Origin of the sequence: Salinivibrio sp. VGrn1 (assembly GCF_009377995.1) — a bacterium.
GTDB classification, from domain to species: Bacteria; Pseudomonadota; Gammaproteobacteria; order Enterobacterales; family Vibrionaceae; genus Salinivibrio; species Salinivibrio siamensis.
This window is the reverse complement of the sequence record NZ_SATA01000002.1, coordinates 230,686-288,356: the sequence shown is the minus strand read 5'-3', so window position 1 is coordinate 288,356 and position 57,671 is coordinate 230,686. Positions and strand designations below refer to the sequence as shown.

General features: G+C 50.2%; 51 protein-coding genes (1 of these 51 running past the window's edge). 28 read left to right on the top strand and 23 right to left on the bottom strand.

All coding sequences use genetic code 11. The features are described from left to right. From EHW56_RS04340 to EHW56_RS15665, 4 genes are all read left to right on the top strand, one after another. A protein-coding gene (locus EHW56_RS04340; protein WP_152794223.1) for a hypothetical protein crosses the window boundary here: on the top strand, positions 1–343 show its 3' portion. It extends 38 nt beyond the left edge of the window; 343 of the gene's 381 nt are visible here — the last part of the coding sequence; its start codon lies off the left edge, out of view; the stop codon is at positions 341–343. A gap of 146 nt (positions 344–489) precedes the next feature. Further along, the gene (locus tag EHW56_RS04335; RefSeq protein WP_152794221.1) at positions 490–1,677 is read left to right on the top strand and encodes an acetate kinase; all 1,188 of its coding nucleotides are present in this window, start codon (positions 490–492) and stop codon (positions 1,675–1,677) included. Positions 1,678–2,083: 406 nt separating this feature from the next. Beyond that, positions 2,084–2,611: a TetR/AcrR family transcriptional regulator gene (locus tag EHW56_RS04330; protein ID WP_152794583.1), complete on the top strand. Its 528-nt coding sequence runs from the start codon at positions 2,084–2,086 to the stop codon at positions 2,609–2,611. 98 nt (positions 2,612–2,709) lie between these two features. Then, positions 2,710–3,396 (top strand): transporter substrate-binding domain-containing protein, encoded by a 687-nt coding sequence (locus EHW56_RS15665; RefSeq protein WP_152794219.1) that lies wholly within the window; start codon positions 2,710–2,712, stop codon positions 3,394–3,396. Here the strand turns inward: EHW56_RS15665 and clcA are convergent. Next, positions 3,390–4,784, bottom strand: coding sequence for a H(+)/Cl(-) exchange transporter ClcA (clcA, locus tag EHW56_RS04320; RefSeq protein ID WP_077578407.1), 1,395 nt, complete (start codon positions 4,782–4,784; stop codon positions 3,390–3,392). The genes EHW56_RS15665 and clcA overlap by 7 nt on opposite strands. A 417-nt stretch (positions 4,785–5,201) precedes the next feature. Beyond that, a complete protein-coding gene (locus EHW56_RS04315; RefSeq protein WP_152794216.1) occupies positions 5,202–6,491 on the bottom strand; it encodes an alpha/beta fold hydrolase in 1,290 nt (429 codons plus the stop codon). Between the two features lie 203 nt (positions 6,492–6,694). Between EHW56_RS04315 and EHW56_RS04310 the strand changes: the two genes are divergently transcribed. The 4 genes from EHW56_RS04310 to EHW56_RS04295 all read left to right on the top strand — a co-directional run bounded on the left by EHW56_RS04310 (position 6,695) and on the right by EHW56_RS04295 (position 11,073). Beyond that, positions 6,695–7,171, top strand: coding sequence for a MarR family winged helix-turn-helix transcriptional regulator (locus EHW56_RS04310; protein ID WP_046075728.1), 477 nt, complete (start codon positions 6,695–6,697; stop codon positions 7,169–7,171). Positions 7,172–7,193: 22 nt separating this feature from the next. Then, the gene (locus EHW56_RS04305; protein ID WP_152798748.1) at positions 7,194–8,252 is read left to right on the top strand and encodes an HlyD family secretion protein; all 1,059 of its coding nucleotides are present in this window, start codon (positions 7,194–7,196) and stop codon (positions 8,250–8,252) included. A gap of 12 nt (positions 8,253–8,264) precedes the next feature. Beyond that, positions 8,265–9,302 carry a DUF2955 domain-containing protein gene (locus EHW56_RS04300; RefSeq protein ID WP_046076038.1) on the top strand — a complete coding sequence of 346 codons (1,038 nt, stop codon included), beginning with the start codon at positions 8,265–8,267 and terminating at the stop codon, positions 9,300–9,302. 166 nt (positions 9,303–9,468) lie between these two features. Further along, positions 9,469–11,073, top strand: a complete 1,605-nt coding sequence (locus tag EHW56_RS04295; protein ID WP_172969906.1) for a methyl-accepting chemotaxis protein — start codon at positions 9,469–9,471, stop codon at positions 11,071–11,073. A gap of 92 nt (positions 11,074–11,165) precedes the next feature. Here the strand turns inward: EHW56_RS04295 and EHW56_RS04290 are convergent, their stop codons facing one another. After that, on the bottom strand, positions 11,166–12,062 hold the full coding sequence (locus tag EHW56_RS04290; protein ID WP_152798746.1) for a LysR family transcriptional regulator: 897 nt from the start codon (positions 12,060–12,062) through the stop codon (positions 11,166–11,168). A 142-nt stretch (positions 12,063–12,204) separates the two neighbouring features. On the opposite strand from EHW56_RS04290, the gene EHW56_RS04285 reads away from it, so the two are divergent. The 7 genes from EHW56_RS04285 (at position 12,205) to EHW56_RS04250 (ending at position 19,808) form a co-directional block, all read left to right on the top strand. Beyond that, positions 12,205–13,353 carry an S-(hydroxymethyl)glutathione dehydrogenase/class III alcohol dehydrogenase gene (locus tag EHW56_RS04285; protein ID WP_152798744.1) on the top strand — a complete coding sequence of 383 codons (1,149 nt, stop codon included), beginning with the start codon at positions 12,205–12,207 and terminating at the stop codon, positions 13,351–13,353. Positions 13,354–13,391: 38 nt separating this feature from the next. Beyond that, positions 13,392–14,228: an S-formylglutathione hydrolase gene (gene fghA / locus EHW56_RS04280; protein ID WP_152798742.1), complete on the top strand. Its 837-nt coding sequence runs from the start codon at positions 13,392–13,394 to the stop codon at positions 14,226–14,228. Between the two features lie 515 nt (positions 14,229–14,743). Then, positions 14,744–17,122, top strand: coding sequence for a 3'-5' exonuclease (locus EHW56_RS04275; protein WP_152798740.1), 2,379 nt, complete (start codon positions 14,744–14,746; stop codon positions 17,120–17,122). A gap of 158 nt (positions 17,123–17,280) precedes the next feature. After that, entirely contained in the window at positions 17,281–17,661 is a 381-nt protein-coding gene (locus tag EHW56_RS04270; protein WP_152798738.1) for a hypothetical protein, read from the top strand. A 2-nt stretch (positions 17,662–17,663) separates the two neighbouring features. After that, complete coding sequence (locus EHW56_RS04265) at positions 17,664–18,062, top strand: hypothetical protein (protein ID WP_152798736.1); 399 nt, start codon at positions 17,664–17,666, stop codon at positions 18,060–18,062. A 716-nt stretch (positions 18,063–18,778) separates the two neighbouring features. After that, positions 18,779–19,438 carry a site-specific DNA-methyltransferase gene (locus tag EHW56_RS04255; RefSeq protein ID WP_152798732.1) on the top strand — a complete coding sequence of 220 codons (660 nt, stop codon included), beginning with the start codon at positions 18,779–18,781 and terminating at the stop codon, positions 19,436–19,438. A gap of 154 nt (positions 19,439–19,592) precedes the next feature. Continuing rightward, on the top strand, positions 19,593–19,808 hold the full coding sequence (locus tag EHW56_RS04250; RefSeq protein ID WP_074214615.1) for a TIGR02450 family Trp-rich protein: 216 nt from the start codon (positions 19,593–19,595) through the stop codon (positions 19,806–19,808). 77 nt (positions 19,809–19,885) lie between these two features. Here EHW56_RS04250 and EHW56_RS04245 read toward each other — a convergent pair whose 3' ends face one another. The 6 genes from EHW56_RS04245 to EHW56_RS04205 form a co-directional block, all read right to left on the bottom strand. Then, positions 19,886–20,581, bottom strand: a complete 696-nt coding sequence (locus EHW56_RS04245) for a VC0807 family protein (protein WP_077653210.1) — start codon at positions 20,579–20,581, stop codon at positions 19,886–19,888. A gap of 476 nt (positions 20,582–21,057) precedes the next feature. Beyond that, the gene (locus EHW56_RS04235; RefSeq protein WP_152798730.1) at positions 21,058–21,438 is read right to left on the bottom strand and encodes a hypothetical protein; all 381 of its coding nucleotides are present in this window, start codon (positions 21,436–21,438) and stop codon (positions 21,058–21,060) included. An 811-nt stretch (positions 21,439–22,249) separates the two neighbouring features. Beyond that, positions 22,250–23,497 carry a hypothetical protein gene (locus EHW56_RS04220; protein WP_152798727.1) on the bottom strand — a complete coding sequence of 416 codons (1,248 nt, stop codon included), beginning with the start codon at positions 23,495–23,497 and terminating at the stop codon, positions 22,250–22,252. Between the two features lie 375 nt (positions 23,498–23,872). Continuing rightward, positions 23,873–24,841 carry a calcium/sodium antiporter gene (locus tag EHW56_RS04215; RefSeq protein WP_152798868.1) on the bottom strand — a complete coding sequence of 323 codons (969 nt, stop codon included), beginning with the start codon at positions 24,839–24,841 and terminating at the stop codon, positions 23,873–23,875. Between the two features lie 160 nt (positions 24,842–25,001). Further along, on the bottom strand, positions 25,002–26,699 hold the full coding sequence (locus EHW56_RS04210) for a sucrose-6-phosphate hydrolase (protein WP_152798725.1): 1,698 nt from the start codon (positions 26,697–26,699) through the stop codon (positions 25,002–25,004). 101 nt (positions 26,700–26,800) lie between these two features. After that, the gene (locus EHW56_RS04205) at positions 26,801–27,793 is read right to left on the bottom strand and encodes a LacI family DNA-binding transcriptional regulator (RefSeq protein ID WP_152798723.1); all 993 of its coding nucleotides are present in this window, start codon (positions 27,791–27,793) and stop codon (positions 26,801–26,803) included. A gap of 282 nt (positions 27,794–28,075) precedes the next feature. Between EHW56_RS04205 and EHW56_RS04200 the strand changes: the two genes are divergently transcribed. Both EHW56_RS04200 and EHW56_RS04195 read left to right on the top strand, forming a co-directional pair. Then, positions 28,076–29,509, top strand: a complete 1,434-nt coding sequence (locus EHW56_RS04200) for a sucrose-specific PTS transporter subunit IIBC (RefSeq protein ID WP_152798721.1) — start codon at positions 28,076–28,078, stop codon at positions 29,507–29,509. A gap of 27 nt (positions 29,510–29,536) precedes the next feature. Then, a complete protein-coding gene (locus EHW56_RS04195) occupies positions 29,537–30,487 on the top strand; it encodes an aminoimidazole riboside kinase (RefSeq protein ID WP_152798719.1) in 951 nt (316 codons plus the stop codon). Positions 30,488–30,508: 21 nt separating this feature from the next. Here EHW56_RS04195 and EHW56_RS04190 read toward each other — a convergent pair whose 3' ends face one another. The 4 genes from EHW56_RS04190 to EHW56_RS04175 all read right to left on the bottom strand — a co-directional run bounded on the left by EHW56_RS04190 (position 30,509) and on the right by EHW56_RS04175 (position 35,771). Continuing rightward, positions 30,509–32,476, bottom strand: a complete 1,968-nt coding sequence (locus EHW56_RS04190; RefSeq protein ID WP_152798717.1) for a sensor histidine kinase — start codon at positions 32,474–32,476, stop codon at positions 30,509–30,511. Positions 32,477–32,717: 241 nt separating this feature from the next. Then, on the bottom strand, positions 32,718–33,740 hold the full coding sequence (locus EHW56_RS04185; RefSeq protein WP_152798715.1) for an NADP-dependent oxidoreductase: 1,023 nt from the start codon (positions 33,738–33,740) through the stop codon (positions 32,718–32,720). Positions 33,741–33,816: 76 nt separating this feature from the next. Continuing rightward, positions 33,817–34,974 carry an iron-containing alcohol dehydrogenase gene (locus EHW56_RS04180; protein WP_152798713.1) on the bottom strand — a complete coding sequence of 386 codons (1,158 nt, stop codon included), beginning with the start codon at positions 34,972–34,974 and terminating at the stop codon, positions 33,817–33,819. Between the two features lie 191 nt (positions 34,975–35,165). Next, positions 35,166–35,771 (bottom strand): TetR/AcrR family transcriptional regulator, encoded by a 606-nt coding sequence (locus EHW56_RS04175; protein ID WP_108743082.1) that lies wholly within the window; start codon positions 35,769–35,771, stop codon positions 35,166–35,168. An 878-nt stretch (positions 35,772–36,649) separates the two neighbouring features. On the opposite strand from EHW56_RS04175, the gene EHW56_RS04170 reads away from it, so the two are divergent. The 3 genes from EHW56_RS04170 (at position 36,650) to EHW56_RS04160 (ending at position 39,271) form a co-directional block, all read left to right on the top strand. Next, complete coding sequence (locus tag EHW56_RS04170; RefSeq protein ID WP_077578378.1) at positions 36,650–36,949, top strand: hypothetical protein; 300 nt, start codon at positions 36,650–36,652, stop codon at positions 36,947–36,949. A gap of 161 nt (positions 36,950–37,110) precedes the next feature. Continuing rightward, entirely contained in the window at positions 37,111–37,542 is a 432-nt protein-coding gene (locus EHW56_RS04165; protein WP_152798711.1) for a hypothetical protein, read from the top strand. Between the two features lie 184 nt (positions 37,543–37,726). Then, positions 37,727–39,271, top strand: a complete 1,545-nt coding sequence (locus tag EHW56_RS04160) for a BCCT family transporter (RefSeq protein WP_046075753.1) — start codon at positions 37,727–37,729, stop codon at positions 39,269–39,271. A 77-nt stretch (positions 39,272–39,348) separates the two neighbouring features. On the opposite strand, the gene EHW56_RS04155 is transcribed toward EHW56_RS04160, so the two are convergent. The 6 genes from EHW56_RS04155 to EHW56_RS04130 all read right to left on the bottom strand — a co-directional run bounded on the left by EHW56_RS04155 (position 39,349) and on the right by EHW56_RS04130 (position 46,439). Next, positions 39,349–40,752 (bottom strand): aspartate aminotransferase family protein, encoded by a 1,404-nt coding sequence (locus EHW56_RS04155; protein ID WP_077607526.1) that lies wholly within the window; start codon positions 40,750–40,752, stop codon positions 39,349–39,351. Positions 40,753–40,784: 32 nt separating this feature from the next. Next, complete coding sequence (locus EHW56_RS04150) at positions 40,785–42,344, bottom strand: NAD-dependent succinate-semialdehyde dehydrogenase (protein ID WP_152798709.1); 1,560 nt, start codon at positions 42,342–42,344, stop codon at positions 40,785–40,787. A gap of 265 nt (positions 42,345–42,609) precedes the next feature. Beyond that, the gene (locus tag EHW56_RS04145; protein ID WP_152798706.1) at positions 42,610–43,098 is read right to left on the bottom strand and encodes an Lrp/AsnC family transcriptional regulator; all 489 of its coding nucleotides are present in this window, start codon (positions 43,096–43,098) and stop codon (positions 42,610–42,612) included. 10 nt (positions 43,099–43,108) lie between these two features. After that, on the bottom strand, positions 43,109–44,104 hold the full coding sequence (gene doeB / locus EHW56_RS04140) for a N(2)-acetyl-L-2,4-diaminobutanoate deacetylase DoeB (protein WP_152798704.1): 996 nt from the start codon (positions 44,102–44,104) through the stop codon (positions 43,109–43,111). A gap of 157 nt (positions 44,105–44,261) precedes the next feature. Further along, a complete protein-coding gene (doeA, locus tag EHW56_RS04135; RefSeq protein WP_152798702.1) occupies positions 44,262–45,449 on the bottom strand; it encodes an ectoine hydrolase DoeA in 1,188 nt (395 codons plus the stop codon). A 447-nt stretch (positions 45,450–45,896) separates the two neighbouring features. After that, the gene (locus EHW56_RS04130) at positions 45,897–46,439 is read right to left on the bottom strand and encodes a copper resistance protein NlpE (RefSeq protein WP_046075759.1); all 543 of its coding nucleotides are present in this window, start codon (positions 46,437–46,439) and stop codon (positions 45,897–45,899) included. A 261-nt stretch (positions 46,440–46,700) separates the two neighbouring features. On the opposite strand from EHW56_RS04130, the gene EHW56_RS04125 reads away from it, so the two are divergent. From EHW56_RS04125 to EHW56_RS04100, 6 genes are all read left to right on the top strand, one after another. Then, positions 46,701–47,387 (top strand): type 1 glutamine amidotransferase domain-containing protein, encoded by a 687-nt coding sequence (locus EHW56_RS04125; protein ID WP_046075760.1) that lies wholly within the window; start codon positions 46,701–46,703, stop codon positions 47,385–47,387. A 129-nt stretch (positions 47,388–47,516) separates the two neighbouring features. Further along, positions 47,517–48,191, top strand: a complete 675-nt coding sequence (locus EHW56_RS04120) for a response regulator transcription factor (protein WP_069587840.1) — start codon at positions 47,517–47,519, stop codon at positions 48,189–48,191. Then, entirely contained in the window at positions 48,188–49,477 is a 1,290-nt protein-coding gene (locus tag EHW56_RS04115) for a HAMP domain-containing sensor histidine kinase (protein WP_152798700.1), read from the top strand. Before EHW56_RS04120 ends, EHW56_RS04115 begins: the two co-directional genes overlap by 4 nt. A 75-nt stretch (positions 49,478–49,552) precedes the next feature. Next, complete coding sequence (locus tag EHW56_RS04110) at positions 49,553–50,311, top strand: MipA/OmpV family protein (RefSeq protein WP_152798698.1); 759 nt, start codon at positions 49,553–49,555, stop codon at positions 50,309–50,311. Between the two features lie 27 nt (positions 50,312–50,338). Further along, a complete protein-coding gene (locus EHW56_RS04105; protein WP_152794174.1) occupies positions 50,339–51,460 on the top strand; it encodes a S9 family peptidase in 1,122 nt (373 codons plus the stop codon). A gap of 64 nt (positions 51,461–51,524) precedes the next feature. Then, entirely contained in the window at positions 51,525–52,004 is a 480-nt protein-coding gene (locus EHW56_RS04100; RefSeq protein ID WP_069587832.1) for a YaiI/YqxD family protein, read from the top strand. A 56-nt stretch (positions 52,005–52,060) separates the two neighbouring features. On the opposite strand, the gene EHW56_RS04095 is transcribed toward EHW56_RS04100, so the two are convergent. Then, positions 52,061–52,963: a LysR family transcriptional regulator gene (locus EHW56_RS04095; protein ID WP_152794172.1), complete on the bottom strand. Its 903-nt coding sequence runs from the start codon at positions 52,961–52,963 to the stop codon at positions 52,061–52,063. A gap of 176 nt (positions 52,964–53,139) precedes the next feature. Between EHW56_RS04095 and EHW56_RS04090 the strand changes: the two genes are divergently transcribed. Together EHW56_RS04090 and EHW56_RS04085 are read left to right on the top strand one after the other, a co-directional pair. Beyond that, complete coding sequence (locus EHW56_RS04090) at positions 53,140–54,009, top strand: MBL fold metallo-hydrolase (protein WP_152798696.1); 870 nt, start codon at positions 53,140–53,142, stop codon at positions 54,007–54,009. Continuing rightward, positions 54,003–54,629, top strand: coding sequence for a DsbA family protein (locus EHW56_RS04085; RefSeq protein ID WP_152794168.1), 627 nt, complete (start codon positions 54,003–54,005; stop codon positions 54,627–54,629). The genes EHW56_RS04090 and EHW56_RS04085 overlap by 7 nt, the downstream gene beginning before the upstream one ends. 63 nt (positions 54,630–54,692) lie before the next feature. Here the strand turns inward: EHW56_RS04085 and EHW56_RS04080 are convergent, their stop codons facing one another. From EHW56_RS04080 to EHW56_RS04070, 3 genes are all read right to left on the bottom strand, one after another. Then, entirely contained in the window at positions 54,693–55,856 is a 1,164-nt protein-coding gene (locus EHW56_RS04080) for a DEAD/DEAH box helicase (RefSeq protein ID WP_152798694.1), read from the bottom strand. Positions 55,857–55,983: 127 nt separating this feature from the next. Beyond that, positions 55,984–56,184 (bottom strand): hypothetical protein, encoded by a 201-nt coding sequence (locus tag EHW56_RS04075; RefSeq protein WP_152794164.1) that lies wholly within the window; start codon positions 56,182–56,184, stop codon positions 55,984–55,986. Between the two features lie 113 nt (positions 56,185–56,297). Further along, on the bottom strand, positions 56,298–57,599 hold the full coding sequence (locus tag EHW56_RS04070; protein ID WP_152794162.1) for a nitrate/nitrite transporter: 1,302 nt from the start codon (positions 57,597–57,599) through the stop codon (positions 56,298–56,300). Between the last annotated feature and the right edge of the window lie 72 nt (positions 57,600–57,671).

The window sequence follows — 57,671 nt, the reverse complement described above, 5'->3', positions numbered from 1 at the left end:
TTTTTCAAGGTCAGAAATCGTGGCTGCTCGCAATGCCTTTTTGCAATATGAGCTCAACAAGCAAGTTGAATTGCTCACGGTCATGCCCCATGAGGAGTGTATGGCTGTGCTGGGTCACTGCTCAGTGGCGCATGTCCACCAGCTGCTTGAGCGGTTATATGCGCAAGGCCACCAACGTCTAGCTCATCAATATGCTCTCAGCCTAGGGGTGACGGGTCCACATCGCAGTCTACTCGAGGGCGTGGGGACTTGGATCCGCCGGAGACGTGCCCTGGTTACTTATTTTTCATTAGTGTTGGCTGTCGCTGCCGTGAGCTATTTATCGGTTTTTGTTTTTGTCTAGTCCGTGCGCACTTAGCTTGATCTTACGCAGTAAATTGTTGCGCAAGTATGCTATCACTATAACGACAGTTGAATTGTTCAAAAATATTTTAATAATGGGGTGACGGCCGTGAGCCGTTATCCTAATTCTGCCAATAAGGTAACCCTATGAGTGATGCACTGGTACTCGTTATTAATTCAGGTAGCTCGTCGTTAAAGTTTGCATTAATGGATGCGCAAACTGGCGATGCGGTGATTTCCGGCGCTGGAGAATGCTTTGGGCGCGATGACGCGCGGATGAGCTGGAAAGTCGACGGTGAAAAAACCGAGAAAACCTTAAGTGCAGGACGCAACCACCACCAAGAGGCCATGGATATCATTGTGGGCCTTATCGAAAGCAACCAGTTGAGTGACAAACTGCAGGCCGTTGGCCACCGAGTGGTACACGGCGGTGAAACCTTCAGCCAAGCCACCTTGATAGACGATGCCGTACTGGCACAAATTGATGCACTAAAAGCCTTGGCGCCATTGCATAATCCCGCGCATGTAGTGGGCATCAAAGCGGCACGCAAAGCCTTCCCAAGCTTGCCGCAAGTCGCGGTTTTCGATACTGCATTCCATCAAACCATGCCGGAAAAAGCGTATCACTACGCGATCTCGCGTCAGCTCTATAATGATTATGGCATTCGCCGTTACGGCTTCCACGGCACCAGCCATTATTATGTGAGCCGTGAAGCCGCTAAATGGCTTAACCAAGCACCTGAGCAAACCAACGTAATTACCGTACACCTTGGCAACGGTGCCTCTTTGTGTGCGGTGAAAGATGGCCAAAGTGTCGATACCAGCATGGGTTTCACGCCATTGGCGGGATTGATGATGGGCACACGCTGTGGCGATATCGACCCATCCATTTTAGAGTTTCTCTCCAAAAAAGGCCTGAGTACCGATGAGATCCATCATGAATTGCTCGACAAAGCAGGCTTATTGGGTGTTTCGGAATTGACGAACGATTGTCGAGGCTTGGTCGAGGCGGCAGAGCAGGGTCACAAAGGTGCACAATTGGCGTTAGAAATGTTCGCGTATCGCGTAGCAAAATACATCGCAAGTTACATGGTGCCTTTATCTCGCCTGGATGCGATTGTTTTCACAGGCGGAATTGGCGAGAACTCACTGCCAGTGCGTGAGATGATTCTCAAAGAGCTGGCCATTTTCGACTATCAAGCGGACGCCGATGCCAACGCCGCCGCGCGTTTTGGTGCCGCAGGACAAATCACCACCCAAGCGTCACCGCTAGCATTGGTGATCCCAACCAACGAAGAGCTGGTGATCGCACAACAAGCTATGGCAATGGCCTGATTGTCGTATCTTCCACTGTCTATGAAGCGAGCCTGTGGCTCGCTTTTTTTATGCCTAAAAATCAAGCTATATCAAGCCTTATGTGATCCGTCATAAGGCTTTTTGTATATAATGGTAGACAAAGTGCATCGGTTTTTGATTTGATGCTCGAAAGATAAAAAAAGATTGGTTAGGTATGAAATGGTATAACGTGATTAAGGCTTACTTACTGGAAGCCATGATTCTCGGAGGCGCGTTCGCGCTAGGCGTGTGGCTAACCCTTTCAGGCTATTTGCTTCATTAGTGTTGGTATGGGTTCCTAAGCCTTGCGCGACTTAGGAACTGAACTGTTTTAGCCCCGCTTGATCCCATGCCAATACACAGGCCAATGATGTGGTTCACCGAGGTTATTGATCACCGCCGCAATATGAGCAAGCGCGATCACATCTTGGCGGTGGCCGAGTCGTTATTTAATCAGTTTGGTTACACCGCGGTGGGCGTCGACAAAATCCGTGATGAAGCCGCGGTCTCAAAGACCTCTATGTACCGCCATTTTGGCGCTAAATCGGCCTTGATTGAGGCTGTGCTGCAAGCGCGTCATACAAGATTTGAGCAGGGATTGCAGCAGGCTATTGATGCGCATCAGGATAAAGACGCCCAATTGGCGGCGCTCCTCGATTGGCATCTGGCGTGGTTTAAACAAGACGACTTTAAAGGCTGTATGTTTATGCACGCAATTGGCGAGTTTAAGAGCAGTACAGACAGCCAAATTGTAGAGATTGCTAAAGCGCACAAAGACAAAATTTACGGCTTAATTGAACAGGTTGTTGGCTCAAAGGCCACTGCTGATGCGGTGATGACGCTGTTGGAAGGGCTAATCGTAAGGGCTGAATTTGATGTACTCCCCGACCGTGAGTTATGTCTTGCCATGTTACGAAGCTTAATAAGACCCTAGGAATAAATCTAAAAGTGACAACGTCACTAACAAGCGCATAGACGATACGCCGGAGCTCTTCTAATCTCTAAAGGGATGTGGACTCTTGGAGTGGTAATGTGAAAAACGGATGGATCTTTGTCGTTTGTTGGTTACCGTTGTGTGTCATGGCAAATACACTAACGATTGCTTATCGTGATGCCAGTGACTCTGTTTCTTTGGCTACTAAAGCGATTGTAGAGCATGCATTCACTGCCATTGATGAGCGTATTGTACTGACATGGATGGAAATGCCACTCGCACGGTCCGAAAACGCCCTAGCCAAAGGGATTATCGATGCGGATTTTGGCCGGACACGACTGGCCTATCAGAATATTCCTGAAGCGGTTTATCCGAAAGAACCTCTGATGTCATTGGACTATTATTTATTTGGATACACGCACGTGTTAGAGCCAGAAGACTACCAGTATGTCGTGGGAGTTATTGGTGATCAGGTTACTGTTGAAATTGCAAAACGCTATCAGTGGCAGCTTGTTAGTGCTAGAACAGAACGCGCTGCACTGAATATGGTTAATAGCCACCGGGTTCAAGCGATGATAGGTTATGGTGGCATTAAAAGTATCCTGGATAAAGAGCAGTTTACTGAGGTTCGTATGGGAGAAAAACCGGTTGATTCTGTCTCGGTTTTTCTCGTCTTACATCAACGTCATCGGCAATTAATCGAACCTCTGAATGCCGTATTAAAAGAAATGAGAGATAGTGGCACGATCACCGCTCTACTCGAAAAACACGGCATCCCTCATTGAGATGCATTTTCTATCCGAAGTTTCTGCTCGCGTACTTTACGACGCAATAGCTCCGTATAAATTGGTTGTCCACCAAGCAACTGTGCGACCAAGGTGGCACCGAGGGTGGTGATGATTAACGGCAAAATCAGATAATAGTTGTTGGTCATTTCAATCACCAACAAAATACCGGTAATCGGCGCACGCACGGTTGCGGCGAACAGAGCGCCCATGCCCGCAATCGCAAACATACCCGGCTCTATTCCCATATCAGGGTACATATTGGCAACTACTAACCCATACACTGTGCCTAACAAGGTCCCTAGCGCCAGCATGGGCGCAAAAATGCCCCCAGGCGCACCCGAGCTAAAGCAAATCACTGTCAGTAATGTGCGTGCCATAAAGATAAACAGCAGGGCACTGATTGAATAATTGAGGGTGACGAAATCTGGCACTAAATTAATGCCACCATGGGTCAGCTCAGGCGCATAGATAAGTAGCAAGCCAAAAAAGCCGCCTAACGTGGCACCCACTAACCAGATCCGTTTTTGGCTTTTCTGATAAAAGCGTTGAAAAAAATCCTGAAAGCGCATAATCAGAAAATTAAACAGTACGCCAAATACCCCAAAACAGCAGCCCAGAACGAGAAAGAACCACAGCGAAATAAGTGGCGGCGTTTCGTATTGTGGTAATACAATTACCGCCTCTTGGCCATTGATATAGCGAAAGACGATATCGGCCATAATCGCAGCAATGATCACCGCTTTAATTGAAATTAAGGTATAGCGAAATTGTGGTCGCATTTCCTCAACCACAAACATGATAGCCGCCAATGGAGCATTAAAAGCCGCCGCCAGCCCCGCTGCAGCACCGGAGGCGAGCAAGGTTTGGTTACTGTTCCTGTCTTTGATGCGGCAGGTATCGGTGACCATTCGGCCAATATTGGCACCAATTTGCACGCTTGGGCCTTCGCGACCGAGAATCATGCCAGAGCCTAACGCGCCTAAACCACCAAAAAACTTCACTGGAATAACTCGCCACCATCGTGAGGGACGGATGCCTTCCATCGCGCCCTCAACCTCTGGGATCCCCGAGCCTGCCGCTTCAGGAGCAAAACGATGAACAAGCCAATAGCCGAGTAAGGCGAGCCCCGCGCTAATAAGAAACGCGAGTACACCCAATGGAATCATCGAGTTGATGTTACTGTCTAACCATTCGGTTCTGGATTGAGACAGTGAGTGGATGGCGAGCTCGAAAAGGGTGACCACCACGCCGCCCAAAAAGCCAATGACTACCGCGAGTAAAAGGATAGAAACGGGCGTTTTATCGCGAGACCATAATTTATCAAAGAAAACACTAGATTTGTAAAAAATGGCTCTCTTCTTGCCTGTTTTACTTACAATTTTCATCTGTGTGAACGCAAAGTTTGAAAAGAAAAGTGACGATGTACGGTGGCACAACTTCCTACGCTAACATCGTGCTGGGAACGTCCTGTTCCCTGAGAGAACGCATTTATACTACGCCAATTAACGCAACATGCAAGCGCTTGACGGATGCCTAATTGTCCAGTGATAAAGACAAAATCCGTGGGAGTAAGCGATACATTAACGAGACAGCCGTAAGCGAACATTTTTATACGTTTAACCGGTGTGCACCGTATTAACAGTCAGCGTATCAGCTTTGTCAGCGCCAATAATTGATTTGAATTAGATCACAGTTTGTTGCAGTGAAAATGTCCGCAGACGCTACATCAGATTGGTAACCGTGATGCGGCCATGCCAAAGCAGCAAAGGCATGGCCATCGTCATTAGGTAAGCGGAGCGTCATTAACCATTGAGGGCGGCTAGGTTATCGCCGATATCGATTAAGCAATCCAAAATACGCTCGCCATCGACGCCAATGCCGTTGTGTTCGTACTCGTTGGTCATCCACGCTTGGCTGTTGGCAACCTTCGCCAAGGTTTGGCGGGAGTAATCAAACTCAACAAACATGTCATCCACATAGGTGGCACAGGCGAGCGGTACCGTGTTGTGCTTGAGCACCTCGAGATCATAAAGCGCCGGCCAATCCGATTTGTCTGCCAACAACATCGCGGCCTCTCTGAGTGGTTTGAGCGTGGCAAGTTGATCAAACATCCACGGATAGACCATTTCGCCGGTAAACCGGAACGGTTGATCGGGCTGATAGTGGAACTGCGGGAACTGATCGCGTACTCGATGGGCTGACCACTGCGACGCCTGCTGCTGGCAGTAAATCGATTCATGCAAAATAGCGTAGAAAGGGTTGGTTAAATACCCTTGTTCTGCCTGCATCGCATCAAGGAATGGATAGCTCAGCACACGCTCGCCATTCACCTCAATAAAGGCTCGTTCCAATAAATAATAAAGCGGCAGCCCCGCATGACCACGGCCGAGATTTAGGCCAATGGTCTGGAACTGCTCCACCGTAAACGGCTGACCGTTTGGCAGCGTCACCGCATTGTTTTGCAAATACTGGGCAATCTCGTGACAGCGGGCTTGTGCATCGGGGAACTGAGCGAAAAACTGCTGGTTCTTATCTTCCACGCGCTGATAGGTTTTTTGATACACAGCATCGGCGTGCCCCTCGAGCGGCGGGATACCGCCGGTGACAAAGGCGCGTGATAGCGATTGTGGAAAGAACGACAAATAGGAGAGGGCACAGAACCCACCAAAGCTTTGTCCGAGGATCGCCCATTGCTTGATGCCTAACGCCTCGCGTAAACACTCGGCGTCTTTCACGATGCTATCGGCACGAAAATGGCTCAGATAGTCCGCTTGCTCAGCGGCAGTGAGATGGGCAAGCGTTTGGTGATTCACCGGCGAGCTTAACCCTGTGCCGCGCTGGTCGAGCAACAACACGCGGTAATCGTCTAATGCCCGTTTTAACCAACCGCTCGCGCCATTAGGGCGAGGCGATTCCATGCCAGGTCCACCTTGAAAATACACTAGCCAGGGTAACGCTTGCTCATTTTTACGCGTATCGACGATTTCGCGGGCGAAAATCGAGAGAGAGGGGCTGTTAGCGTCATTATGATCCAGCGGCACATCAATATGATGGCTGCGATAACGGAGATGGCGATCCCACAGATCTTGCATGGTAATTCCTTTACAAACAAAAAGATGACGCGAGATAGATTACCAGAGATGGTGGTAAGCAGCGAGCGCGTTTCATCCAAGCAACCTGCTATGTTTTTGTGATGCTCGTCACCTTTCTATTTACTTAGCCTGCTAACTATTTTATAGTGTCTGCCTGGTATTACTTAGCCTGCTAAGTATTTTCACGATGGAAGGAAAACTCGATGACATCGCCCAATCCCGAACACATGTCTATCGCTGAGCACTTAGGGCGCACGGCGCGATTATGGCGCCGTGTGGCGAATTCAGAGCTTGAGCCTCTGGGGCTGAGCTATCCACGTTGGAGTGCGCTTTGGATGTTGCGCCGATTGGGGGATGGCATCAGCCAAAGTGAATTGGCACAGGCGCTGGAAATTGAACTGGGCTCTTTGATGCGCACGTTGAAGCATTTAGAAGCGCAGGGGCTGATCACACGGCGCTGCTCGCCCGAGGACAAGCGCACCCGTACGGTGCATGTCACCGACAGTGGTAGTGACTTAATGTCACGCATCGAAGCGCGGGTATTGCGGGTGCGCAAGCATTTGCTCTCTGGTATTGCGGCTGAAGATTTTGACGCCTTGGAGCGGGTGTTGGTCACCATTAATCAAAATGCAATGGACTATACCGCCACCACCGAAGACGACTGCGGCACAGAAGAATAGGTAATAGAGGTAAGAAGTACGAATGACACCGGATGAAAAATTTGCACGTTGGGTAAAAGTGGCCGCCCTCAGTTTTGTTTTGATTTTTGGCTACTTTTTGGTCGCCGATAACTTGATGCCGCTGACGCCTCACGCGATGGTCACGCGCACGGTGACTAAAGTGGCCCCGCAAGTCAGTGGGCCGGTCAGTGCGCTGGCGGTAGAAAACAACCAACGGGTTCACCAAGGCGATATTCTGTTTCGGATTGAAAGTGCGCCTTATCGCATTGCGGTCGACCAAGCCAAACTCGCCCTTGCCCAGGCAAGACAGACTAACGCCCAATTGGATGCTTCACTGATGGCCGCGCGGCAAGATGTCTCAGCATTGGCATCGGTCTTGGCACAAAAAGCGCGTGAAGCAAAACGCTTAAAAGCTTTGTTCGCTAAAAATGGTGTCTCGCAGCAGCAACGTGATGATGCGATCAGTGCGGCTAATACCGCCCGCGCCAAATGGGAAGCCGCGAAAGCGCGCGTTAGTGCCCTTCAAATTCAACGTGGCGGTGACGGTGCCAGCAATATCGCCGAACAAGTGGCGCTGAGTAAACTAAAAAAAGCCCAGCTTAACCAATCCTACACCACTGTTAGAGCCAGCCATGATGGGGTGGTAACCAACTTGCAGCTGGATGTAGGGGCTTATGCCAGTGCGGGTAAACCGCTGATGGCCTTGGTGTCTGAACGCGCCGATGTGATTGCCGACTTTCGCGAAAAAAGCGTACGTGATGTGCACACCGGCACGCCAGTGAATGTCACTTTTGATAGCGAGCCGGGCAAGCTTTACGCGGGACACGTGAGCAGTGTCGATGCTGGGGTCAGTGCCGGACAAATCGACGCCAATGGTCAACTGGCCTCACCGTTTAACTCCAACCGTTGGGTGCGTGATGCGCAGCGAATGCGCCTGCACATTCAGCTCGACGAATGGCCTGGCCACTCGTTGCCAACCGGGGCTCGCGCCACGGTACAGTTAATGCCTGAAAGCGCAGTAACGCAGTGGTTGGCCCGTGCGCAAGTCGGCTTTTTGAGTATGCTGCATTACATTTACTAAGGGGAGCTGATGATGAGGTTATGGCATCACCCCTTAAGTGATAACGATGTGCGCCAGTGCGCGCGCATTGCCACCGGTGCCACGCTCGGTTTTGCGGTGTGTAAGTTTTTCGGTTTTAGCTTTGGGGTGTTTTTTACCGTCACGCCGATGTTGTTGCTTGGACTTGTACCCGTGATTAACGGTCGTGCTGCACGGCAATTGCTCGCCTCCGCGGTGATCAGTGGGATAGAAGTCGGGCTGCTCGGGGGACTGTTTGGCGCGCACCCTGGATTAATGACACCGCTGGTGTTCTTGCTTTTCACCTATAAGTTTGCCTGTATGTCCAAAGGGCGCTTCTTTCTTTTTGGTGCCAACAGTGTGTTAAGCCTGAGCATTATGCTGCACTTTGCCAGCTATCCCGATTTACCGATTAACACCTTAATCTTCGGTAACCTGGGCGCGAATGTGTTATCAGTCGCGGTGGCGTATTTAGTGACCTGGTTAATTCCCGATGTCACGCCGCGTCAGCCGCCCGCCGCACCCGCAGGAGGAAAACAATCGCACCGGATGCGACACGAAGCGCTGATGGGCGCAACCTTGGCGACGGTCTCGTTTTTCATCTTCCAGTTGTTTGACTTGCGCGATTCGATTTCAGCGCAAGCCACCACTGTGTTGCTACTGTTCCCGATGCATTGGAACGGATCGCTCAGCTATGCACGAAAGCGGGCGATAGGCACTGTACTGGGTGTCGCTTATGGGATTGGTTGCCAAGTCATTTTATATGATTGGTTTAATGTGCTGATCTTAGTGATCCCGCTGCTATGGATAGGCACCATGCTGTTTGCCAACGCCCACTTAAAAGAGGCCGGGGGATCAGGCGTGGGGTTTGGTGCCATGGCCACGCTTGGGATCTTATTCGGACAATACTTAAGCCCGAACCAAGACTTTATGTATGATGCCTTATACAGAGTGAGTAGCAACCTGGTGGCTATCGTGCTCACCTTGATGTTGTGTTTTATGGTGCACAAGCTGCTTAACTGCTTTTCCGCGACTCGGTTTGGTGCCGCGTAAGCGTTTGAACCACCAAAGTTATTCCTCGCTTTAGTCAATCGATAATGGTTATTTTTGCGGTAAACATCCCATCCTAATTTGACTTTTGCGAGGTATCGCTTGTTTCTCCTCCGACCTGTCGCTATGCTCCATGGCAGTTATGATGCACAGATAGGAAGTCAGCGAAGTGAAAAAACTCATCCTGATCGTGGTATGCGCCATGTTTGCCGTTGCGGCGATTGCCAGTATCACCGCAACCACCTTTATCTCGCATGACGAGATAGACAACATTATTCTCAAGCGTTCGCAAGCACAGGCTGAGCTCCTGGCCGATCGTGCTGAATACATTTTAGAAAACTCTTCCACTCCCACCGCCGATTTACAAGACATGGTGTCGGGTCTCAAAGGTCGCGACGACATCAGCTATGCGGTAATGATTGATAAAAACATCAAAGCCATTGCCCACAGCGACACCCAAAAGCTGGGTAAGGTGTATAGCGATAACTATACCGTCGCCGGTGCCGGCCAAGGCCAACCGCAGCATTCTCGCTGGTATGCCGATGTGCAAGATGTGTGGGTATACGACATTATGATGCCGGTTTATGTTGATGGCCGCCTGTGGGGCGCGTTTGATGTTGGCATCCCGATTACGGAGGTCGATGCCGCTGCTAATGGTATCGCCATTGCCCAGCTCACCGCGATTGGCTTGATTTTTATTGGTTGTACCCTGGTGCTGGTATGGCTATTAGGCCGTTTATTCGCGCCACTCAAAGGCCTAGAGCATGCGCTGACCGATATCTCCAAAGGCGACGGTGATTTAACGGTGCGCTTGCCGGTGACCGGCAACAACGAAATTACCCGTATATCGGTGGCGTTTAATACCTTTGTGGAAAAAATCGACCAAATCATTGCCAATGTGGTGGAAACCGGTGAAGAGCTGGGGCGCTCGGCCGAATCGCTGCGTGATAAAGCGGCGCACTCGCTGAAACGTGGTGAGTCGCAAAGCGAACAAGCCTTGCTGGTGGTCACCTCGATGAATGAGATGATCGCTACCATCAACGAGATCTCACAAAGTGCTTCGAATGCGGCAGATTCGGCGTCATCGGCGAACAGTGAAACCGAAGCCGGTAAGCAAACCTTGGCCGAAGCAACCGCGACGATTAACCAGCTCGACACCGAGATGGATAATATGTCGACGGTGATCACCTCACTGGCCGAGCGCACACAATCCATTGTGTCGATTCTGGATGTGATCCGGGGGATTTCCGAGCAAACGAACCTGCTTGCCCTAAACGCAGCCATTGAGGCAGCACGCGCGGGCGAAGCCGGACGTGGCTTTGCGGTGGTGGCTGACGAAGTGCGCAGTTTGGCGACTAAAACGTCGCAATCAACCGAAGAAATTCAATCAACCATCGATCAGCTTCAGCAAGAAGCGAAAAACGCGGTTGACGCCATGGATACCAGCAAAGCGCTGACCACCGAGGGCAACCGTGCTACTGAGCAAGCACTGACCGCACTCGAAAGCATTGCCACGCAAGTTAGCACCATCTTGGATATGAACACCCATGTGGCGACGGCGACCGAAGAGCAATCGAGCGTGGCGAATGAAATCAACGTCAATATGGATACGGTCAACCAGGCGGCGCAAGCAGGGCTGGATGATAGCCACAGCCTTGAGGCGAGCAGCCAAGATTTAGCCGGTTTAGCGCGTACCTTGGATCACCATGTCGGCGCATTTAAAATCTCGGCAATTAAACCTGCCGAGAGCGCATTGCGGGCGGCGCGCGACTAATTGAGCGTTTACCCTGAGCAATCTCTATCGCCAGCCTTGTGCTGGCGATTTTTTTGCCAGCTCGCGCATCACACTGAGCCCGAATCAGGCAGTTAAATGCCTGTTCGTAGCTGCTGGGCGGGTAAGTGCTCGGCCAGAAATGCCAACCAAGCTGAGACCTTGGGCTGTAACTGCCGCCCGCTCGGATACAGCGCCCAAATGCCTTCATCTTCTACCCGATAATCGGTTAACACTTCCTCCAACTCGCCGCTTGCCAACGCGGATTGCACGTAATAATGCGGCAGTTGAGCCAGCCCTAATCCGTGCTTGGCGGCATTGAGCAATGCCACGCCTGAATTGCAGCGCAATCGGCCTGATACCGTTAACGTGCGCACTTTGCCGCCGCTTTGGTAGTGCCAATGCTCGTTCGATCCTACTAAGCAGCTGTGGTGACTCAGCGCACTGGGCGACTCGGGGCGGCCATTTAAAGCCAAATAGTCCGGGCTGGCGCAGATGGTTAATTGCCGCGACCCGAGTCGCTTGGCTTTCAGGCTTGAATCGGGCAAGTGGCCAATGCGGATCGCGACATCGGTGCCGGTATCTGTCATATCCACTCGCCGATTAGTCAGATGTAAATCCACCGCCACTTGCGGATACGTCACCATAAATGGCGCGAGCAGCGGGGCGATATATTGCTCACCAAAGTTTACCGGTGCGGTGACACGAATCTGCCCCGCGGGTAACGACTGAGCCTGGGTAATGGTTTGTTCGGCATCCACTAACGCGGCCATCAGCGGTCGGCAGCGCTGATAGTAGAGTTCGCCCTCATCGGTTAACGACACCTTCCGTGTAGTACGATGAAACAGCTTCACCCCCAAATACGCCTCGAGCGCAGCCACCCGACGACTCACAGACACCACCGTTGTGTCGAGTTTATTGGCCGCTTGCGTGAAGCTGCCATGCTCGGCGACCGATAAAAATTCGTTAAGTCCTTCCCAGTGGGGCGCCATTGCTGTCTATCCTGTCTCTATACACACATATACATTATTTCGTGAGTGAAATAATAATTTTCAAATTTGCGGGATTATAACTAAATCTAACTTGGTTAGCATAGTTAGGTATGCAATTAACAAGAACAGAAAGGAACCTCCAATGGCACTAACCATCCAGCCAGGACAAACACATATCAAATCCAAAGCCGCGGTTGCCTGGGGACCCGGTCAACCACTGAAAATGGAAGAGGTCGATGTTGAACTGCCCAAGCCGGGTGAGGTGTTGGTCAGAATCGTCGCTACCGGCGTGTGCCATACCGATGCGTTCACCTTATCGGGCGACGATCCTGAAGGCGTCTTCCCCTCCATTCTCGGCCATGAAGGCGGCGGGATTGTTGAAATGGTCGGCGAAGGCGTGACCAGTGTAGAAGTGGGCGACCATGTGATCCCACTTTACACCGCCGAATGTGGTGAGTGTAAATTCTGCCAATCTGGCAAGACCAACCTGTGTGGCGCGGTACGTGAAACCCAAGGCAAAGGCTTGATGCCTGACGGTACGTCGCGCTTTTCTATCAACGGCGAGACCATTTTCCACTACATGGGCTGCTCGACCTTCTCGGAATACACCGTATTGCCCGAGATCTCATTAGCGAAAGTGAGCAAAGCCGCACCGCTAGAAGAAGTTTGTTTGCTCGGTTGTGGCGTGACTACCGGCATGGGCGCGGTGATGAATACCGCCAAAGTAGAAAAAGGCGACACGGTGGCGATTTTTGGTTTGGGTGGCATTGGCCTGTCAGCCATCATCGGCGCACGTATGGCCGGCGCTAGCCGCATAATCGGTATTGATATTAATGAGAGCAAATTCACCCTAGCCAAGCAACTGGGTGCCACCGATGTGATTAACCCGCAAGACTACGATCAGCCAATCCAGCAAGTGATTGTGGAGATGACTGACGGCGGCGTCGATTACTCGTTCGAATGTATCGGTAATGTGGATGTGATGCGCCAAGCGCTCGAGTGCTGCCACAAAGGCTGGGGCGAGTCAGTGATCATTGGGGTTGCCGGCGCAGGCCAAGAGATTTCGACCCGTCCGTTCCAGCTAGTGACAGGGCGCGTCTGGAAAGGCTCGGCGTTTGGTGGCGTTAAAGGCCGCTCGGAGCTGCCCGGCATTGTCGAGCGCTACCTCGATGGTGAGTTTGGCCTGCAAGAATTTATCAGCTACACCATGGGCCTTGATGACGTGAACCGTGCCTTTGAACTGATGCACGAAGGCAAAAGCATCCGCAGCGTGATCCACATGGACCAATAACAGGACGGCCGCCGTGGCAACGCGGCGGTAAAATAACCATGCAACTAGAAAAAATAAGCGAAAACAAAGTCGCAGGCGGTTGGCACCAACGTTGGCAGCATGACTCTAAAGCCACCAACGGCAAAATGACCTTTGCGATCTTTCTGCCAGAGAAAGCGAAAGAACAACCTGTGCCGGTGCTTTATTGGCTCTCGGGCCTGACCTGCACCGACGAAAACTTTATGCAAAAGGCCGGCGCGTTTAAACAAGCCGCCACCTTGGGTATGGCGATTGTGGCACCGGACACCAGCCCGCGCGGCGAGGGCGTAGCCGACGCCAATCAATACGATCTCGGCCAAGGGGCGGGGTTTTATGTTAATGCCACCCAAGCGCCATGGCAGTCGCACTACCAGATGTACGACTACGTTGCTCATGAACTGCCGGAGCTGATTGAATCGCACTTTGCAGTCAATAACCAGCGCGCGATTGCCGGACACAGCATGGGCGGCCACGGCGCGTTAGTGATTGGTTTGCGTAACCCATCACGCTACAGCAGCATTTCGGCGTTCAGCCCCATTTGTCATCCCACCGAGTGCCCGTGGGGCAAACAGGCCTTTAGCACCTATTTAGGTGATGACGAACAAACTTGGCAAGCCTACGATGCCACTGTGTTGCTCGCCCAAGGCCCCACTGCCATGCCGATGCTGGTGGACCAAGGCGACAAAGACGGTTTTTTGGCCGAGCAGCTTAACCCGCAAGCCCTGAAACAAGCGGCCGAGAAACACAACTCTCCGCTTACCTTGCGCATGCAACCCGGCTACGACCACAGCTACTTTTTCATCAGTACCTTTATTGATGAACACCTCGCCTTCCACGCCACCCGCTTTGCGCGGTAAGGCAACCCACGTCGAGACCCAAGCGGCCACCCAGGCCGCTTTTTTTGTACCCATTTCACAAAACATGGCTTGGCTAACACTTTGGACAATAGCGCACGAAAAGCAAAACAACGCTTGATACAATAATCCGCAAAATAGCCAATCAAATGGCGTGTTAGGTGCCGACAACTGATCGGCGGTAGCTTGGTGAGTGGATGGGTGGTTACAGCTTATCGGCTAGATACAGCAAATAGTGTGCGCGTTTATCCGTGACAGGTTCACACTATCTCGGAATGGGCGATAAAAATAACCGAATTATTCATGTGGTTACAGTTCAACGCTTCGGGATAATGTGAACGCCCGAGAAGGGATAGGCGGCATGCGCGCTTTCGCGGAAAAGAGATATACATGATATGCAATAAATTCTCTTTATAACAGTTAGTAAGGTAAGAGGGCGTATAACGATTTTGGAGAATTGAGCGTGCACGTTCATACAATGTTATACGCAGGAAAGCAATGTATAGGACCGAAGATCTATGTATAAAGTGATTCAAACGAAGGGGCTAAATAAGTGCTTTCGGGTTCTCTCCAAGCATGGAAAGAAGGGAAAAGATGCCATTACTAAGGTTCGCGCCGCTCTAGCGGAAGCTGGCACCGAAGGTTCTATTTCTGGCCTGAAGAGGACAAATCACGGGGAATCAAGGCTAGAAAATATCGAAAAATATGATTTAGGAGGTGGCTATAGACTTGTTGTTCAGTTGGTTAACGGCAAAGAGAATGTTCGAGCGTTTATCTTTGCTGGCGATCACGAAGATTGTGAGCAATGGTTGGAGTCACACAAGGATTACACTTGGGTAAAGAGCAGCAAGGATCAAACTCTCGACTTTGTTCAGGTATCTGAGAAAGAGCCTCGTAGCGTTCGGATTGTCAGTCCTGATATTGATTCTGCCGAAGAATTGAGAGCGCTTCCGTTGCTTCGGCACTTAGAATCAGTGGACTTGGATTCTCTGCAGCTAGGTGAGAGTCTTGTAGATTATGTACTTCGTGTTACGCCAGAAGACTGGGAGTGTGATCCCAGCGGAATATTGGAATATATCGAGAGTGTTGATGGTATAGAGCGGGCTGTACTGTTTGATGACCTATTTTCGCATGCTCATAAAGGTGAGCTAAGTGAGCTGAAAAAGCGAATTACACTTGAGCTAGGTGAGGCAACCGTTAGTAGCGGCGCTGAACTCGCGGAAAGCATCGTTGATCCAAAAAATAGCGAGCTATTTGTGACATGGGAGGAGGTTGCTACTTTGCCCGATGATTCGTCATGGGCGGATTGGTTGCTATTCTTACATCCTGAACAAAAGGCGTTGTCGCTCAAAGAGTTCCGTGGCGCATCGAGGCTAAGAGGTGTGTCAGGTAGTGGGAAAACGTGCGTGATGCTTCATAGGGCGCGATATTTGGCTAAGAAATATCGAGCGCCGATTCTGCTGGTTACTCTGACCGAAAGCATGCGCAAACTTCTGGATTCGCTGATTAAGGAACTATGCGGAGTCGAATCCTCGTTTATCCAGACATCAACTATCAATAGTCTTGCTAATTTCATAGTTAAAGAGTTGCATCCCAAGGGTGAGGCGGCTTATCGGGTAGCGGATGGCAAGCTGACGAATAGTATCTCACGTGATCTAGTAGAATTCGTGAGGAATCACGATAATTTCACGCAGACCAAGCTTTCGGCATTAGAGTACGCAGACTTGCGACGGTTCTGTGATGAAGAGGTTTTCCATATTAGAAGTAGGTTAAGGTTTTCGGAATTCAATTCTTATCTGGAGACTCAGTCGTTTAAGCGCCACGGCCGCGTGGTTGGGCTTTCTACTGAGGGGCGTCGGGTGTTTCTTGACGCCGCCCGATACAAGGTCGAGTCCCTGAAGAACTCATTTGTGTTGGACTACGAGGGCGTGGTATCGGCAGCCATATCGTTGTTAATGAAAGATACAGATTCTCTAGAATCATTTGGGTGGGCTGCTGTCGATGCAGATTCTCTTGGTAGTACCCTTTCGGCTTTTACTCCGTACCGGTGTGTCTTGGTAGATGAAGTGCAAGATTTGTCGCAATTGGAAGTTACTATGATCGGTGCTCTTCCTGTTGCTTCGGAAAGAAGGATTGCACAGTCTGAGAATGGTTTATTCCTTGTCGGAGACGGGGCGCAGACAATATATAACAAGGGGTTTGCACTAAAGAATTGCGGAGTAAACGTAAATAATCGAAGCTACGTACTGAAGAAGAATTACAGGAACTCGAAGGAGATAATGTCTGCAGCATACTCATTGATAGAAAGATACAAGTTCGCTGACGTAGATGAGGACAATATAGACAATCCCACTAAGCCAGACTTTTCGGCAAGGGCGGGAGAGCGACCCTATGTCGTGAAATGCAGAGGCGAGGAAGAGGAAGTGGCTTTCGTATCTGCTATGATTAGTAGCGCGATAGATGAATATCAAAGTCTTGAAGAAACAGAAGATTACCCTGAGTTATGTGTTATCGGCCTAAACTCGGCAATTAGGGAGAAGGTTTCAGAACGCCTAGACCAACTATCAATTAAAGCGGCCGAGTTAAAGCAAAGCGCTGGTGTGGAGGCATCCAGAAGTGTTGCAATAAGCACGATAGAATCTGCAAAAGGCCACGAATTTAGACATGTATTCATAGTTGGCGTGGTGGATGGGGCTATGCCAAATAAGTATGCGGGCACCGATGGAATGGCCAGAGAAGCATCTAGATTATACGTGGCGATGACGCGTGCAAGAGAGAGACTTGTGATTTCTTATAATGTTGAGAGACAAAATCAGCCGAGTAGATTTCTGATTGACATTCAGGGGGGCTCTGATGAGTACGAGTGGAGCTCTGGGCGGCTAAACTTCATAGAGTGATAAGGCGTATAACAATCACATGCACCGAACAGCAAAAAGCGCCGCTGCACGTCGCTCTTTGCTGCCGGTGATGTGAAGCGTTATGTTTTAGAAGAGTTCGGTTTGTATAGTACAATCTCGACGTTTATTTCAATATGTTAATCTTAAAGGTGTATGATTTGGCAATACAAGAATTTCTCAATCACTTAGAGTTTTTTGGTTATTCATCTAGTCAAGATGAAGATGGTGACTGGCATCTTACTGGCGGTGCAAGTGCGCCTGTCAATTTCTTCATAAATGAACGCGCAAACGGTATTAATTTAAGAGCAGGTTATGGGCTGGAAGGTACAACTTTTGACGAGGTAGCTGCAAATGCTATCAACGCACAGCTTTGGTTAAGTAAAGTTACTATTGTTAAAGAGCATGAACTTGCTGTACTAGAGGCTTGGACACCTGCAGTTTATTCAAAAGCTGGCTTTGGGGTGTTCTTTGACCGGTTTAAATCTGAAGTCCAAATCTTTACAGAAGCATTAGTTGGAAGTATTGCTGACGAGGAGTAGTTTTGGCTACAGATACCCTAATAATAATTTCATCATTATTGGAATCGGTTGGTTTGGTTGCTTTCTTCCTATATGTAATTAAAGGTCTAAAGTCTCAAATATCAGCGCTTAGTAAAACAATAGATATACAAAATAGAACTCTTGATGCAATGGAATCAAGAGTTACGGAGATAAAAAAACTCAGTGAAACTTATAACGAGTTTACTAAGGATCTTCCAAGTTTTGTTGAAAATTATCACAAGACTGTAAAAATGACTAAAGACTTAGCATTAAATGACTTAACTATTGAACTTCAAAGAACTCAAAAGCACCTGAAAGTGTACCGTAAAATTGTTGACGAAGTAGAAAAAGATATAATAGTTGAAAAAATTAACAACTTGAAAAATAGGCCTAGAAAATAGTTAGGTGCATTAAAAACCTAACAAATAAGAGTAAGTGTCGCGTAGCCGACACTTTGTTTCTCGTTCCCACGCTCCCGCGTGGGAATGCATATTTAGCTCTAGCTATCATTCAAACACAAACAGCACCATAACCTGTGTAGCGTTACGCTGGCTAGGGCTTGTTCGCTAAAGGTATTGACGTTGTCCGCGAGTGTTAGAATAGAGAACAAGTGCAGGTCGGTGATGTTGTGGCGAATCCTGCCATGATTCAAAATCCATATACATTCCCACGCAGGAGCGTGGGAACGAGTAAACATCGTAGCTAAGTGTGGTAGAGCCTTCAGACGGTAACTTATATCATTCGCTACATTCAAGAAATAAGAATGATATCTCATTACTCCTATGCAACTTATGGCATTGTGACTATGAAATAACTTTCGGAGGATCCCATGAATTGTAGTTGTTGTAGTAAAGCACTAAATAGTGGCATGATTTATAAGAAAGATGCGGCTACAGGACGTAAATATAAATCATGCCCACATTGTTCAGATGCGAATGGTGGAGAGCATGTTTTCCACCCGTATCCGTCAAATTTTGGTAAAACACCCGCACGAAAAACAGCACAGAACCCTACTGGTCATCAAAGCTATTGTATTGATTGTCGCCGCCTAAATAAAGGTGTAGCCTCTACTGTACATCAAAATGGACGCCTTTGTAGAAGTTTGGTCTGAAGGTTTATGCAAGTATTTAAAGATGACGCCGTAAACTGGCTTTCAACGCTCGCGGACGCGAGCGTTGATCTTTTAGTGACTGACCCACCATACGAGTCATTAGAAAAACATAGGAAAATTGGCACTACAACCAGATTGAAAGTTAGTCAGGGCTCTAGCAATCAATGGTTCGATATTTTCCCTAATGAACGCTTCGAGAGTTTATTATCGGAAGTCTATCGAGTGTTAAAGAAAAATTCTCACTTCTATTTGTTTTGTGATCAAGAAACAATGTTTACTATCAAGCCAATAGCAGAGAAAGTTGGCTTTAGGTTCTGGAAGCCCATAGTGTGGGATAAAGTCTGTATCGGTATGGGCTATCACTATAGAGCTCGACACGAATACATTCTTTTTTTCGAAAAAGGGAAAAGGAAACTAAACAATTTAAGTGTCCCTGATATTTTAGAGTATAAACGTGTATATCGTGGGTATCCGACAGAAAAGCCAGTTGAACTTCTTGAAACGCTCATATCTCAGAGCTCTCAAAAAGATGAATTAGTAGTTGACCCTTTCTTTGGTTCTGGTTCTTCATTAGTTGCGGCAGTAAATCTAGATAGAAAATATCTGGGTTGTGATATTTCTGAGTCGGCGCACCAACACTTTCGAAGCCGGTTGGTAGAAACATAGTAATATAATTAAGAACCCGCTGGATTCGGTCCGTTCCCACGCAGGAGCGTGGGTACGAGTTATCAGCACACTGCCGCCACCACTGAACCAAACCGAACCTCGATCGTACTAGGTATCGTTATGTTTAACAGATGCAGTATCTAACGGGGCAGTCGTGAACCAGATCAATCCAGCCAAATTACGCAATAGCAAGTGGACGGCGGTAAAACCCATTGAACGCGAGAAGCACTTTGTCGTCTCCGACGTTGAGTATGATGAGGACGGTGTGGTGGTGTTATGCGTGCTTGAGTCGGTGCTGTCGAAAAAAGAGTATCCAATTGACTGGCGTGAGCTCAAAAGTGACGAGAAGTGGCGTCAAGGATGGAAGTGATGATAAAGGGAGGAGGCTATCCTCCCTTTTTTTGATCTGTTTTTGACCCGTTTTTGAAACGCCGCGCGTGGCGCTTGTTATTTCAGGTGGAAAATTTGCTCTGTTTCTAGCGATGTCATCGCGCGTATCTGACGCCAAATGTAGTAAAAGATGCCGAACATCATCAACATGCTAGGGATAGCAATCATCGGGTAGCTGTACAGCGTCATTTTGCCTAGCTCTTCATTAAACGCGGACGTGCCGGCAGGGCTGGTCACAATCCACGTGGCAAGGAAGTAGTTCATCGCCGATGAGAACACAAAGGTGCTGGCGAACAGGTAGTTTGACCACATCAAGCAGCGCTCAAAGGCGTCGGATTGTCCTTTCTCTTTTAGGCGCTGATTAATCAACGAGAGGTTGAGCACAGTGTCATTCAGTATTAACTTCTGCATCAGTGGGTAGCGGGTAAAGGTTGACCCTAACACCGCCAAGCCAATAAGGCCGGGGATCAGCGCCTCTTTTAAGGCTAACCAACGGGTATCGAGCTCGAGTAGGCCAATCCCGCCTGTCAGTAATACGCTGATAAAGCCCAGTGCTGCGATAAAATTGAATTTCTGGTTACGGACCAGATCCATCCCGCCGTAAGCGAGAGGAAAGGCCAAAGCGACGACCAGTGCCGTGGCTGTCCCTAGGTATTCATCGCCGCTCAACTTCATCAAGATGATCGAGGGGATGAAAACGTTGAACAGGATTTCAAACAGGGGACTCGGCTTTTTCGCGGTGGTATTGCTCATAATGTGTGACTAACTCTACGTGATATCGGTGTCATTATACTCTGCCAAGCAGTGTTCATCGACCCGCGATCGATGTAAAGCGTAAAAGCGCACCGTTGTGTAACTATGTGTGAAATCAATAGGTGAGGGGGAGTGGTGTGCGAGCCTGAAACCTACATAGTTCATAGAAGCTTTGTAATCACTGCAAAGATGAATGCAATCATCCAAGACCAAATACCAATCGCGTTAATCCACATAAATAGCTCAAACTTTAAGGACTTCTCATTTGCGCGATGGCGAATAACAGGATACATGACAAAATAGTCAATATATCTAGAAAAAATACTATATGATGTCATACATTGTTGATTCGAGTGTGAATCTTTGGCGTTTTTTGCCAGCTGAAGATCTAGCCAAGTTATTCTTTCTTCGCTACCGAACGCTAATAGAATGCCAGTAATAGAACCCCAGCCACCAAGTTAGATAAGATCAATTTTTCAGTCTATCACACCGGAAAACTTAGCCAGATAGATAATGATGCCCGAGAGAATAAGGCTCCAAAAACCTAAAAAATTGTACCACATAAAGGCTCTGAACTTCCATGAGTTGGTCGTTTGGCGATGTCGAATAATAGGGTAGGAAACACAGTATAGAGTAAAGCGATTGACGATTTTATAAGATAATTGATAATCAAGCCTGCTGTGAAGTTTTTTTACATCTTTAGCAAGTTGTTGGTCTATAAATTCAATGCGTTTGATGTCATTAAGCGCCAAGATTGCGAGTATCAAGACGGCAGGTATTGACCATAAAACAAGATATCCTCCGAAAACCAACCCCGGAATAACAAGTGAAAATCCCCACCATTCACTTTCTGGCATAAAATTACTCGCAAAGATATGACAATTAGAATGTTATATTTAAAAGCTCGGATAGGTAAGAAAATATAATCGCTAAAATCAAGCTCCAAAATCCTAAAAAATTGTACCACATAAAGAATCTGAACTTCCAGGAATTGGTCGTTTGACGATATCGAATAAGCGGATAGGAAACACAGTAAAGAGTAAAGCGGTTCACTATCTTATAAGATAATTGATAATCAAGCTTGCTGTGAAGTTTTTTACATCTTTAGCAAGTTGCTGGTCTATAAATTCAATACGTTTGATGTCATTAAGCGCCAAGATTGCGAGTATTAATACGGCTGGTACAGCCCACAAAAAGGTGTATCCTCCAAAAATAAGTATTAATCCCATTATGAAAATATCGAGGGTATGCATGATTATTTTTTACATGAGTCAAATGGTTGTTAATTAATAATGCCTAAAATATCCGATAGGTATAGGAATAAAATACCTAGAGAGAAGCTCCAAAACCCAAAGCAGTTTATCCACATGAATAATTTAAATTTATACGAATTGGTCTTTTGCCTGTGACGAATCAATGGGTATGCAAAACAATAACACATAAATCTATTTACTATTGTATAGGAAAATTGATAGCGTAATGTGCTATGCAGCTTCTCATTATTCTTTGCTAGTTGCTGGTCTATAAACTCAATCCGCTTGATGTCGCCAAGCGCCAAGGCCGCAAGTATAAACACTGCGGGTACTGCCCAAAGAAGAAAGTAACTACTAAAAATTAGCGCAGGGATTGCAATCAAAAACTCCCACCACTCTGCTGTTGACATATTGGTTATTCCAGAATCCACTCATAAACGTTGTAAGCTTTATCGCCCAAATATTCGCCGGCTTTGCCACCATAGTATCCGCTAGTAAGGCCGCCTACCACAAAAGCCGCTGGCACGGCGATTGCAATTACCGGTGCCGAAGCAATACCCATGGCTCCCAAAAGTAATGCGGTTCCGCCAGCCGCAAGTTGACCGCCAACTGTGCCTGCTGGGATTGAGCTCATAAATCCTCCGACTTTTTGTGCAGTTGTTCTCCCACATTCACCATAACTATCAACATTACAGGCTTCATAAATGCTATCTGCGACACTTGCACCACCTAGCATTAATCCAACGTAACCACCAGCGCGTGATGCATCTACCCCAATAGAGATATTCGCGATGCGCTTTCCGAGATTACTCACATAGCCTTTGCTAATAATTTCGTCAGCGTGATGAATGACGGATTTAGTTGAAAGCTTTAGGTTACGCCTAACTTGGGTATATAAGGGGAGTTTTACGCTGCGCTTGGACAAACGCGCGAATGAGTCATCAAGCTTTTTGAACAAGCTTGCGCGTTGAGCAAAAAACGTGGCACTGGGTTTACCGTTCTTGGCCAAATCGTCGACATAGAGCTCATTGATCTCTGACAAGATGCCTTGAATGTTCTCTAGGTGTTTTTGAACAAACCCGGCGGCGATACCCACTCCGATAGAGGCATAATCATAATACTTACCGGACTCGCTTTCATCGATGGTACACAAGGCGTCGTCAGCAAAATAGTCAAGTAGCTCCAAATGACGATTAACCAATGAAAGAGAATCATCGCTCAGTTTTCCCAGCTCTAGGCTGCCTATTGCCGCTTCGTCTTGGAGCGCGCTTAGAGCCTCTTTCTCTTTAGTGGTTCTTGGCTCAGCGGTTGGAATAACAACGATCTCTCCTTCTCTCACGGGCTCGTTGAGATGGGTATTCGCTTGTTTGATAAGTTTTTGCTTTTCCTCAGGTGTATCGTCGGTAAATAGCGCTTTCCAAAGTGCACTCTGAGGTTGGGTTTTAGGCGATTGCATCCAAGCCAAATCAAATGCAGCAGCTTGTGTTTTTTTCCAGTTATCTTCACTTTCCTCAATCCGCGCTTTGCGTTGACGAGCGACCTTTTGTTGCGTGCTTTCTTGAACTGGTGCGGGTTCAGATGCAGCACTGATACTAGGAATAGAGCCACCACTGGCAAAGTTCTTTGCCTCTGTACGTTTAACGGCTTCTTTGCTTTCTTGCATCAATCTTTGATTGACACAAGCCGCACAGTTACATGTTTCAGGGTTTTTGAAAAATGGACAACGATAAGACTGTGTCGATGTGAAGAAAGTCATCTGTGTTTTCTCTTGAGCCAACTAAGCGGGTATCACCAGTGAGCAAAGCATTTTGCTCAATCCCCTCAATGGAATGGTCAAGGGGGTTATGATTATTTTTAGCGGCCAATGCTAGCAAAATTCGCGACAAAAGCTCGACTCAATGTGGTCATGGTAGAAAAGCTGTTTTATTTATTGGATCGGTGTCGAATAAATGGTTTTACTCCTTGGTATGATACGCGCTGCATTAGAGCCCATATCAACGTTGGCGTGTTTTGTGAGGACTGTATGACGCTTAACTTCCTACCGCACGGCATAGATCAGCAAACAGGTATAGCTGATATAGCACACAAACAGTAATCCCCCTTCGGCGCGGTTGATTTCGCGTGTCTTGCCAAAGCGTATTGCGACCAGCAGTAAGAGCACGGTGGCGGCGAGCATCACCATCCAATCTCGCCAGAAGACCGCTTCGGTGATGTCGCGAATCGGCTCGATGACGCCAGCAATACCAATCACGGCAAGGGAATTAAAAATGTTGGAGCCGACCACGTTGCCCACGGCAATATCGTGTTCTCCTTTGCGGGCGGCGATAATTGAGGCGGCCAACTCGGGCAGGGAGGTGCCTAATGCGACTATGGTTAAACCAATAATCAGATCGCTGATGCCCAGTTGTTGGGCGATCTCAACGGCACCCCATACCAAGATGCGCGAGCTCACAATTAACAGTGCCAGCCCAATCGTTAGCCACATCAGTGCTTTTTTTAGCGACAGGGTTTGCTGGTTGAGTTCGGCATTCATGTCGGTGGCGAGGGTATCGTTTTTAGTTCGTATGCCAGACCACACTGACCAGCCGATCAGCAGTAAAAAGCCTGTGATAAGCAGTAAAGCTTCGTAGGCGCTGATCGTGAAGTCCCATAGCATTGTCCCGATAATGAGAGTGATGGCTAAAAGAATGGGTAGCTCTTTGCGCACAATGGTGGAATGCACTGCAATAGGCGCGATAAGGGCGGTCACCCCGAGAATTAAGGTGATATTGACGATGTTCGAGCCCAGCGCATTGCCCAGTGCTAACGCAGGATTGCCATCGACTGCAGCCATCGCTGAGACCACCATTTCAGGCGCTGATGTCCCAAACCCTACCACCAGCATGCCAATGAGTAGCGGCGGTATACCGGCATAATGGGCACTCACAGCCGCGCCTTCTACAAACCTATCTGCACTCCACACCAAAAGCGCAAATCCAGCAATAATCGCCAGTATTGCAAGCAGCATATCGTCACCTTGGTTGAAATAAGAAGCGTGTTTAATCATCGCCAATAATATCATGGCGATGATTAAACACAGAAGATTCAAACCCTTAATGCTAGTTGATGGGCGTTAACTGTGCCAGTCAGACGTGGCGTGGTGTGGTCAACGCCACTTCCCTGATGTATCACCTAACACTGGCGTTTTTCAACGCATACCAATCCATCTCTTTTGGCAAAGGCGTGTCGTGGCGATCGCGTGTCAGCGCTAAAAAGGTTGCATCAATAGCGCTGAAGTAACGGCTGGTCATCGTCCATCGCCCGCCGGCGATAAAGAACTCCAGTGAGCTGGTGTCAGCGAGAACCTGTAGTGGCAAATCTTCTAGCGGCTCGGGCAAGTGAATACAGCGACGGGTATCGCCTTCTGTGGCGAGGCTTGCGCTTCTATCCAGTGTTAGGGTGCGGCTGTCACCGTCAATGGTGAGTGCACAACCGGATGGTTTGCCGGAGGAGGCTGGCGTCATCATGCCGCTGCGGCTGTGAAAGTATAGCGTGTAGTGGCCGCTGGTCGGAATGGGCAGCGTGGTGTTGAGCTCAAACTGCTTGGTGCCTAAATCCACGGTGGTTGAGTGGCACTCAGGGTTAATCACCAAAAGTTGCTGAGGGCCTCTTAAGCTTTCCAGCGCGGCGGCTGGGCGCTGATAAATTTGCCCATTTTCCCAGCGTAACTCACGTGGACAGGTTAACTGATGCAACCAGCCCGCACTGAAACTGGGTTGTTCAACTTCGTCTGGCAGGCCCATCCAAGCGATAAGCATGCGCTTATTGTCAGGGGTCTGCGCCGTCTGCGGGGCGTAAAAATCAAACCCATGATCCAGCACTTGCCAGTTATCAAGCGTGATGCCGTCCGCTTCTAGCGTGGCTTTGGCGTAACCATTGTGGTGAGGAACATGATGATCGGGCGTTGGTGATGGGCTGCCTTGTGGGCAGAGAATACAAAGCCATTGATCGCTTAATTGGAACAGATCTGGGCATTCCCACATATAACCATGTTCGCCTAAGCTATCACCGCTTAGTCCGTCATAGTGCCACGTAAGGCCATCAGCAGACGAATACTGCGCCAGGCGGCCTATTTTATCTTCACGTTGCGCGCCCAACAGCATCCGATAGTGTTGGCCGTCATGGATGACTTTGGGATCGCGAATATGCTCGGTCACGCCTGCTGGTGGGGCATCAATCACCGGGCCGAGCTTTTCAAAATGAATGCCATCGCTTGACCGTGCCACACATTGGGTAGTTTGGCGCAAACGCTCGGGGCCAATGCGGGTATTGCCGGTGTAATACAGCCAAAGGGCGTCGTTCATCACCATGGCGTGGCCTGAAAATACCCCATGGCTGTCATACCAATCACTTGGGGTGATGCCGAGCGGCGCGGTATGCCATTGCACCCCATCAGGGCTGATTAAATGCACCCAGAATTTATCTTTGTGCTCACAGGCAAAGGGATACCACTGATAAAAAAGGTGATAGTGACCTTGAAAGTAAATAAAACCATTGGGGTCATTCAGCAGCCCTTGGGGAGGGCTGATATGCCATCCGGGGCGATGGAAATCTGTCTTTTGGCTGGGTGAATAGAAGGGCGCGGCTTGTTCACGCAGGTTGTGATCGATCACGCGTCCCAGTGCCGTTAGCGCCCCCTGACTGACGGGTTGATCGAGGGTGATCTGGCGTAGTGAATGGTCAATCGTACTGATTGGCAGCACGTCTTGGTTCACGCGTTCAAGCTCGATGAGCTCAATGATCACCTTGTCTTGATGGCGCAATGCTCGTCGCACGTTATCGGCGCCACCACATGCGTCAACCAGGCCTGTTGGGGTTATTTCCATCTATCCGTACCAATTTTATTTTCGGGAACGTTCCAAAAATAGCGAAAAAGACGGCGGTGGCGCAAGTAAAATTTCTCTGTATTGGGTTAACGATCGCTGTGTTAAGGGCAGGTGGCGCGGCTGATATAGTTAAAGCCCATCACCAATTTGGACACATGACTTTGTCCGGTTTCCAGTAATTCGAGCAGCATTTTGGCACCACTTTCTCCTGCTGCATCAAAGGCATAGTTAAACGTCGATAAGCTTGGCGATACCACTTGGGCAAGCTCGTCATCGCCCACTCCCATCAGCTTCACGGTGTTCCCAGGGGTGATCCCTTGTGCTTGCAAGGCTTGGATAGCGCCAATCGCGATACGGTCGGTGGCACAGAATACACCGTCAAGATCAGGATATTGCTCTAGCATAGCGGTCATGGCGACATAGCCCGATTGAATCGAGAATTGGCCTTGGTAATGGAACAAGGGTACCGTTTGGGTCAACGTGGTCAATGCGCTCTCAAAGCCTTGATAACGTTGCTGATCAACGGCAATATCTTCCGCTTGTACCCCCAGAAAGCCCACCTGTCGGCAGCCAGCATTAATAAGCTGCTCGCCAGCACAAAAGCCCACCCGATAATCATCATGGATCACGCTGGGAATGTTATAGGGTGAGCCGTCTTGACCAATTACCACCACCGGCGCACTCGAGCGCTTAATGGCGTGCACCAAGTCGGGGTTGAGCGTGGAGGCAAACAGCAGTATCCCCTCTACGCGTTTTTGGTTGAACAAATCGAGGTAGTAACAAATACGTTGATCGTCTTGGCGCGTGTTGGCCAATAGCACGTGTTTGCCTTTTTTATCAAAGACATGGCTAAGCCCATCAACGCTGGCTGACATCGCATTCGACGATACTCGCGGTACAATCACCCCGATGAGGTTGGTTTTGTTAGATTTCAAATCCTTAGCGATTTGATTGACCACATAGCCGCATTGCTCAATGGCGCGGTTAACTTTTTCAATGGTGGCGGGCTTTACGCCATATTCCTGGTTAATCACGCGTGAAACGGTTGATTTAGAAACACCCGCTAAACGGGCGACATCATTCAAGCTAGCCATGGGTTCTCCTTTGCTGGGAGTACCATGATCGTTCCATTTACGGATCCTTTGCAAACATAGCGCCTTAAATGCCCCCTATTTAGTGATATTCATCACGTTTAAGGTGAGAGATACGCGGCGGTTTACTGATCGATCTCACAGCGATTAGCCCTCATACTTGATGCTTTACAGGATTCAGCACATCATTTTCGGGATCGTTCCCGAAAATGTGGAGCGTGTGACGCCACACGAAAATAAAAGTGACGGTGGCAAAGACGGTGAGAGCGTGCAGGGGAAGTAGCCATGAACTACCAAAAAATAGCACAACAACTACTCGATAAACTGGGTGGAAAAGAAAACATCGCGGCGGCGGCACACTGTGCCACGCGGCTAAGACTCGCACTCCATGATGATAACTTGGCGGACTTAAGCGCGATTGAATCGATTGAAGGTGTGAAAGGCCAATTTCAAGTCAGTGGTCAGTTACAGATCATTTTTGGCTCGGGCATTGTTAATAATGTTTATGCCGAATTCAGCAAATTAACGGGCCAGTCAGATATGTCGTCGAAAGACGTGGCAGCGGCTGGCGCTGAGAAGCAAAATTGGCTACAACGCGCGGTGAAAGGGCTGTCAGATATTTTTGTTCCCATTATTCCAGCCATCGTCGCCGGTGGTTTGCTGATGGGGATTTTTAATATCCTGACTGCGCCGGGTTTGATTATTGATGGCAAGTCTTTAATTGAGGCCTACCCACAAATGGGCGATTTGGCCAATATGATCAATACCTTCGCTAATGCGCCATTTGTGTTCTTGCCGGTACTGCTGGCGTTTTCTGCCAGTAAAAAGTTTGGCGCTAACCCCTTTTTGGGCGCGGCACTCGGGATGTTAATGGTCCACCCTGATCTGCTCAATGGCTGGGGCTTTGGCGGTGCGGCGGTGTCCGGCGATATTCCAGTGTGGGAAATCTTTGGTTTTGAGATTGAAAAAGTCGGGTATCAAGGCTCGGTACTGCCTGTGCTGGTTGCCACTTATATTCTCGCCCAAGTCGAGCAAGGGCTACGTCGTATTATTCCCTCGGTGCTGGATAACTTGCTGACGCCTCTACTGGCGATTTTTATCACCGGGCTGATCACCTTTACTCTGGTGGGTCCATTTACCCGTGATCTCGGCTTCTTGCTCGGCGATGGTCTTAACTGGGTGTATGAATCAGCAGGGATGATTGGTGGTGCCTTGTTTGGGTTTGTGTATGCGCCGTTTGTGATCACCGGGATGCACCACAGCTTTATCGCAATTGAAACTCAACTGTTGGCAGACATTGCGGTCACTGGCGGTACCTTTATCTTCCCGATTGCCGCGATGTCAAATGTGGCGCAAGGCGCGGCCTGTTTGGCGTTCGGGCTAAAAACCGCGGATGTGAAAGCGAAAGGAATTGCGATGCCGGCGGGTATCACGGCACTGCTTGGCATCACTGAGCCGGCGATGTTTGGTATTAACCTTAAATACCGTTATCCGTTTATCGGTGCATTGGTCGGCGCAGCCTGTGCAGGCGCGTTCATCACCTTCTTTAAAGTGAAAGCGCAAGCGCTGGGTGCCGCGGGGCTGCCAGGGATCATTTCGATTCGCCCTGACGGAGTGGTGCCGTATATCATCGGAATGGCCATTGCTTTTGTCGTGGCGTTTGCGGTGACTTATGTACTGGGTGCCCGTAAAAAATATGCGCAAACGGCGGCGGCCTAATCGAGCACTGAACGAGGAGCAAGCGTGATGAGTAAGGTATGGGTCACTGGCGATGCGGTAGTGGATTTGATCCCAGAGGGTGAACGCCACTACCTAAAATGTCCGGGCGGTGCGCCCGCCAATGTGGCCGTGGCGATTAGCCGGCTGGGGGAGAAAACAGGCTTTATTGGTCGAGTGGGCGACGATCCGTTGGGACGTTTTATGCAAACCACGTTGGCCGATGAAGGCGTAGACATTGCGTTTATGCATCGCGATAACGCGCAACGCACCTCAACCGTGTTGGTTGAGTTAGATGAGGCGGGTGAGCGCAGCTTTACGTTTATGGTGAAACCCAGTGCCGATCAGTTTGTGCAGCCCGATGACTTCCCTGTGTTTGAAAAGGGGCAGTGGTTACATGCTTGCTCCATTGCGTTAGCTAACGAACCCTCGCGATCGGCCACGCTCGGCGCCATGCAAGCGTGTCGTGACCAGGGTGGGTTTGTCAGCTTTGACCCTAACTTGCGTGATGATTTGTGGCAAAGCGAGGCGAAGATGCTAGAGACCGTGAGGCAAGCCTTGCCGCTGGCGGATGTGGTCAAAGTGTCTGATGATGAGCTTGCTTTACTGACTGCGCCGTTAGTGACAGGCTCCGAGCCCGGCGAGAGCCGGTCCATCAAATCCGCGCTTGAAGTGCTCGTCTCGCACGTACCGAGTGTGTCCTTGTGGGTGGTCACGCTAGGCAGTGACGGTGCACAAGTCGCGTTCAACCGAGCGCTTTGGCAGGTGGCGACAACACCTGCCAAGGTCGTGGACACCACGGGTGCAGGGGATGCGTTTATGGGCGGCTTGCTGGCGGCTCTTGCCAAGTTGCCTGACTGGCAGTCACCAGAGGCGGTGACTGAGGCCGTGCGTCAAGGCAACCGCTGTGGCGCGCTGGCCACCACGGCAAAAGGCGCAATGACCGCATTGCCCACGGCGTTGCAGTTGGCTGGACAATGATATTCCATTTACCAGCCATCGTTATGAAGACGACGAGGCACGTTCGGGGGCCGTCAGTGGAATCGTCACAATGAAGCGACTGCCCTGTTGCGGTTTGCTTTTTACCTGAATACGGCCACCGAGCACACTCGTGATGAGGTTGAAGGTAATATGTAAGCCAAGGCCAGATCCGCCCTGACCGAGGTGGGTGGTATAAAAGGGATCAAAAATGTGTTTTTGCACGTCTGGCGTCATGCCCACGCCGTTATCTTGGACGGTAATATGTACCTGATCGTGTGAATCCTGACTCGCATGGATTTGAATATGGCCTTGATCTTGCGTGGTAAATGCATGCACTAACGCATTGTTAATTAAGTTGATCAGCGTTTGGGTGAGGGCTCCAGGGTAGCTATTGAGCTTAATCGCCTCAGGAATATCTACGTCAAGGTGGTGAGGCGTTCGCTGCAGTGTCGGACGCAAAGACAGAAGCACTTCGTTGATAAGATGATGGAGGTCAAACTCGCGCTGGTGGTCGTTGGTTTGATCCACGGCCAGTTGTTTAAATGCACGGATTAATTCGGAGGCACGTGACATGTTACGTTCAACAATCCGTGTCCCATCTTCAACATGGGTGAGAAATTGGTCTAAATCGTCACGTGTGATCGGCTTTTCGAGTTGTTGGACAAAATCTTGCTTCATCGACAAGATGGAGGTTGAAGACATCAGTGCGTTGCCGATGGGGGTATTCAGCTCGTGTGCGATGCCTGCGACCAGGGAGCCGAGTGAGGACAGTTTTTCATTCTGAACTAATTCATCTTGGAGTGTTTCTAAACGCAATAGCAGTGCCTTTAGTTTATCACCATAATCGTTGACGGCATGGCGTAATTCCCCGACTTCATTCAGGTTCCCCACGTCGAGTGCTTGGGTGGTTTCACCATCGATCAACTCTCGGATCTGATGGGTGGTTTGTCGAATTTTATCCAGTAAATTGCGGGCGGTGATCGTCGCGATGACACCGACAACGAGCAGCAAGCCACCAATCGCTATCATTAAAAACAACCCCATGTTGTCAGCGGCGGCGGTCATTTTGCTTTTAGGGATGGCGAGGCCAATCACCCAGTCGGCTTCAGGGTAGCGAATCAAATGGACATATGCGGCTTCGTTGAGGATGCCGTCATTTTCTACCGTGATTAGCTTGCTGGTGCTGAGTGTTTGGGTTGCCTTGAACGCCGATTGCAACCAAGGCAATTGCACTTGCAGTTCGTCTCTCGTCCATAGTGTGTTCCTGTAGGGTTGAAAGGTGACGGCTGATTGCGGAAAGCTGATCGCTTTGCTGTCTGCGTCGAAGGCGAAGACATAGCCACCGTTTTCTTTGCCATACTGGGACAAAATATCTGAGATGCCGGCGAGCCTCATATCGACGGTGGCGACACCCACAAAGCGCTTATCATCTTTCATTGGCACGGTGCAGGTGATCATCGGCTCTTTGGTAAAAGGGTCAATATAGGCGTTGGACCAACTGCAATGATCGACGGGGGTTGTTTTGCCCGCTACGTACCAACTTTCATTGTGATACCCCTTCCCGTCTGGATGGTTGTAATCGTCGTAGTACTCCATGGTCGCGCCTGCTCGGCCCCAGAAAAAACTGCGCCGCGCCACCCCTTGTGTAAATGTGCCGGGCTCGGGCCAGATACCACCGCCGGCAATCGCTGGATCGCCATGATTATTGAGGATCTCGGGAAAGGTGGTGCGGAACAGAGCTTCATCTTTGGGGAGTGTGGTCCCCGCTAACGCCATGGTGCTGGTTAACAGTTCAATTTGGCCGAGTTTGGCGTCGAGTAAATCGAGCAGGGCGTGTTGATTGATGCTGATCCGCTCTTGTCGCTGCTCAATAAGCTCGGGTTTTACCTTCCATTCCACCACCGCAAAAATCGTCAGTAATGCCATAATCAGAACAAACGCAAAACCGAGGTTGATCTGATGACGAATCATGGGTGCGACTTTGGCCATTTTGAATACATCCTCTTTCTTAGCTGAAACAGGTGTGGAACGGTTGTGTCCTGCGGTCAGCCTTGCCAAATTTCGATGAAGCTAGTCAATCATCCCCATTAGTGTAGTTGGCACTGAGTGTTTCTTCTGCATCAAGAAGGGGAGTGGAACGGAAAAGCGAACGTCACTCATAAAAAACCCCCTTAGCTATCCATCGCTAAGGGGGAGGCAGGGTTTTCGGTATGACGAAATAAAGCGGGCTTTATTTAATATTGACGACCATCTTGCCGAAGTTGCGGCCTTCGAGTACATCAATCAGAGCTTGAGGCGCTTGCTCAAAGCCATTCACCGCGTGTTCACGGTAATGGATTTGGCCTTCACCGACCCATTTGGCCATGTCGTGAGCGAACTCAGGATAACGGTGTGCGTAGTCATCAAAAATGATGAAACCTTTCACGGTTAGGCGCTTAACCAAGATGGTGCCCATCAACTGCGAAAGGCGATCTGGGCCTTCTGGCAGGGCGGTGTTGTTGTATTGAGATACCAAGCCACACACGGGAATGCGTGCGCCGGTGTTAAGCAGTGGCATCACCGCATCAAATACCTTGCCGCCGACGTTTTCAAAGTACACATCAATGCCTTGCGGGCAGGCTTCGGCAAGCTGCTCGGCAAAGTTATCGGCTTTGTGATCGATACACGCGTCAACACTGAGGTGTTCACGAGCGTATTGGCATTTGTCTTCACCACCGGCAATCGCTACCACGCGGCAGCCTTTCAGCTTACCGATTTGAGCGACGGTCGCGCCAACGGGGCCGGTTGCGGCTGCGACCACCAAGGTATCGCCCTCTTTGGGTTGGCCGATATCTAATAAGCCCATGTAGGCGGTGAAGCCGGGCATCCCCAAGATCCCAAGCGCGTATGAAACCGGCGCGAGATCAGGGTTAAGTTTAAGCAGGGTATCGCCATCGACGACAGAATGGGTTTCCCAGCCTTTATAAGCCAGTACCCAATCACCGGCCTGGTAATCGGCATGGTTAGATTCCAATACTTTACCCACGGTGGCGCCGACCATCAGGCCATCAATCGCTACCGGTTCAGCATACGACTTAGCATCGCTCATCCGGCCGCGCATGTATGGGTCAATCGATAGGTGATGGTTTTCAATCAGGACGTCATTGTTGCCCAGTGCGGGAATGGCGACTTCTTCTAAGCGAAAGTTCTCGGCAGTGGGTGCGCCAACTGGGCGTGATGCAAGAACAAAACGTTGATTCTTGAGTGATGACATGGGTTCCTCCCTTGATGTTGGGAAAAGAGGCGGCTGATTCAGCGCGCCTCACAATAGCAATGAAATAAACCGGCGATTAAAGCGCGGCTTGCAGCACGCGGCGACACACGTCCGGGGTGACATCGCCATGTTCGCCGAGCTGGGTCATACCGTGTTGGGTTAGACTTTCAATCAACGGCTCAATCGCGGTTTCATCCAGATCGTAATCGCTCATGCGTGTTTTCACGTTCATGCGCTCGAAGAAATCGCGCGTTTTCTCAATCGCTAATTTGGCTTTCTCGGCGTCGCTACCTTGCTCAATATGCCAAACGCGCTCTGCAAATTGTGCGAGCTTGGCCTGTTTTTGCTCAAACTTCTCATTGAGCATCGCAGGCAGCACAACAGCAAGGGTTTGGGCGTGGTCTAAGCCATGTTGGGCTGTGAGCTCGTGACCAAGCATATGAGTTGACCAGTCTTGCGGGACACCCACGCCAATCAAGCCGTTAAGCGCTAAGGTGGCTGTCCACATCAGACTCGCACGCACATTGTAATCTTCTGGTGTTTCCAGCGCTTGTGGGCCCAACTCAACCAAGGTTTGTAGCAGGCCTTCGGCAAAGCGGTCTTGCACCGGCGCATTGGCAGGATAGGTGAGGTATTGCTCCACCACGTGAACAAATGCATCGACCGCACCGTTCCCCACTTGGCGAATCGGTAGGGTGTAGGTTTTCACCGGATCCAACACTGAGAACTGCGGGAACACCAGCTCGCTCATAAACGGCAGTTTCGCTTGCATTGACTCACGGGTCACCACTGAGCCTTTGTTCATCTCAGAGCCGGTAGCAGGCAAAGTGAGCACAGAGCCAAATGGCAGCGCTGCTTCCACTTTTCCGCCCATGCTGGTGAGGATGTCCCATGCGTCACCGTCATATTTCGCGGCTGCGGCAACGAATTTGGTGCCATCGATCACTGAGCCACCGCCCACGGCGAGAAGGTAGTCATAACCTTCAGCGCCGACTTTCTCGACCGCCTTCATCAAGGTCTCATAGCGCGGGTTGGGTTCAATGCCACCAAATAGGCCAAATTGACGTTGCCCTAGCGCTTGTTCGACTTCATCCAAGGTGCCGGTTTTACGTGCACTTTGGCCGCCGAAAAGAATCAACACTTTTGCATCGGCCGGGATGAGCCGATCCAGCTCGGCAATCTTACCTTCGCCAAAAACGATACGTGTGGGATTGTAGAACTCAAAGTTGTTCATTGCTCATCCTTCCTTTTGTTGTGCTTGATGGTATCAAGCGTTTATTTAAATTAGACCGGTCGTCTAGTTAATGCCGGTTAAAAACCCGCCTTGGCGGGTTTCGGGATGATGGTGGGGTAGCAACCTGTGTTACCGCCACGCATCAACTGCTATTTATTGGTTACTGACGTGCTGGGTAGAGCACAACAGGATTAATCGATCAGCCCGAGCTTTTCTTCGGTGATGGTCATCGCTTGTGCAAGATGACTGTCGTTACGATGCAGTTTGGTTAATAAGCTGGCACCCAGCCACAACTGATACAAGGTCGTGGCAGTGGTAAGCGCGGTTTTTTCATCAAACACATCGCTATCTTGGGCGAGGGTATTCGCCAAGCAGCTAATCAGCTGATCGGTGCCATCGCGCAGTGCCAGCCGCATTGGCTCGGATAAATCAGCCACTTCTGCACTCAGCTTGACGACCAAACACGTTTGCACCGGATCCAAACTACAATATTGTGCTTGCCAGCGACTGAAGTAGCTGTGTACACGTGCAATGGGAGAGAGCGTGCTATCTGACAGTAAGCGGTTTACATCGGCAATGTAGCAAGCAAAATAGTGGTCTAACACGGCTTGGCCGAATTGTTCTTTCGACGCAAAGTAGTGGTAAAAAGACCCCTTGGGCACGCCGGCTTGTTTTAGTATCGCGCTAAGGCCGACGCCGCTAAAGCCAAATTGCGCCATCACGCTCACGCCCGTTTCCAACAAGTGTTGGTGGGTCGCGTTGTGAGTGCTGGTTTCTTGGGTGCTGCTCGATTTCATGTGGGGTAGCATAATGAAAATTAGACCGGTCGTCTAGTGGTGCGAGAATTTTTTATGTTGGCGTGGTTCGGTGGCATAAATCAGGCCGGTATGCTGTGCGAAATCCCAGTTTGTGTCAGATTTATTACTCTGTTCACAATTTGAACGGCACGCCGTGGCACAGTGGCAAAAGTGTGCTTTACTGAAAATGTCAGCTGAGCTGACACACAATTTGGTAGATGATTAGCGCGCAGTGACGCGCCACATAATGCGTTAAGTCCCCGTTAATGTCAGGCGCCCATGACGACACCTTGTTAGCCGCCAGCCAGGCAATTAACACAAGACCATGCGGTGAGGACGCTCAACGTAGTGAGCACACGGGGCAATGTAAGAAACATGTTCATTGACCAACAACCAACAAGGAATGCGTCTTGAAGCCGCTCAATAGAGCGGCTTTCTCTTTTGTGGGCCTTGCGCCTGACCTACCTGACATATTGAATACGTATTTAGCACCTTGAGCTGGCTGTTTTCTCGCCTTATCGCTGCTTGACAGTGATCGAATTTGCTTTCCGAAACGAAATAATATAAGACTATGAATTGGCGCCGCATTCGGCGCTTGGCATCAATATCGTTCATTAATCTGATTGAGAGGTGTTCGATGAACAACAAAAGCAGACGTTTGTGGTATTACTACAAAACAAAGTCGAATAAGACCCGCCCAGTTAAAGCGGCTGGGTCAGCGTAATTAAGCGTTAGTCAGGCAACCGATGGGTTGCCTTTTGTCGTTCTAAGCGATTGAAAAAATCACTAAGCTATTGTGCATTGTCGAATTTTTCATCTAATCTTATCAGTAAAGCTTTAACAAGCGCATTGACCCAAAGAGGGGCGCGGGAGGGACGATGAATGTACTATCTTTCCAGCATGTCAATGAATTGATTAATGAAACGATCACGCTCATTGATGGAACGGATACGGAATACGCAATGACGCTGGCGCGTGTCGACACCCATCCTGGCCACGGTGATGAGGTGGGCGGACACGCGGTAGAAAACTTCAGCCTAGTATTGAAAGGGCCGGAAGACACCCGCTTTCCGCAAGGCAATTACCTGCTTACCCATCCAGCGCTTGGCGAGCAGATCCTACATATGCTCCCCGTCGGGGACGCCACCTATACCATTAACATCAACACACAAGCCTAATCTTTCTGTGGTCGCTCGCTGTTGCCCATTGGGGCCTCGTAATAGTTAGCGGCCAACACTGATTAAATAACCGCCAGTCAATGAGTTACTTTCGCCTTTTCATAGATTAGTCACGGAAATTGAGTAGAATAAGGCCGCTAAGCTAGCAGTAGGGAGGTCATATGTTTGCCTGGCTGAGTGGCTTATTTGAAAAGGAACAGCTGCAATCGTTTGTCTGGGTGAGAGACATTATGGCGAGCAACCCCAAAGGGAGCTACGCCAAGTATAAAAAGTATTACGATCGCCACGTTGATCGCATTCTTAAGGGTTATCACAAAGACTTTCTCCGCTTTGAGAAATTCGCCGCCCGTAATTACAAATACAGCGACCAATCGATTTTTATGGCGATAAAGGTTGCTAACTATGCCTATCAGCTTGGACAGCTGAAAGTGGCCGCTTGCATAACGGCGGCAGTGATTTCGGCGTGTAATCGTGCAAAAAAAGGCGAGTCACAGGTTCACCCTAAACTGTATCGCGCCACCGTGGTGCTGCATAAAAAAGTGCTCGAAACGGGTAAGGCGAATAAGGCAGAGAAACCGAAGACACCAGCGTGACGACACGGTGTTGGGTAAATTTTGCCCACTTAACAAAAATGTCATATTCCTATTCAGCCCCCGCCATGGCTGAATAGGTGATGCCTGTCACGTTTTTCCCTTCTTTGACTGTAACAATTTGTTCTGGTCATTCATTCGCCACACTGATAGAGTCCCCTCCCTCACACACCTTGTGAGCGAACTAATGCTTAAATCTACACAAAATAATGACCGTCTCGTAGCCGTGTTTACCATCGGCTTTGTTGCTGTCTTCCTTGCCTTTGCCTTGTTTGACCTGAAACACTTCTCTTCTGTTATCCAGTCTCTATTTTCTGAGTCTGCCAACCTTTTTGGTTACTGGTGGCAGTGGTTGATGGTGATCAATTTTGTACTGGCGCTTGCTATCGGCGGCAGTAAATTTGGTAAATTAAAACTTGGCGCCACGGATACTGTCTCAATGAGTCGTTTCCGTTGGGTTGCGATGATCATGTGCACCCTGCTTGCGGGCGGTGGTGTTTTCTGGTCAGCCGCGGAACCTATTTATCACTTCATGACGCCGCCGCCGGCGTTGGGTGACATGGAAGCGGGTGTGATGGAAACCGTCGCCCCTGCCCTGAGCCAAAGCTTTTTCCACTGGGGCTTTTTAGCCTGGGCAGTATTAGGCACCTTGGCAACCATCGTACTGATGTATGCCCACCATCAAGCGGGTGTGCGCCTGCGCCCTCGTGCGTTGCTGTATCCGCTACTCGGTGACAAGCTGGAAAACCACTGGTTAGGCTCTGTGATTGATGCCTGCTCTATCATTGCCGTGGCGGCCGGTACCATCGGTCCGATTGGCTTTTTGGCCACCCAGCTTGGCTACAGCCTAGAAAGCTTTGTGGGTATCGAAAACACCATGCCAATGCAGATGCTGATTCTGGCTGCCGTCGTGGCGATTTACTCGATCTCTGCATTTACGGGGATGGATAAAGGCCTACAATGGCTGAGCCGCATGAATGTGATTGGTGCAGCCGTATTGTTGGGCGTGGTGATTGTGCTGGGTCCAACTGGCTTTATTTTCGAACAGTTTGGCTCAGGCTTTAGCTACTACCTCAACAATATGCATACGCTAGCACTGAATACCGATAACGGTAGCTGGAATGCATGGTGGACCTGGTTCTTCTGGGGTTGGTTTATTGGCTTTGCACCCATGATGGCGATCTTTATCGCTCGTATCTCGAAAGGCCGCTCGATTCGTGAGCTGATCGTCGCCGTGGCTATCTGTGCACCGATTGCGACTAACTTCTGGTTCTCGGTACTGGGTGGTACGGGTATCTTTTATGAGTTGCAATCGCCTGGCAGCATTTCTGGCCCAATGGCGGATGCGGGTTTGCCTGCTATCTTGATTGCGTCCTTGTCACAGCTGCCTTACAGCGTGGTTCTGATCCCAGCCTTTATGCTGCTGACCACCACCTTCGTGGCGACCACGGGTGACTCAATGGCGTACTCGATTGCGATGGCCGTATCAGGTGACAACCAGCCAACTCGCCGTCATCGTCTGTTCTGGGCGATTGTGATGGGTGTGGTTGCCGGTGTGCTTCTGCTTGCCGGCGATGGTGGCTTGAATGCGCTTCAGTCGTTTATCGTGATCACCGCCGTGCCTGTGTCTTTCTTGATTGCCTTTACCTTTATCACCGGCCCGATTGCGGTGATGCGGATGCAGCAAGAGAAAGAAGCGAACTTAGCATTGCAGCCGGCGACTGCCAGTTAGTAAGACCAGAGTTTGTTAATGAGAAAAGCGCCGAGTTGTCGGCGCTTTTTTTTGCTTACTGGATAGGAATCATCGCGCTATTTGGGTTGCCATTGTCCACTGGTGACGAGTTTATCCATCACCTTATCGACGGCGACTTGCGCTTTAGCGACGATTTCATCCACTTCGTTGGGGGTGACCACCAAGGGTGGGGCAAAACCAAGAATATCGCCATGTGGCATCGCACGCGCAATCAGACCTTGCTCCATACAGGCTGCGGCCACTTGTGGGCCCACTTTAAGGCTAGGGTCAAAGTGGCTACGGTTGGCACGATCAGGCGAAAACTCGAGAGCATGGAGCAAACCCACCCCGCGGCTATCGCCAATCAGTGGGTGATTGGCAAACGCGGCTTTCATCTTCATTTGCAAATATTCCCCCGTGGTCGCGGCGTTCTGAGTCAGATTCTCGCGCTCAATGATATCGAGGTTACACAGTGCGGCTGCCGCGCCCAGTGGGTGGCCAGAGTAGGTGTAACCATGGCCAATCGCGCCCCACGCATCGGTGCCGTCTTCCAGTACATCCCATACCTTGTGACCGATCATCACCCCAGACAGTGGCTGATAGGCGGAGGTTAATCCTTTGGCAACGGTAATAAGATCAGGCTTCATGTCGTAGTAAATAGAGCCAAAATCACTCCCGATACGGCCAAAGCCACATACCACTTCGTCGGCGATCAACAAGACATCATACTTATCCAGTACTTTGCGAATCGCCGCCCAGTAACCTTCGGGGGGCGGTACGATGCCACCGGTGCCGAGTACAGGTTCGGCAATCATCGCTGCGACCGTATCGGGCCCCTCCGCAAGGATCATTTTCTCCAGTTCATCGGCACAGTGTTGCGCGAATTCAGGCTCTGTCATGCCGCTGTCTTCACGGCGATAATAGTAGGGGGCCATGGTATGTTTGATGCGCTCGATGGGCAGATCAAAGTGCGCATGGAACAGTGGTAACCCCGTGAGTGACCCTGATGCCACGCTGGAGCCGTGATAACCCCGATCCCGAGAGATGATTTTCTTTTTCTCAGGCTTGCCACGCGCATTGTTGTAGTACCAAACAATTTTAAGCTGTGACTCATTGGCGTCGCTGCCCGACATGCCGTAATAGACTTTGCTCATGCCCGGCGCCATGTTGATCAGGCGCTCCGATAAGGTCACGAGCGCTTCGTTGGTGTGGCCTACATAGGTGTGATAGTACGCGAGCTTTTTCGCTTGCTCATAAATGGCGTCGGCCATTTCTTCCCGACCATAGCCGATATTGACGCAGTAGAGCCCGGCGAAGCCATCAATCAGCTCGACCCCTTCGGAATCGGTGATGCGAATACCTTTGCCTGTCTCAATCACTCGGCCTGGCATCTCGCCGTGCGCATACTGCTTCAAGTGGGTTGAAGCATGGAAGACGGTGTTTCTGTCTTTTTCCAACAAGGCTTTTGTTTCTGGACGCATGATCAGTCTCCTTATCCGTCAGCAAACCTGAATTAGCTGCCGCTCACCGTGGGCAAGCCACCTAAACAGTAGTATTTGATTTCACTAAATTCGTCGATGCCATAGCGGCTTCCTTCACGGCCCAAGCCCGACTGTTTGACGCCACCAAATGGAATAGGGTGACCGGTCATTTTCACTGAGTTGACACTGACCATGCCGACCTCAAGGCCGCGCAGACAGCGCCAAATATCTCGAATATCATTGCCATAGACATACGCCGAGAGTCCGTACTCGGTATCGTTACCCATGGCAATTGCCTCATCTAGATTGTCATAGGCAATCACGCCCGCCACAGGACAAAAATTCTCTTCTTGATACACCAGCATATCGGGCGTCACCTTGGTGATAAGCGTAGGGGCAAAGAAGTTTTCGCCTAGGTTGGGGTTGAGTTTTCCGCCCATCACGGTCGCGCCTTTGGCAATGGCGTCATCGACAATGGCTTGGGCTTTATCCACGGCACGAGACGAAATCAATGGGCCGATATCTGTGCTGGGCAGCAAACCATTACCCACTTCAAGTTCATCCATTAATGCGGCGAAGGCATCGACAAAGGCTTGATGTTTGTCGCGCGGAACTAAAATTTTGTTGGCGGCCAAACAATCTTGTCCCGATGTTTGAAACTTGGCATCGATGGCCGCGCGGGCCGCTTGTTGAATATCCATATCAGGCAAGACAATAAAGGGCGCATTGCCGCCAAGCTCCATGGCACACTTTTTCACGGTTTGGGCGCTTTGCTCGAGCAATAAGCGGCCCACACGCGTTGAGCCGGTGAAACTCAGCGCTTTGACTTTGTCGCTTTGACAAAGCTGGGCCGAGACCATGGGCGCGTCACCCATAATCACGTTAAACACCCCTGCAGGGATCCCGGCACGTTCTGCGAGCTCGGCCAACGCTAGCGCAGAAAAGGGCGTTTCTTCTGCGGGCTTGACGATCACACTACAGCCAATCGCGAGCGCTGCTGCTGCCTTACGGGTGATCATCGCGTTAGGGAAATTCCATGGGGTGATTAAAGCTGCCACCCCAATGGGCTCACGTAGTGTCGCCAGATGGGCGTTGGGAATGTGGCTAGGCATGGTGTCGCCATACACGCGTTTCGCTTCTTCGGCAAACCATTGAATGAACGACGCGCCGTACGCCACTTCACCCTCGGCGTCGCGCAACGTTTTGCCTTGCTCGAGCACCATTAGATGCGCCAGATCGTGTTGGTTTTCCATGATTAACTCGTGCCATTTCATCAATAGCTTGGCGCGCGTTTCGGCGGACTCGGCACGCCACAGATGGAAAGCGGTCTCGGCGTCATCAATGGTTTGATTGATTTGCGCAGCATTGAGTGATGCGGTGTAGCCGAGCACTTCGCCCGTTGCCGGGTTGAGCACGGGTGTATCTGAATCGCCATTGACCCATTTACCATTGGCATAGGCAAGTTGGCGAAATAGACGCTGATCGTCCAGGTACGCGAGAACGTCTGAACTGGCTTTGCCGGCTACATCATGACGCAATGCATTGGCTGCGCTGCCAGCGTAGTTAAGATCGCGTGATTGGAATACGGTCATACTCCCTCCTGATTCAAAATCGCCACGCTGCCTATCAGCGTTTGCCTACTGTTACTGTATGCAATGAACAAAAAAGAGGTTTTTTGTTAAGAAGGGGGATTAACGAATTTTTTTCTGAAACCGCGCAATGACAGAAGAAAATTTTCTGGTCATGAGAGAAACGGGCATTGACCGTGATCATGTAGCAGGTGATCAGATATTGCCAAGAGGTTAACGACTCATGCGGAAGTGTCATTGAGTACTCGCAAACAAGGACAAGCAATGATTAGCCATTGGCAGCAACATCTGGTGTTTCAAGTGGTAAGGTGAGGGCTGGTCGCTTCACCTGTTTGGTGACGATATAGGTGTAGTACTGTTTGATGCCAAGGTCATCGGTCAACCAGCTGTCAATCAGACGCTGATAATAGTCGATATCAGTGACACCAAGGCGAACGATATAGTCTATCCCACCGCCCGTCGCCCAACACTCTTTGACATCGTCGCAGTGCTGCATGGCACGTTCGAAACGTTGAAAGCTGTCAACATCATGCTGGCCAAGGGTGATCTCGACCAGCACAGTGTTAAGTTTTACCACCGCATCTGGATTGATACGTGCGCCATAGCCCTCGATGATACCTGCTTTCTCGAGCCGTTTTACCCGCTCCCAGCAGGGGCTTACAGACAGGTTGATCGCCTGTGCGAGGTTAGATTTGGTAATACGGCCATCTTGCTGCAAGATCTGCAAGATTTTGATATCAAATTTATCCAGCTTCATGGCCCCTCCGCTAAACAGGTTCGGCAATCACCGCAAAGGTATCGCCGATATAAATCCGTCCGAGGTGACGTTTGGCCAGTAAAATACCGTCGCGCTCGGCATAGTAGGGGATGGGTTCAGTCCCTGTACGCTCAATATTATGCACTTTGCCAATTAAATCACCCTGTTTGATGGTACCGCCTAAGTGCACAGAGAACTCAATAATCCCTGCGTGCTCGCTTTGTACATAACAATGTTTATCTGGTAACTCGAGTTTGATAGGGGCGATGGGTGGGTGACGGTAGTCGTCTTGTAAGATCCCTGAAAATACCAAGAAGTTATGAATACCACGTTGGGTAATCGCTATGGAGTCTGGTGTGCTGGTGCCGCCGCCGCCAAGCTCTGTGGTGACAAAAATCTTACCTTGTTGCTCTACCGCCGTGTCGTACATGCTGGTGGCATCCATTTCAGTGGTTTGCACTTGATAGGGGGCACCAAACAGGCGAGCCCCTTCGGCACAGGCGTCGGCTTGCTGAAGATTCTCTAAGCGGTGGGACGCCGCATAGGGAATAAGATCTAAGGTTTTACCGCCTGAGTGAATGTCTAAAGCGGTATCGCACTGTGGGATTAAATATCGGGTGAAGTAATCGGCAATTTGTTCGGTGACACTGCCGGTTGGTGAACCAGGAAAAGCGCGGTTCATGTTGCCTTGATCCCAAGGGGAAGTGCGTGTGCCTGCGGTCACGGCGGGCGCGTTCATCATCGGTAAGATGATCACACGGCCTTTGATATCGTTTGGCATCAGTTGATGGCAGGTATTGAGTAACGCCGTGATGCCCTCGTATTCATCCCCATGGTTGCCGCCTGTCAGCAAGGCCGTTTTCCCCTCGCCGTTTTTAACCACAGTGATCGGAATAGTGACACAGCCCCAAGCGGATTGGTCGTGTGAATGAGGCAGTTTAAGAAAGCCATGCTGTACACCATCGGCATGAAAATCGACGGTGGCTTCAATTGCGGTGGGTTCCATAACCTCTCCTTGTGATCTGTTGTGACGCTCAATCCGGCGGAAACGGGTAAAGTTTAATCTTTAAATCATCACCTTATGAGTGTAGCTAAAATCAATAATCAGGCTGAACAGAAAAGGGCACAAGTAGGGTACCCCGTTTCTGACTCGTTATACCAAGCTAATGTTTGACAAACAATTGGCGCGGTAGATCGCACAAAGTTTGCGCACCATCGCGGGTGATCACAATGCTTTCTGTGGTTTCGATACCCCAGTCTTTCATCCACAACCCTGGCATAAAGTGAAAGGTCATTCCCTCACGCAACATCGTCTGATCGCTTGGGCGCAAGCTCATGGTGCGCTCGCCCCAATCGGGTGGGTAGCTTAATCCTATCGGATAACCACAGCGCGCGCCTTCTCGATCAAACCCATAGCGTAACAAGGCATCGTTGAGGGCGTTGGCAATGTCTCCGCATGTGTTGCCAGGCTTGGCGACCGCGAGACCTGCTTCGAGACCGGCCTGTAAAGCCTCATCAGCACGCAAGAATTCATAGCCCGGCTCTCCTAAGAAGATAGTGCGAGAGAGTGGGCAGTGGTAGCGGCGATGCACCCCGGCGATTTCGAAAAAGGTCCCTTCTCCCCGTTTAAACGGACGATCATCCCACGTTAAGTGAGGCGCTGCCGCATCACCGCCCGAGGGTAACATCGGCACGATCGCGGCATAATCCCCAAAGTGACCATCGTGGCCGACCACCGCGTGTTTATTGATTTCGGCCACCAGTAGGTGCTTGGGTAAGCCGGGCTCGATCATCTCAAAGGCGACGCGGTGCATGTTCTCCACGATGCGGGCGGCCGTATGCATGTAGGTGAGCTCTTGATCGGATTTGACCGCGCGACACCAGTTAACCAGCCCAGTCGTATCGACGAGGGTTGCCATCGGTAGATTTTCTTTGAGCGACTCAAAGGCGGTGGCACTGAAATAGTAGTTGTCTTTCTCAACGCCGATGCGGCCACGATCCCAATAACGTTCTGCCAGGACGTAATTGCAAAGGTACTCCATGGGGTGGAGCGGTGGATTCATCACGTAATGGTCAGGATAGTAGGTGATGCACTCAGCGCTCATGTAGACAGTACGCAGCGCACCGTTGGCGTCTTGGATACGACCGAACCACAAAGGGTCACCCGTTGCGCCAATCACTACGCACTGAGGCACATAGAAAGACCAGCCATCGTAACCGGTAAGCCACGCCATGTTGGATGGATCGTGTACTAACAAGGTGTCGATTTCATGTTCTTCCATGGCATAGCGAACCTTGGCTAAACGGGCGCTGTATTCTTCGTAAGAGAACTTCAATACAACGTCGCTCATACGCGTGACTCCTGTTCAATACCACGACTGTGGTGCTTATAAACGTACTACTGACCGGTAATCAAACTTGGATCAAGTATGATTACCGGTACAGAAAGGTGCCGTTTTTCGGTCTTGTTATCGAACAAACGGAGGAAGCGCGAGTGTTGCGCGGTCCGGTCTAGGCGACTCTACTGTCTGGTGCGGCTGTTGCTCAGTGAGCCCATTCGGCCTGCTCACCGGATAAGATTTTGTTTCGCCTCTAGTTAAGTGTTAAACCATGGAGTGAAAACCCGTCAAGTTTTATTAGCAATAAATTTGTCACTAAACTGCCAATCTGTGCAGACAGGCAAGTGTTGGCGTGAAGCGGGAAAGCGTGGGAAGGGGATACGAAATACGCGAAAAGAGCCTAGTGCTGGTTTATGGGGCAAGCGCTAGGCTCTTATCAAGTAAGATTATATTGGTAGATTACTGCTTTTTCAGGTGATACATCTCAGCAAGGTCGCCTTCGATGGTTTCGCCATTCATGTCTTGCATGATCACCTGGTTTTCCGCCACAAAGAAGTGGTTAGGGCTGTCAGTCAGCCCTTCAAGGATGACGACACTGCCTGTTTCATCCCACTTGAAGGTGCCTGATTCTTTAAGAGCTTCTCCCTCTTTGCCCAGATAGGTTTTGGTGAGTGAATACGTGTTGTCTGGGTTCAGTGTTAGTGTGGTATCAATACCTTCACAGTCGGCGCAGGGCACCACACCTTGATACGTACCGTTCCAGTCTAGTGATGTTTTTGCATTATGATGATCAACCATTTCAGAAACGGTGTTTTCTGCGCTATCGATGGCGTTTTCTGCACTATCCATCGCTTGCTCTGTGCCTTCTTTCACTGCATTTTGGGCGTCGTCTAAGCTAGATTCGACTTGCGATTGCGCCTCTTGTGGTTCGTTGGTTTGCTGTTCACAGCCAACCAGTGCGACAACCAGTGCCAGTGGTGCGAGTAAATAGGTTTTTTTCATGTTTACCTCGTTTAATCAATGTTTAAAGGCTAAATCGTTGCTGGGGACCAGCGATGAATGACTTCATGATAGGCGTTTGCTGCGCTTAGGTGTCATTATTGCGCTAGCATTAGGTCAGAGTTAGACAATAAACGTAAAAAAACCGTCAACTGATGAGAGTGATCTAAGCGACCACCTTTTACGTTAACACTCATGTCTTGTTAGTCTACTCAATGAAAACCAAGCAAATACTACCCAAACGCGTGACAATAAGGAGCGATGATGCAACAACACAAAATTTTGATGGTGCTGACATCTCACGATGCCATGGGCGATACGGGACACAAGACAGGCTTTTGGCTTGAAGAGTTCACCACCCCTTATTACGCGTTTAAAGATGCTGGAGCGAGCATTGTAGTTGCCAGCCCGGAAGGTGGCGCGGCACCGATTGATCCGAACAGCGAAGCGGAAGATGCGCAATCGGAATCCACACGCCGGTTTGATGGCGATGCGGAGTTGCAAGATATGGTTAATAACACCGTCAAGCTGAGCGATGTGAATGCGTATGAGTATGACGCGATTTTCTATCCCGGAGGACACGGTCCATTGTGGGACTTGGCGGAAGATCCGACATCTCGTCAGCTGATTGAGACCTTCTATTATCAGGGCAAACCCGTTGGTGCGGTATGCCACGGCCCGGCAGTGTTCCGCCATACGCGTTCAGATCGCGACGAGCCACTAGTGAAAGGGAAACGGGTCACTGGTTTTACCAATGGCGAAGAAGCCGCCGTTGGCTTGACTGAGGTGGTGCCGTTTCTAGTTGAGGATATGCTCAAAGAAAACGGCGGTCTTTATGAGAAAGCGGATGACTTTACCTCGTATGTGGTTACTGATGGCAACTTAGTGACAGGGCAAAATCCGGTGTCATCTGAAGCCTGCGTCAATGCGGTGTTGGCATTGCTAAAGTAAGTCATATGATAGTCTCTCGATGAAAGCGCCTGCGGGCGCTTTTTTTGTATTGGACGAGATTAAGAGGGGTGTTTTTTATCCAATGGATTCGTGTAGATTAAAAGCGACACGGATAGAAGAGCACGCCGTATGAAAATACTCATCATTGAAGATGACCACGATCTCAGCTTAGCGATGTCAGAATATTTAGAGCTGCATAATATCGACTGTGATTTTGCCTATAACGGCGAAACGGGGATCCAGCTTGCCAGCCAGCAGACGTTTGATTGTGTGATACTCGACAATATGCTGCCCAACGTTCAAGGGATGGCGGTTTGTCGTGAGCTGCGTGAGCAGGGTATCGATACCCCGGTGTTAATGCTGACTGCGTGCGGCGCGGACACCGACCAGCTTGAGGGCTTTCGCGCCGGCGTGGATGATTATGTGGTCAAACCTTGCACCATGCCTTTGTTGCTCGCACGCTTACAGGCCTTGCATCGACGTCATCAACCGGTACGAGAGTGTATTACCATTGCTGATCTGACGATTTACCCCAAAGAGCATATCGCGTCGCGCGGTGATACGCCGCTTAAGTTGACCCCTATCGGTTGGAACATTCTGTTGCTACTCGCGCGCCGCTCACCCACTGTGGTGTCCAAAAGCGATATTGAGGAGGCGATTTGGGCCAGCGATGATGTGCGCCAAGGAACCATTAACGTGCACCTTCACCATTTGCGTAAAGTGGTTGATAAGCCCTTTGCTAAAACGCTGATCCACACCCATGTCGGTATTGGTTTGTCCCTCTCTGAGGCCGCGCCGGTATGAGCCAAAGCCCTGTTCGAAGCCTTGCCGCACAATCACGCCGCCAGCTTGTGTTCATGGCGGTGGCGATCTTTATCGGGTTGTTGGCACTTGTCACCGTGTTTAGCTTTTATCAAATCAGTCAGGCAGGCAAAAACTACATGCGGCTAGATGCTATCAAGCTAGAGCAGAAGCTGGCCGCCGATCCTAACTATCCATTGCCCCAAAGCAACACTGTTAGTGCGTATCGAGATTGGCAGGCTATCCCGACATCGGTGCGTGATTTGTTTTCCTCAGAGCCGATACAGCCCGATGATCCAATTGAAATTCAGCGCATTAATGACAGTGGAACGCGTGAGTATGGCTACTTGTTGTACTCCGATCAGCACCTATCGCAAGGGCTATACCTGGTCGAGTTTGAAGCGGCAGAAAAAATCGAAGCATTAGCCGCCATGATTGTCGAGCGCTCTTTGGCCGATGCCAGCGTGTTAATTACCGCTTTTATGCTGGTGCTTGTCACCGTGATTGGGCTTTTGTTTAACAATGCATTGAAGCCACTCAAAGAGTTGGTGGCATGGTCGGCGCGGGTAAAAACACACCCTGATCAAGCTATCGATGTGCGCTTTTCGGTACGTGAGGTTAACCAAATCGCCGACCACTTGATGGCCTCGCTGCAACAGGTTCGTGAACATAACCAACGGGAGCAACAGTTTTTAAAGCATGCCAGCCATGAACTGCGTACGCCGTTGGCGATTATGCAAGCATCCTTGGATACTTTGTCACTGCGCATCGATGACAAGGATGCCAGTTATCCGGCCTTGCAGCGTGCCTCGCGTGCCAACGCCAATATGATGGCACTGTCTGAATCACTGCTTTGGCTGGCACGGCAACATCCAGATAAGGTTCGCCAATCAAAGGTCGACCTAGGATCGCTTTGCGCAACTCTGGTGGATGAGCTGGCGTATCTTGCAGCGCATAAGCCAGTGACTGTCCATATCGATAATCATAGTGATCCTATTTCTATTGAGAGGGAATTGTTTCGTATTGCGAGTACCAACCTGATTCGCAATGCGCTCACCTACAGTGCGCCCGGCGCGATTGAGATTAAGATCACCAACGGACAGTTTTCGATTGCCAACCCTATTGATTCAGACGTGGACGAGAATCAGATCGGATTTGGTCTAGGCCTACAGCTTGTTGAGCGCATTGCCAGACAGCTCAACTGGCATTTTGAATTTCAGTGCGACGCTCAGATGGCGAAGGCGGTTATCAATTGGGAAGCCGCGCACAAAATGACGGGAGAGTCTTAAGGTTTTCTTAATACCGGTTGTTTCAAGATAAGGGCGAACTCTCAGTTACTATTTCGCCATTATGGAGAATCGCCGGTGAACCCATTTGTCACACTTATCTGTCTCGTTTTGATCTTGGTGCCCTTAGCCGGGCATGCGCAAACCGACAGTATGTCCGCGGATAATTATCTGACTGTCGGCCTAGCCGGCTATACCGAGCCGTCGATATATCTCGGTGGTGAAGATGACCAAGACATTGAGCTGGTGGTTGAGGCGCAATGGGAGGGGATTTTTTATCGCAACGATACCCTAGGTGTGTATCTCGCCGAGGGCGACAGCTGGTATGTGTCGGCGGGCGTGGGCGACGATGTGTTTGGCGATCACGCCCGCGGTGACAGCAAAACCCTCAAAGATATGAAAAGTCTCGATACGGTGTATACCGCTAATCTAACCACCGGCTGGATAACGTCGGTGGGCTATTTTGAGCTCGGCTACCATCATGATATCTCGGATAATTATAACAGTGGCGCGGTGGTGGGCCGCTATGGCGCGCCGATGGAACAAGGCCAGTGGGTGCTTGATCCTCAAGTGTCACTGACTTGTGTGGGTCGCGCGGTAAGTCGTTATTATGTCGGTGTGTCAGCCCAAGACACCAAAGCTGGCCGACCCACTTATCAACCTGATCAAACCTGCATGCTTCAATCCGACCTCAATCTCTATTACAGGCTTGGCCGCGCGCATCATCTGTTGTTGGGGGTGGGCTATCGCCACTATGGCGATGAAGTATCAGACAGCCCGATTGTTGATAGAGACGATTTGTGGTCGTTCAATACCGGCTATTTATACACCTTTTAGCGGTAATTGGGTGGAGGGAGAAAGGGTATGAAGTGGCTAAAGCGAGGTTTGATAGCGCTGGTGCTGATGGGCACGTTTTTGGTGATAGCCATGGATGACCCAAACGCGGGGCTAAAGCGTCAAGCCATTCACTTTAACACAGGCGATAATCAGCTCACGGGTGAGTTAATTTTACCTTTAGGTTCTGAGAGCCCGAATCAGTGTGTGGTGTTTGTGCATGGCTCTGGTGACGTGCCGACCGATGCGTTTGGTTATTACCTCCCATTCTGGCGAGTGTTAGCGGCGAATGGGTGGTGTGCGTTGTCTTGGGATAAGCCGGGAGTGGGAGAGTCGAGCGGGGATTGGCGGTCGCAATCGATGCAAGATCGGGCCGATGAAGTCGCGGCGGCGATTCGCTATTTGCGCCAAACCTTGGGGCTAAAGGATGGCAAGCTGGGGTTGATGGGCTATAGTCAAGCTGGTTGGGTGATCCCTAAGGTGGCGCACCAAGTCGAAAACATCGATTTTCTGATCAGTGTCGGTGGAGCAGTCAACTGGATGGCGCAATCCGAGTATTCTGGACATCAACGGCGATTAGCCGCCGGATACAGTGAATCAGCGATTGCGGAAGAGCAAGCTGCCGAGGCGACAGTGGATGCCTTGATCCAGTCCGGCGCGTCGTATCAACAGTACCTCAACCACGTAAAACAGGATGAGAAAGCGCCCATGAGCGAGGCCTTTTGGCAATTTGTACAACGTAATTGGGCCTCGGATGTGACTGCTGATTTAATCGATCTCGACGTGCCCATGTTAGCGTTGTTTGGTGCGCGGGATGCTTATGTCGATTCAGATAAAACCGCTTCTACGTATCACCAGCTGCTTGCTAAAGCGCCGCTGCCTTTTTATCACGTGCGTGTGTTTGAACAGGCCGACCACAGCCTACTGCGCACCGATAATATCGCCAATGCACACAGTGAGCGTCACCGCTGGTTAACACTGGCACGGATTTGGTGGCAAGGGGGGGCAGCGTTTGCAGATGGTGTGATGCCATGCTTAACGTCTTGGCTAGCGCAGTTTAAGAGCGGGCGGCCAACACAGACTAATATCTGCGCGCCTGAGCAGCCAAGCGATGTAAAGCCAGTACTAAATGCGGATATGACGCAGGGGTAACGTTTCAATTTGCGGTGAATTGGGGTTTAATGCAGGCATTGACGCTAACGTTAAGAGAACCAGCATGCAAATATGGGTAGACGCGGACGCTTGTCCGGTCGCGATGCGCGAGATGATAGTGCGCGCGGCACACCGAACGCACATTCAAGCCACCTTTATTGCCAACCAGTTTATCCGTTTACCGCCGTCGCCTTACGCCAGTTCACGTCAGGTAGAAAAGGGCTTTGATGTGGCGGACAACCAAATTGTTGCCGAGGCAGAGGCGGGCGATTTGGTGATCACCCAAGACATTCCGCTCGCGGATGAAGTGATTGAAAAGGGCGTGACGGTGATTAACACCCGCGGCGAATTGCTGACCAAAGAAAACATCCGCGCCCGGCTTAATATCCGTGATTTTATGGAAACCATGCGCAGTAGCGGTGTGCACACAGGTGGGCCTGCTCCGCTTGGTCCGCAGCAAAAACAAGCCTTTGCCAATCAGCTTGATAAATGGCTGGTTAAAGCCCAGCGTTATCATGCTGCGCGAGCAAAATCGTCTGATTAAGTCTGCGCGCTTTTTCTCTCACTAAATAGCTCGCCTTACTCAATTTTTTCTGCTGACTAAATAGCAACCGGTGCCCACTCGCGATTGGCGAAGTGGGCAATCAGCGCATCCAGCAGCGCACGGACCGCTGGTGGCTGGTTGCGACGTGACGGGTACAAGGCGTAGATATCCATCGCTTTGGGCTGCCAGTCGGGTAGCACCACCTCTAGCTGACCTCGCGCAATGGCACTATGAGCCAGATACACCGGCTGCATGCTCACGCCCATGCCCTGAATGGCAGCACTGAGTAAGGTAGTTGCCTCGTTAGCTGAGAGCTTACCTTGCACTTCAACCGCGGCGTGTTCCTCGCGTTTGTCTAAATGCCAAATCGGTCGATCAAACTGCTTGTAACTGAGACAGCTATGCGCGGTGAGATCTTCCGGTGAACGGATCGGTGCATGGGCCGCCAAATAATCCGGTGCCGCTACCAAAACGGAATCACACGCGGCGATCGGGCGACCAATTAGGGAAGGGTCGGGGTTAGACGCAATACGGATGGCTATATCAATCCGTTCTGCAATTAAATCGACGGCCTTATCTTGCACCTCAATATCTACGTCTACCCCGGGATGAGCGGCCATAAAAGGCTTTACCGCAGGGATCAGTTGCGCGAATCCAAACGACATACTGGTGGCCACCCGCACTTTGCCAGTCAAGCCCGCATCTTGTTGCCATTGCTGTGTCAGGGCATTGGCTTGCTCAACCCATTGTTCCAGTTGTGGCAAGCTGTGCTCGCCGGCGGAGGTTAACGATACTTTGCGCGTGGTGCGCTGTAATAACCGCACGCCTAACCAGTCTTCTAGCGCTTCGACATGGCGAGTCACCATCGGGCGAGACATCTCGAGACGCTCGGCAGTGGCGGTAAAGCTTTGCGTTAGGGCGACATCTACCATGACTCTTGCCGCAGTAAGTTTATCCATGAGTGTGCTCCGAGGTTGGCTATAAACAATATCGATCGTGTAATGCATGGCGACGACGCATCAATATGATCGAAATATGAAACAATGATGCAAATTATTAGCTATATATCCGAACAAGTCGAGCCCGTAAACTGCACAGCATCTCAACACCGAATGCAAACCCACGGAGCACGATAATGAAATTGATAAAAACCCTAGCCGCCTCTTTATTACTGACCGGCAGCGCAATGGCAGCCAATAACCCTGAACCCTTGAACTTGGACGTATATAACGCGGATGGTAACAGCTTCCACGTAAACTCAACCTTGGTGTATGGCGAAACCGAAGCCATGGTGGTTGATACGGGCTTTACTAAAGCAGATGCGCTTCGCATTGCCGCTAAGGTGCTGGACTCTGGGAAAGAGCTAACCACTATCTTTATTAGCCAAGCCGACCCAGATTACTATTTTGGTGCGGAAGTGCTGCACGGCATGTTCCCTGACGCAAACGTGATCACCACACCGGCAGTACGCGCCACCATTGCAGAAAAACTGGATGGAAAAATGGCATTTTGGGGCCCAAAAATGGGTGACAATGCGCCGCAAAATCCCGTGGTACCTGCTGCTTATACCCGTACGTCATTGACACTGGACGGTCGTAAAATTGAAATTCGTGGCGCGAAAGGCGAGTTGGCACACCGTCCGTATCTTTGGATCCCAGCCAACAAGGCGATCCTGGGTAACGTCGCTGTATATGGCAATGTTCACCTTTGGATGGCAGACGCACAATCTGACCAAGCGCGTGAAGGTTGGGCTGCACAACTAGAAGAAATGGCAGCACTGAAGCCTAAAGTCGTGATCCCAGGACACATGACCGCGGGCACGGCACTGAACGCTGACACCATTACTTTTGCCCTGCAGTATTTGCAAGACTTTGCCGAGGCGAAAGCAAACAGCAAAGACAGTGCTGAGCTGATTAAAACCATGCAAGCGAAATATCCGAAAGCGGGTTTGCCGATGGCTTTGGAAATTGGTGCCAAAGTACATATGGGAGAGATGGAATGGTAAACGTCCACTATATTTTTGACCCAATGTGTGGCTGGTGCTTTGGCGCCGCCACCTTGATTGAAAGCCTGAGCAACACCCCTGAGATTAACTTGCAGCTTCATCCAGGTGGTATGCGTGAGCGTGCGCCGATTGAAGACAGCTTTCGTCAACACATCTTGGCGGCGGATCAGACCATTGCCGATCAAACCGGACAGACATTTGGTCAAACCTATCTTGACCGCGTGGCAAGCGACCAGCCGGTAATTTTGGACTCCTTTGTTACCGCGCAAGCCATCCTCGCTGCCCAGCAGCTTGATGGTCAGGGTGCAGAGATGCTGAAACGCATCCAGCGTGGCCATTATCAGCAAGGTCGCTCCGTCTATGAAGCTGACACGCTCGCAGAGCTTGCCAGTGAGATGGGGATAGAGGCAGGGGCTTGGCAACAGGCGATGAATCGCGCCGAAAATGACGTGATGCCTGCGGTGAATCAAACCCGTCAATTGATGGCAGCGCATGGCTTACGCGGTTTTCCATCCATGCTGGTGGAGCAAAACGGTCAATGGCAAGCTATCACAGTGAGCCAATACTATCGCCGCCCAGATGCATGGCAGGCGCTGTGGCAAACACTGACTCAGGCATAAAGCAAACAAAAACGGCGAGCATGAGGCTCGCCGGTTTTTGTCGCGATCATTATTTGCACATTATCACTTGGGCGCAGTCAGTGGTACCGGCTTTTTGGGCTCAAAGCCTTCGATGATGCGACGTTCCAGTGGATGCCCGAGACGTGCCTCAATCATGCGCAAGTTTTTGGTGTTATCTTTTGAGACCAATGAAATCGCTTCGCCTTGAGCACTGGCGCGACCGGTACGGCCAATTCGGTGGACGTACTCGTCGGCCGGAAAGGGTAGATCGTAATTGACCACGCGCTCAAGCGACTCAATATCAATGCCGCGTGCAGCGACACCGGTGGCAATTAAAAATTGGATGTCACCGCTTTTAAAGTTTTCCAGCAGTTGGGTCCGCACGGCTTGGCTGCGTCCACTGTGAAACGCTTCGGCGGCAATGCCCCGTTTTTCCAACTGAGTGGCGAGCTTGGCGGCGCCGTGCTTGGTTTCGATAAAAATCAGTGCCTGCTCCCAGCCATTTTCTTTGATTAAGTGACTCAGTAGGGCGGATTTCTTATCTTTATCGATTGGAATGCACCATTGGGTGATGTTGTCTTTCGAGGCATCTCGTGCGGCAATGCTGATTTCTTTGCCTTCATCGCCAATGGTCGCTTTGGCCAGATCGCGCACTTTATTAGAGAGCGTGGCCGAAAACAGTAAGCACTGCGTGCTTGCCGGCAAGCGGTCAAGAATATTCTGAATGGCATCAATAAAGCCCATATCGAGCATGCGATCCGCTTCGTCGAGAACCAGCACTTCCACTTCATCTAAATAGACGGCACGTTGGCTGAGTAAATCCCGTAGGCGTCCCGGGGTGGCGACCAAAATATCGACGCCGTCGATCAAGGCTTGCTTTTGTGCCTGCTCGTCCATGCCGCCAACCATCGCCAAGGTCTTCAGCTCAGTAAACTGGCTGTCTTGACGTGCGCTCTCAGCTACTTGCAGCGCGAGCTCACGAGTGGGAGCGATGACGAGTGCGCGAGCGCGCTTTTTACGTCCTGCTTCACCGGCAGATAATTTATCGATGATAGGCCAGATAAAACTCGAGGTTTTCCCCGTGCCCGTTTGTGCCGCGGCAATCAGATCATGCCCTTGCTGGATAAGCGGAATGGCTTTCGTTTGGATCGATGTTGGCGTGGTAAAGCCGCGTTGGACAATGGCTTGGCAAAGAGGGTCGCTTAAACCCAGTTTTTTAAATGGCATAACAGACTCAACAAACAAGAAGCGTGTGTCCGCGTTCCCGCTCAGACACACTGAATGGCGTGGAGTCTAGCACGAACCTTACAGTAGCACGACGCAAAATCTGTTGGTGTTCTAGGAACAGTTTGTTCTAGGCCGCGTACTTTCTGAGCTCATGAGGATATACCCGCATACCATTGAGCGTGTTTTCATAAACAGCTTGCTCGCGGAGGTAAGACCAGGCATGGGCCTCTGTCCCTGTTTGTGCGGCCAAACGGTCAATAACCGCATCAATATGTCGACCCGCATAATCTTTATGAGGGGTAAAAAGTTCCTTAATTGCAGATAACATAGCACGCTCCTTGTGTGTAACTAAATTACATTTTAGTGTTTATTTATCATAGTTTATCTTTTAAACGTGATCAATGTTAAATCATATGTCGATATTAAATGACATTTTTGTAATTAATTTTCATCGGTGTGGTCTTCTTCAACGGCTTCGATCTCTTCTTCTATTTCCACACCGCGATAAGGCTCACCTTCTTCATCATGTAGTTGATGATCATAGGCCGCTTGTAGGCCAGTGTCCTCAATCACGTCTTCGTCCCACTCTTGTTCGAGCTGACGAGGGTAGAGTGGAGAGATAATGGCAACCACAATGCTGGCGGAGGCAAATACCGAAAAAGCGCCAGCATAACCCATGTTTTCAATCAATAAACCTAATACCGGAGAGCCAACCGCTTGGCCGAGTGATACCGCCATAAAAGGCAAAACAGGTCCGAGGGATAAGCGCCCGGGGAGAAGTCGGATTCCGGTCATTAGGTACAAGCCGGTTAAACTCATGTAGGCAAGACCAAACACCAGAGCAGAAAACACCGCTATTCCGCTGTTTTCCGGACTGGCGGCAATAAGTGCCATACTTGCGGCGAGCATCATTAGCATTAGTGAATGGGTAATTGGGGGATTGTTGCGATCTGCAAGATCTGCGGCTATTGCTCCGCCTAAACCTGCAATGCCAACGGCAACCCATAGCCAAGCGGTTGTATCAGTAGGAAGCGCGCCAAGCGTAATAACCAAATCCGGTGCGAAAATCCAGTACGCGGCAGAGACAAATCCCATCGCGAATGCAAACAACGATAAACGGAACAGCCGCGCCCATTGTAATCGGCTGATCGGTGGCGCAGGGGCTGCATCTGTGGGTGTGACAGGCGAGACAGACGGTAACATACGCCATGCGGCCAATACGCCAAGTGAAGCAATTATGGCAAAAGACAAATAAGCAGTGCGCCAAGCCGATTCGAGCATTAGCACTACAGGTACAGCAACGACTACACCAATGCTGGTACCCGCATTCATCACTGAACTGACTCTACCGTGCAGGGCGCGATTGACGATCGCCTGCATAGCCGCGGTGAGGGCGGGCATCATCAAGCCGGTGCAAATGCCGCAAGCAAACACACCGACAGCTAGTGAGACACTGTTAGTCGATTGACTGATGACGGCTAGACCCAGAGCGCCAAACAAGCCAGAAACAATTGCAGTGATTCTTGCGCCAATGCGATCGGCAATCAGCGGCGCAAAACCAGTTGCGATCACAAAGCTAATCAACGGCAGGGCACTAATCACACCTATCTGCGAGGGGCTCAGTGCTAAGTCATCGCGGATCGGTGGGACGAACAGACCGAATGCAAAGCGGGCTAATCCATAGCTTATGGCGATAAGTGCCGCGCCGAGTACCGCAAACTTGCTGCTAGATGGATAGGTCATGGGCCTCCTCATTCTTTGGCTTTGCCAGCTTGAATGTTGCACCGGTTGGTGATGAGAAAATTGTTGTGGTTA

Bases quoted from the DNA above. Each gene is read 5' to 3' on its own strand.
- EHW56_RS04335 (WP_152794221.1), top strand. From the start codon at position 490: ATGAGTGATGCACTGGTACTCGTTATTAATTCAGGTAGCTCGTCGTTA.
- EHW56_RS04330 (WP_152794583.1), top strand. From the start codon at position 2,084: ATGAGCAAGCGCGATCACATCTTGGCGGTGGCCGAGTCGTTATTTAAT.
- clcA (WP_077578407.1), bottom strand. From the start codon at position 4,784: ATGAAAATTGTAAGTAAAACAGGCAAGAAGAGAGCCATTTTTTACAAA.
- EHW56_RS04315 (WP_152794216.1), bottom strand. From the start codon at position 6,491: ATGCAAGATCTGTGGGATCGCCATCTCCGTTATCGCAGCCATCATATT.
- EHW56_RS04310 (WP_046075728.1), top strand. From the start codon at position 6,695: ATGACATCGCCCAATCCCGAACACATGTCTATCGCTGAGCACTTAGGG.
- EHW56_RS04305 (WP_152798748.1), top strand. From the start codon at position 7,194: ATGACACCGGATGAAAAATTTGCACGTTGGGTAAAAGTGGCCGCCCTC.
- EHW56_RS04300 (WP_046076038.1), top strand. From the start codon at position 8,265: ATGAGGTTATGGCATCACCCCTTAAGTGATAACGATGTGCGCCAGTGC.
- EHW56_RS04290 (WP_152798746.1), bottom strand. From the start codon at position 12,062: ATGGCGCCCCACTGGGAAGGACTTAACGAATTTTTATCGGTCGCCGAG.
- EHW56_RS04285 (WP_152798744.1), top strand. From the start codon at position 12,205: ATGGCACTAACCATCCAGCCAGGACAAACACATATCAAATCCAAAGCC.
- fghA (WP_152798742.1), top strand. From the start codon at position 13,392: ATGCAACTAGAAAAAATAAGCGAAAACAAAGTCGCAGGCGGTTGGCAC.
- EHW56_RS04275 (WP_152798740.1), top strand. From the start codon at position 14,744: ATGTATAAAGTGATTCAAACGAAGGGGCTAAATAAGTGCTTTCGGGTT.
- EHW56_RS04255 (WP_152798732.1), top strand. From the start codon at position 18,779: ATGCAAGTATTTAAAGATGACGCCGTAAACTGGCTTTCAACGCTCGCG.
- EHW56_RS04245 (WP_077653210.1), bottom strand. From the start codon at position 20,581: ATGAGCAATACCACCGCGAAAAAGCCGAGTCCCCTGTTTGAAATCCTG.
- EHW56_RS04235 (WP_152798730.1), bottom strand. From the start codon at position 21,438: ATGCCAGAAAGTGAATGGTGGGGATTTTCACTTGTTATTCCGGGGTTG.
- EHW56_RS04220 (WP_152798727.1), bottom strand. From the start codon at position 23,497: ATGCAAGAAAGCAAAGAAGCCGTTAAACGTACAGAGGCAAAGAACTTT.
- EHW56_RS04215 (WP_152798868.1), bottom strand. From the start codon at position 24,841: ATGCTGCTTGCAATACTGGCGATTATTGCTGGATTTGCGCTTTTGGTG.
- EHW56_RS04210 (WP_152798725.1), bottom strand. From the start codon at position 26,699: ATGGAAATAACCCCAACAGGCCTGGTTGACGCATGTGGTGGCGCCGAT.
- EHW56_RS04205 (WP_152798723.1), bottom strand. From the start codon at position 27,793: ATGGCTAGCTTGAATGATGTCGCCCGTTTAGCGGGTGTTTCTAAATCA.
- EHW56_RS04200 (WP_152798721.1), top strand. From the start codon at position 28,076: ATGAACTACCAAAAAATAGCACAACAACTACTCGATAAACTGGGTGGA.
- EHW56_RS04195 (WP_152798719.1), top strand. From the start codon at position 29,537: ATGAGTAAGGTATGGGTCACTGGCGATGCGGTAGTGGATTTGATCCCA.
- EHW56_RS04190 (WP_152798717.1), bottom strand. From the start codon at position 32,476: ATGGCCAAAGTCGCACCCATGATTCGTCATCAGATCAACCTCGGTTTT.
- EHW56_RS04185 (WP_152798715.1), bottom strand. From the start codon at position 33,740: ATGTCATCACTCAAGAATCAACGTTTTGTTCTTGCATCACGCCCAGTT.
- EHW56_RS04180 (WP_152798713.1), bottom strand. From the start codon at position 34,974: ATGAACAACTTTGAGTTCTACAATCCCACACGTATCGTTTTTGGCGAA.
- EHW56_RS04175 (WP_108743082.1), bottom strand. From the start codon at position 35,771: ATGAAATCGAGCAGCACCCAAGAAACCAGCACTCACAACGCGACCCAC.
- EHW56_RS04170 (WP_077578378.1), top strand. From the start codon at position 36,650: ATGAATGTACTATCTTTCCAGCATGTCAATGAATTGATTAATGAAACG.
- EHW56_RS04165 (WP_152798711.1), top strand. From the start codon at position 37,111: ATGTTTGCCTGGCTGAGTGGCTTATTTGAAAAGGAACAGCTGCAATCG.
- EHW56_RS04160 (WP_046075753.1), top strand. From the start codon at position 37,727: ATGCTTAAATCTACACAAAATAATGACCGTCTCGTAGCCGTGTTTACC.
- EHW56_RS04155 (WP_077607526.1), bottom strand. From the start codon at position 40,752: ATGCGTCCAGAAACAAAAGCCTTGTTGGAAAAAGACAGAAACACCGTC.
- EHW56_RS04150 (WP_152798709.1), bottom strand. From the start codon at position 42,344: ATGACCGTATTCCAATCACGCGATCTTAACTACGCTGGCAGCGCAGCC.
- EHW56_RS04145 (WP_152798706.1), bottom strand. From the start codon at position 43,098: ATGAAGCTGGATAAATTTGATATCAAAATCTTGCAGATCTTGCAGCAA.
- doeB (WP_152798704.1), bottom strand. From the start codon at position 44,104: ATGGAACCCACCGCAATTGAAGCCACCGTCGATTTTCATGCCGATGGT.
- doeA (WP_152798702.1), bottom strand. From the start codon at position 45,449: ATGAGCGACGTTGTATTGAAGTTCTCTTACGAAGAATACAGCGCCCGT.
- EHW56_RS04130 (WP_046075759.1), bottom strand. From the start codon at position 46,439: ATGAAAAAAACCTATTTACTCGCACCACTGGCACTGGTTGTCGCACTG.
- EHW56_RS04125 (WP_046075760.1), top strand. From the start codon at position 46,701: ATGCAACAACACAAAATTTTGATGGTGCTGACATCTCACGATGCCATG.
- EHW56_RS04120 (WP_069587840.1), top strand. From the start codon at position 47,517: ATGAAAATACTCATCATTGAAGATGACCACGATCTCAGCTTAGCGATG.
- EHW56_RS04115 (WP_152798700.1), top strand. From the start codon at position 48,188: ATGAGCCAAAGCCCTGTTCGAAGCCTTGCCGCACAATCACGCCGCCAG.
- EHW56_RS04105 (WP_152794174.1), top strand. From the start codon at position 50,339: ATGAAGTGGCTAAAGCGAGGTTTGATAGCGCTGGTGCTGATGGGCACG.
- EHW56_RS04100 (WP_069587832.1), top strand. From the start codon at position 51,525: ATGCAAATATGGGTAGACGCGGACGCTTGTCCGGTCGCGATGCGCGAG.
- EHW56_RS04095 (WP_152794172.1), bottom strand. From the start codon at position 52,963: ATGGATAAACTTACTGCGGCAAGAGTCATGGTAGATGTCGCCCTAACG.
- EHW56_RS04090 (WP_152798696.1), top strand. From the start codon at position 53,140: ATGAAATTGATAAAAACCCTAGCCGCCTCTTTATTACTGACCGGCAGC.
- EHW56_RS04085 (WP_152794168.1), top strand. From the start codon at position 54,003: ATGGTAAACGTCCACTATATTTTTGACCCAATGTGTGGCTGGTGCTTT.
- EHW56_RS04080 (WP_152798694.1), bottom strand. From the start codon at position 55,856: ATGCCATTTAAAAAACTGGGTTTAAGCGACCCTCTTTGCCAAGCCATT.
- EHW56_RS04075 (WP_152794164.1), bottom strand. From the start codon at position 56,184: ATGTTATCTGCAATTAAGGAACTTTTTACCCCTCATAAAGATTATGCG.
- EHW56_RS04070 (WP_152794162.1), bottom strand. From the start codon at position 57,599: ATGACCTATCCATCTAGCAGCAAGTTTGCGGTACTCGGCGCGGCACTT.